The following is a 54,915-nucleotide window of genomic DNA, read 5'->3' as shown; positions in this document are numbered from 1 at the left end:
GACCTGGCTTAGGGCTCACCAGAACTCCCAACGGCCGGTCGCGATGACGTAGGCGCCCAGCAGCGCGTTGGTCACCGCGTGCGCGATGACGGCCGTCCACAGCTTGCCGCTCCAGCGGTACAGCCACGCATAGGCCAGGCCGGCGACGACGGCGGCCAGCCACAGCGTGTGGGCCAGCGTGAAGACGAAGGTGGACAGCACGATGGCGCGCAGGCCCACACGCTGCGGGTCCACGCCCTCGAAGCGGGGTTGCTGTATCCAGCGCATCAGGAAGCTGCGCCAGAACAGCTCCTCCATGACCGGCACCACCAGCGCCGCGCCGGCCAGCCGCAGCGCGATCAGCGCCCAGATGGGCTGGCCCTGGTCATCCAGCGGCACGAAGCTGGCGGTGGCGCTGCCCAGTTGCATCCACGGCGCGTCCAGCTGCACCCAGATCGCGAACACGGCGATGCCCACGACGACGGCCCAGCCGGTCTCGCGCGCTTCGGGCAGGTTCTGGCGCACCAGCTCGCCGTACTCGCGCCAGTACCAGGCCAGCAGGCCGGCGACGACGAGGGTCTGGCCGCCGTAGATCCAGCGCGCATCGATGCCGAGGTTGGCGGGCAGGTAGCCCCGCAGCGCCAGCAAGGCCATGAAGACCACGAAGGGAAGGCAGCGGGCGAAAGCGGCGGCGTTGAGCGCGGGGCGGTCGTCGGGCATGTCGGCCGCCAGCTTAGCCGCAGGTGATGACGGGCCGGCCGCCGGCCCACCTTCGAATAAGGGGCGTGGCGCGGCCATGAAAAACGGGCGCCTTGTGGGCGCCCGTGGCGGGGAGATCGTCGCGGTGGCGGCGGTCAGTCCAGTTCGGCCAGGCGGGCCTGGATGGCCGCCTTGGTTTGCAACAACTCGGTGGGGACTTTGGCGCCCAGCTGCTCGAACAACTCGGCGTGCAGCTTCATCTCGGCCTGCCATTCGTCGGCGGCGATGCGGGTGACGGCGTCGAACTGCGCCTGCGAGAAGTCCAGGCCTTGCCAGTTCAGGTCGGTGTAGCCGGGTGTCACGCCGAACACGTTTTCGCTGCCGCCGCCGTTGCCGTCCAGGCGGTCCAGCATCCATTTCAGCACGCGCATGTTCTCGCCGTAGCCGGGCCAGACGAACTTGCCGTCGGCGCCCTTGCGGAACCAGTTGACGCAATAGATCTGGGGCAGCTCGGCGCCCGACAGCTGCAGCCGCTTGCCCAGGTCCAGCCAGTGCTGGAAGTAGTCGGCCATGTTGTAGCCCATGAAGGGCAGCATCGCGAACGGGTCGCGGCGCACGATGCCCTGCTGGCCGGCGGCGGCCGCGGTGGTCTCGCTGCCCATGGTGGCGGCCATGTAGACGCCCTCGGTCCAGTCACGCGCCTCGGTCACCAGCGGCACGGTGGTGGAGCGGCGGCCTCCGAAGATGAAGGCGTCGATGGCCACGCCGGCGGGGTTGTCCCAGTTGGCGTCCAGCGCGGGGTTGTTGGTCGCGGCGACCGTGAAGCGCGCGTTCGGGTGGGCGGCCTTGGCGCCTGTTTCCTTCGCGATGGCCGGGGTCCAGTCCTTGCCCTGCCAGTCGATGCAGTGGGCCGGCGGCGTGTCGGTCATGCCCTCCCACCAGACGTCGCCGTCATCGGTCAACGCCACGTTCGTGAAGATCACGTCGCGCGCCAGGCTGTCCATGCAGTTGGGGTTGGTGTGCGAGTTCGTGCCCGGCGCGACGCCGAAGTAACCTGCCTCGGGGTTGATCGCGTACAGGCGGCCGTCGGCGCCCGGCTTGATCCAGGCGATGTCGTCGCCGATGGTGGTGATCTTCCAGCCGTCGAAGGCGGCGGGCGGGATCAGCATGGCGAAGTTGGTCTTGCCGCAGGCGCTGGGGAAGGCGGCGGCCACGTGGCGCTTCTGGCCCGTGGGGCTTTCCACGCCCAGCACCAGCATGTGCTCGGCCAGCCAGCCCTGGTCGCGGCCCATCGTGGACGCGATGCGCAGCGCGAAGCACTTCTTGCCCAGCAGCGCATTGCCGCCGTAGCCGGAGCCGTACGACCAGATCTCGCGCGTCTCGGGGTAGTGGACGATGTACTTGGTCTTGTTGCAGGGCCAGCTCACGTCGGCCTGCCCAGCTTCCAGCGGCGCCCCCACGGTGTGCACGCAGGGCACGAACTCGCCGTCGGTGCCCAGCAGCTCGATGACGGCGCGGCCCATGCGCGTCATCGTGCGCATGTTGACGGCCACATAGGGGCTGTCGCTCAGCTCCACGCCGATGTGGGCGATGGGCGAGCCCAGCGGGCCCATGCTGAACGGCACGACGTACAGCGTGCGGCCGCGCATGCAGCCCTTGAACAGCGCCTGGTCGCCGGTCTGCAGCAGCGTGCGCATCTCGGCCGGGGCCATCCAGTTGTTGGTGGGACCGGCCTCATCCTTGGTGGCCGTGCAGATGAAGGTGCGGTCCTCGACGCGGGCCACGTCGCTGGGGTCGGAGTTGGCCAGGTAGCTGCCTGGGCGCAGCGCCGGGTTCAGCTTCTTGAAGGTGCCGGCGGCCACGAGCTGGTCGCACAGGCGCTGGTACTCGTCGGTGCTGCCGTCGCACCAGTAGACGTCGGCCGCTTCGGTCAGCGCCGCAATCTCGGCGACCCAGGCGATCAGCCTGGCGTTCTTCACATAGGCAGGCAGGTTCAGCCGCAGGCCCTGCATGGCGGGTTGGTTCATGGGAAAGCTCCAATCGTGGGATGTGTTTGGGACAACCCAATCGGAGCTGGCCCAAGCACACCGGGCCTCGGGCCGGGTTGCTTGAGCCAATGTAATCACGCCGTAACTTCAGGCGTTGCCAACGTTATGCAAAACAGGAATGACGCCATGCGGGCGCCGCTTGTGGCGCCTCGTGATAGCGAAATCAGTCGGAAATTACCGCGAAGGCAGGCTGAACCCGATGTAACTCAGGACGGCAAAGCGCCCTTCGCGAAGCGGGTGCGGCAGGCCTGGGCGCCGTTCACCGTCTCGAAATCGCTGGCCAGCATCAGCAACTGCTTGCCGTCGGCCGAAGGCAGCAGCGGCGACGAGTAGTTCTGGCACCAGTTGGTGGCGGTGGGCGGGGCCAGCGGCTTCACCGGCGCGGCCATGGTCGTCCAGGCGCCGCTGCCGTCGGCGGTGCTGCTGATGAAGATGGTGCCGCCGTTGCCGGCAGCGTCCGGGCCGCCGCCGGCGTCGTTCAGGATCTGCCCGACCAGCGCGATGCGCTGTTGCGCGGGCAGCCACACGTGCGTGGGTGCGTGGCGGAACCACTGGCCGGCGGCCGTCTTGGGCTCGAAGCCCTTGTCGGCCGGGTCGCCCCAGTTCAGGCCATCGGCGGAGCGCTTCAGGTAGGTGCGGCAATCCAGGCCGGCCGTGCTGCAGAACTCGTAGCTGAGCAGGTAGCTGCCGTCGCCCAGCCGGCTGGTGACGGCCATGCCGGGGCGGTCGGTGGGCTTGACGGCGGCGACCAGCAGCCGCGGTGCGGTCCATGTGACGCCGTCGGCGGTGTTCATGATCTTCAGCACCTGCGAGGCGCCGTCGTCGGTCTCGTCGGAGTACATGCAGGCCAGTTGGCCGTCCTTGGTGACCAGGAACTCGGGCTCCCAGATACCGGTGCCTTCACCGCCGCGGGGTTCGCGGGCGATGCCGCAGTGGGCGTTCAGCGCGGTCCAGGTCTTGCCCGCATCGGTGCTGCGGTAGATGGGGTGCTTCATGGGCGTGCCGGGCGTGTCCTGGCCCACCGAGGCGGACCACAGCAGCGTGCCCTTGGCCAGCACGCCGACCGTGGACGGCAGCTCGTAGATGGAGCCGCAGCACAGGCCCTTGGGCCATGTCGCGTCGGTCACCGAGCCCTGCAACGCGAAGCTGCTGCCGTCGTCGCGGCTGATGAAGATGCGGCCCTGCCCCTGGCCGCCGGGGAAGGCGATGGTGCTGGCGATGACCGCGCCGTTCAGTGACGCATCGGCCTGGTGCGCCAGGCGGATGAGGCGCGGATAGAACGCCTCGGCGTCGCCGTTGAGCAGCGTGCCGGTGCGGACAGGCGGGGGCGGCGGCGGTTCGGTCGGCGTGGTCGGGGATGAGCCGCCGCCACCGCCACAGCTGGCGCAGGCGCCGATCAGCAGCAGGGTCGGCAGCATGGTTGTGAGTACGGCGAGTTTTTGCCAGAGCTTCATGAGCAGGGACATGGTTGCGCTCCTGAAATCGTAGGGATGAGTTGGACCCGCCGCGCGCAGCGGGAGCTGCGGCGGGTGTTTGGAGAAGGGGGGCTTAAGCGGTCAGGTCTCGCCGGATGGCTTGCGCTGGGGCACACCGCTGGCGATGGCCGGGCCGAAGTCAGGCCGTCCGTCTGCTGTCCAGCCGAAGCGCTGCACGCGCATCGTGCGGCCGCTGGCGTCGCCGGCGTCCTGGTCCTTGGCGTGATAGACCAGCCAGTCTTCCTTGCCGTCGGGCGACCGAGTGAAGCTGTTGTGGCCGGGCGCGAAGACCTTGTCCGTCGGGCCGAACAGCGGCGTTGGCGTCTTGGTCCAGCTCTTGGGGTCCAGCGGGTCTTTGCCGGTCAGCTCCAGCAGGCCCAGGTAGTAGACGGCGGCGGTGTGGCCGGCCGAATAGACGACGAAGTCGCGGCCATTGCGTTGCAGCGCTTGCGGAGCCTCGATCCAGAAGTGGTCGCGCTGCTTCTGCCAGCGGCCGTCCACCTTGTGCCAGCCGCGCTCCCAGTCGTGCTCGCCTTGGACGATGCGCACGCCGGGGCCGCTGGCGCGCGTGGGGCTGCTCATCGGCGCGATCCACAGGCCGTCGTCGGCGTACATCCAGTACAGGCGCCCGTCCTTCAGGCGCAGCACGGAGCCGTCGATGGAATAGCGCTCGTGCTGCAGGTGCACGCGGCCACGGTCCACGAACGGCCCCATCGGATGCTCGGCCTCCAGCACGTAATGGCGGTGGTTGGCGTCCACGCCGTCGGCGGCGGTGAAGTAGAGGTACCAGCGGCCGTCCAGCTGGTGCAGCTCCGGCGCCCAGATCATCTTGCTGCGCGGGCCACCGGGCTCAGGCGTCCAGACCTTGCGGCGCTCGGCGTTGCGCCAATCACTGAGCTTGTCGGAGCTGTAGACCCACAGGCCGCCATCGGGGTCGAAGGTGGCGGTCAGGTAGTAGCGGCCGGCATGCCAGACGACCCAGGGGTCGCCGGCCTCGACGCCGGGCAGCACGGGGTTGGTGAAAAAAGCGTCGCTCGCAGGTGCAGTCATCGCGGCTCCTGGCAGGCCCAGGCCGGTCGCGGCGGCCAGGCCCAGCAGGCCTCGGCGGCGCAGCGCCGGGCCGGGCGTGTCGTCGTTGTTCATCGGTGTTGTCTCCTCGCCCGTGGGCAGGTCTGCCCCCCGAGGCGTCGCGATGCTATTCGCCTTTCTTGTTTATAACAAGTAAATTGGTTAATAATGGGGCAAACACGGATTTGGAGACCAGGACATGCGCGTGCTCGTGACCGGCGGGGCTGGCTACATCGGCAGCATCACCACACTGCAACTGCTGCAGGCGGGGCACGAGGTGCTGGTGCTGGACAACTTCAGCAACGCCAAGCCGGCCGTGCTGGCGCGCATCGCGCAGCTGGCCGGGCGGGAGCCGGTGTTCCGCGAGGGCGACGTGCGCGACGGCGCGCTGCTGCGCGGGTTGCTGAAAGAGCAACGCATCGAGGCCGTCATGCATTTCGCCGGGCTGAAGGCCGTGGGCGAGTCGGTGCACAAGCCGCTGGAGTACTTCGACAACAACGTGCAGGGCTCGCTGAGCCTGCTGGCCGCGATGCGCGACGAGGGCGTGCGCACGCTGGTGTTCAGCTCCTCCGCCACCGTCTACGGCCTGGCCGAGACCATGCCGCTGCGTGAGGATGCGCCCACCGGCACGACCAACCCCTATGGCCGCAGCAAGCTGATGGTCGAGCAGGTGCTGCAGGACCTGGCCGCGGCCGACCCGGCCTGGTCTCTGTGCGCGCTGCGCTACTTCAACCCGGTGGGCGCCCATGCCAGCGGCCGGCTGGGCGAAGACCCGCAGGGCATTCCGAACAACCTGATGCCCTTCATTGCCCAGGTGGCCGTGGGCCGGCGCGCGGCGCTGCAGGTGTTCGGGCGCGACTACGCGACACCCGACGGAACCGGCGTGCGCGACTACATCCATGTCGAGGACCTCGCCGCCGGGCATCTTGCCGCGCTGGCGCACGTGCATGGCCGGCCGGGCTGGCATGTGTTCAACCTCGGCACGGGCCGCGGCCACTCGGTGCTGGAGGTGTTGCGCGCCTACGAGGCCGCCTGCGGCAAGCCGCTGGCGCACGAGTTCGTGCCGCGCCGGGGCGGCGACGTGGCGCAGAGCTGGGCGGACCCGACGCGGGCGCAGACGCTGCTGGGCTGGCAGGCGACTCTGGGTCTTGATGCGATGTGCGTCGACAGCTGGCGCTGGCAGTCGCGCAACCCCGAGGGCTACGGCGACGCCGCCTGAAAGGTCAGCCCTCCGCCCCCGGGCCCATGCCTCGGGGAAAGTCGAACGCCACGCGCATGACGATGTCCTGCGGGTAGTTGCCGAACTTGCGGCCGAACAGGTTCATGCCGCCGCGGTTGCGCGCGTCGGGCTTGATGCCCAGCCGCACCTTGATGTGGTTGGTCTGCGGCAGCGTCAGCTGCTCGATACCCACGCTGCTCAGCTCCACGCCGTCGATCATGGAACCCTTGGCGCCCACGCTCCACTGCTTCAGCAGGCCGTGCGTCGTGCGGTCCGTCTGCCACCACGACGGCATCAGCAGCGAGGCCTTGCCGCCGTAGTCGCCGGGGCTGGTCCAGGTGCCGATCTCGATGTCGTTGATCCACAGCGTGATGTCCGACGGCCAGTCCTCGTTGAACTGCGGCGCCTCGGAGCAGATCTCCATCGACAGCTCCAGATGCGACGGCACCGCGCCGTAGGGCAGGTTGTTGGGGAAGGCGTACTCCACATAGCCGTCGCCGCCGAACCACAGCAGCTGGGCGTAGACGTGCTCGGGCTCGAAGAACGAACGCGGGTCGTCCAGCATGCCGATGATCTTGCTCTCGCTGACCAGGCCGCAACTGGGCTTGGCCTCCACATGCCGGTAGCTGCCCACCGGCATGTTGATGGAGATGACATTGGGCTTGCTCTCCACTGCGGCGCCCGGCAGGCGCAGCCGCACCTCGTCGTAGCGCTTGGAACACAGCTTCTGCTGGCCGCGCGTGCCGGGCTCCACTTCCACCGACACCAGGCCCACCGCCTGCAGCTGGTTGATGTTGAAGCTCACCGTCGAGTGCGGCAGTCCCATCGCCGTGGCCAGCTCGGACACGTTCAGCACCTGGTGGGTCAGCATGCCCAGCATCGCCTGGCGAGTGTCCGAGGCCAGCGCCTTGGCCACGGCCAGCGCGGCGTCTCCCTCCACCATCAGGATGCGGCTGCCTGCGACCTCCATGTTCTATGCCCTCGTGCTTTGGACCCAAAGAAGTTGCGAGTTTATGCGGGCACCCTGCACGGGCGCCGCGCGCTTTCCCGGGGCACAGGCGCACCGCTTAGGGTAAAGACTGATCGTTATTAACAAATAAAATGGCGATAATGCATCGCATGAGTTCAGCCATTTCCACCGAGCATGTGCACCGCCGGCGCAATCCGCTGACGGGTCGGCATGTGCTCGTGTCGCCGCACCGCACGCAGCGGCCCTGGCAGGGCGCGCAGGAGCCGGTCGACGACGCCCGGCTGCCCGCCCACGATGCCACTTGCTACCTCTGCGCCGGCAATGTGCGCGCCAACGGCCAGCGCAACCCGGACTACCGCGACACCTTCGTCTTCACGAACGACTTCGCCGCGTTGCAGCCCGACGCCGTCGAGATGCCGGCGGCCGAGCCCGGCAGCCTGATGCAGCCCGAGGCCGTGGCCGGTGAATGCCGGGTGCTGTGCTTCTCGGCCAACCACTCGCTGACCTTGCCCGAGATGGACCTGCCCGCGCTGCGCGCGGTCGTGCAGGCGTGGCAGGCGCAGTCCGCCGACATGGGCCGGCGCTGGCGCTGGGTGCAGGTGTTCGAGAACAAGGGCGCGGCCATGGGTTGCTCCAACCCGCACCCGCACGGCCAGATCTGGGGCCTGGACGCGCTGCCCGACGAGGCGCTGCTCGCCGACGGTCACCAGCGCGACTACCTGGCCACCCATGGCGAGCCGCTGCTGGTTCGCTACGCCCGCGATGAGCGGGCCGCCGGCGAGCGCGTGGTCGTCGAGACCGAACACTGGCTGTCCGTCGTGCCCTACTGGGCCGCATGGCCGTTCGAGACACTGCTGCTGCCGAAGGCGCACACGCTGCGGCTGGAGGCGCTGTCGGCCGCGCAGGCCGACGACCTGGCGCTCGCGGTGAAGCGGCTGACGACGCGCTACGACAACCTGTTCCAGTGCTCGTTCCCGTACTCCATGGGCTGGCACGGCGCGCCGCACCAGGCGGGTCGCGCGGACGACAGCGCGCACCAGCACTGGCAGCTGCACGCCCACTTCTACCCGCCGCTGCTGCGCTCGGCTTCGGTGCGCAAGTTCATGGTGGGCTTCGAGATGCTGGGCGAGGCCCAGCGCGACCTGACGCCGGAGGTGGCCGCGCAGCGGCTGCGCGGCGTCAGCGACAGCCTTCACTACCGACAGGCGAGGACCGCATGAGCGACCACCTCCAGCCAACGCCGCGCGAGCGCGCGGTGAGGGGATTCCTGCGCGCCTTCGGGGCTGAAGCCCAGCGCGTGGCGCGGGCGCCGGCCCGGGTCAACCTCATCGGCGAGCACACCGACTACAACGAGGGCTTTGCGATGCCGTGCGCCATCGACCGCGACACGGTCGTGGCCGCCGCCCCGCGCGACGACGACGTGGTGGAGGTGCTGGCCTGCGACCAGGGCGAGGCGCTGGGGCGCTTTCGCGTCGGCGCGGCTGCCGACGTGGGCGGCAGCCCGCAGTGGCTGCGCTATGTGCAGGGCATGGTGGCCGTGCTGACGCAGCAGGGCCTGCCCGTGGGCGGCGCACAGCTGGCCATTGCCGGCAACGTGCCGCAGGGCGCGGGGCTGAGCTCATCGGCGTCGCTGGAGCTGGCCGTGGGCCAGGCCTTGTCGGCGCTGAACGGCTGGCAGCTCTCGCCGCAGGCGATGGCGCTGGCCGGCCAGCGCGCGGAGAACGTCTACGCCGGCTGCCAGTGCGGCGTGCTGGACCAGATGTCCTCGGCGTTCGGCGTCGCCGGCCATGCGCTGCTGCTGGACTGCCGCAGCCTGGACGTGACGCCCATGCCCTTGCCGGCGGGCACGGCGGTGCTGGTCATCGATTCCAAGATCCAGCGCGGCCTGGTGGACAGCGAATACAACCTGCGCCGCCGGCAGTGCGAAGCGGCGGCGGCCGGCCTGGGCGTGAAGGCGCTGCGCGACGTGGACGACTCGCTGTGGTCGCACCGCGGTGGCGCGCTGGACCTCGTGGTGCGGCGCCGCGCGCGCCACATCATCAGCGACAGCCGCCGCTGCGAGCTGCTGGGCCAGGCGATGGGGCAGGGCGACCTGGCCTGGATGGGCCAGCTGATGCGCGAGTCACACTGGTCCATGCGCGACGACTTCGAGATCACCGTCCCGGCCATCGATGCGCTGGCGGCGCTGGTGCAGGACGTCATCGGCACGGCCGGCGGCGCGCGCATGACGGGCGGGGGCTTCGGCGGCTGTGTCATCGCGTTGGCGCCCGAGGGCATGGTGGACGACATCCGCGCTGCCGTGGCCGCCGGCTACCGCTCGCCCGATGGGCGTGCCGCCGAGGTGCATGTGTGCGCGGCCTCGGGCGGCGCTGGAGTGCTGGCGTGAGCGCACAGACCTTCGCGCTGCGGGCCGCCGACGGGCTGGCCATCCGGGTGGCCGACATCGGTGCCGCATGGATGTCCTGCCGCGTGCCGCTGTTGGGCGGCGAGCGCGAGGTGTTGCTGGGCCACGCCACGCCCGAGCATCATCTGACCCAACCGGGCTACCTGGGCGCCATCGTGGGCCGCTACGCCAACCGCATCGCCAACGCGTCGTTCACGCTGGACGGCCGGCCGCACGCGCTGGCCGCCAACGAAGGCGAACACCAACTGCATGGCGGGCCGGACGGTTTCCACCGCCGGCACTGGCAGGTTGCGAGCCACACCGACGACACGCTGGAACTCACGCTGACCTCGCCCGATGGCGACCAGGGCTTTCCCGGCGAGCTGCAGGTCAAGGCGACCTACCGCGTCGCGCCGCCGCTGACGGTGCACATTGACCTGGAAGCCACGACCACCGCGCCCACGCCGGTCAACCTGACCAGCCACGCCTACTTCAACCTCGACGGCGGCGACGGCCCCACCAGCATTCGCGGCCACCGGCTGCAGATCCGGGGCGGCCGCTACCTGCCCGTGCGGCCCGACCTGATCCCGACCGGCGAACAGCGCCTCGTCAAAGGCTCGCCCTTCGATTTCCGCGAGCCGCGCTACATCGGCGAGGCGCTGGACCTGCTGCGCCACGCCGGCGCGCAGCCGCTGTGCCATGACCATTGCTGGCTCATCGCGCCGGCGCAGGTGCAGGCGCAGCCCATGGCGCGCCTGTGGTCCGGCGATGGCGCGCTGGGCCTGGACCTGCACAGCGACGCGCCGGGCCTGCAGTTCTATGCCGGCGAGTTCCTGCCGCGCAGCGCCGACCGCGAAGGGCGCCCCTACGCGCCGCACGCCGGCCTCGCGCTGGAGCCGCAGGCCCTGCCCGACAGCCCCCATCACCCCGCATGGCCGCAAGCCGTGCTGCGTCCCGGCGAGGTCTACCGACACCGCCTCAGCTACCGCTTCTTCCCGGCCTGACCGTCAACCCATCCACATGACCGCGATGACATCCACCCCCGCACGCTGGACCCCCGAGCAGGCGCACGCCTGGTTCAAGGCCCAGCCCTGGTCCCTGGGCGCCAACTTCGTGCCCGCCTCCGCCATCAACCAGCTCGCCATGTGGCAGGCCGAGAGCTTCGACCCCGAGCGCATCGATCTGGAACTCGGCTGGGCCAAGGATCTGGGCATGAACACGATGCGCGTGTTCCTGCACGACCTGCTGTGGGCGCAGGACGCCGCCGGCTTCAAGCAGCGCATCCACCAGTACCTGGAGATCGCCGACAAGCACGGCATCCGCACGATGTTCGTGCTGTTCGATTCCTGCTGGGACCCCGAACCCAAGCTGGGCCCGCAGCGAGAGCCCATCCCCGGCGTGCACAACTCCGGCTGGGTGCAGAGCCCGTCGGCCGCGCAACTGGCCGACCGCTCGACCTGGCCGCAGCTGCGCGCCTATGTCGAGGACATCGTGAAGACCTTCGGCCAGGACCCGCGAGTCAGCTACTGGGACATCTGGAACGAGCCCGACAACCAGGGCGGCGGCATGGGCTACTACCTGCCGCGCGAGGCCAAGGACAAGATCGCGCTGGTGGCCGAGATGATCCCGCAGGCCTTCGACTGGGCGCGTGCGCAGGCGCCCATGCAGCCGCTGACCAGCGGCGTCTGGCTGGGCGACAACTGGGCGCCCGACTCGCCCGAGCTGAACGCGGTGCAGAAGGCGCAGCTGGCCTGCTCCGACGTGGTCAGCTTCCACGACTACAACTGGCCCGAGAAGTTCGAGATGCGCATCAAGCAGCTGCAGCAGTACGGCCGCCCGCTGATCTGCACCGAGTACATGGCGCGCAGCCTCGGCTCCACCTTCGACATCGCGCTGCCCATCGCCGCGCGCGAGGACGTGGGCATGATCAACTGGGGCTTTGTGGACGGCAAGAGCCAGACCAAGATGCCCTGGGACTCCTGGAAGAAGCCCTACACCATCGACCCGCCGCTGGTGTGGTTCCACGATGTGCTGCACACCGATGGCAAACCTTATCGTCAACGTGAGGCCGAGCTGCTGCGGCAGTACGGTGCGCGCAAACGCTGAACATTGAGATGAACAGAGGTGCTGCTACGACGGCGCCCATCCGGAGACCCAACCTTTGACCGCCAGCATCCAGTTCGCCGCCGTGGCCAAGCGCTACGGGCCGGTCGACGTCATTCCCGACTTTTCCCTCGACATCGCCGCGGGCGAGTTCATCGTGCTGCTGGGCCCGTCGGGCTGCGGCAAGTCCACGCTGCTGCGCATGCTGGCGGGGCTGGAGAGCGTGTCCGACGGCCGCATCGTGCTGGGCGGTACCGACGTGACCGACCTGCCGCCCGGCAAGCGCGGCCTCGCGATGGTGTTCCAGCAGTACGCGCTCTATCCGCACATGAGCGTGTTCGACAACATGGCCTTCGGCCTGCGCAACATCGGTGTGGCCGATGCCCAGGTGCAGCAGCGCGTGACCGCCGCCGCGCAGATGCTGGAGCTGGACGCGCTGCTGCAGCGCAAGCCCGGCCAGCTGTCGGGTGGCCAGCGCCAGCGCGTGGCCATCGGCCGTGCCGTCGTGAAGGAGCCCAAGGCCTTCCTGTTCGACGAGCCGCTGTCCAACCTCGACGCCAAGCTGCGCAGCCGCACCCGCATCGAGATCGCGCGGCTGCACAAGAGGCTGGGCTCGACGATGGTGTTCGTCACGCACGACCAGGTCGAGGCGATGACGCTGGCCGACCGCATCGTCGTCATGAACGGCGGCCGCATCGAGCAGCTGGGCGCGCCGATGGAGATCTACCAGAAGCCGCGCACGAAGTTCGTCGCCGGATTTGTCGGCAGCCCGGCGATGAACTTCCTGCCCGTGGAGCGCGTGCCCGACGACCAGGGCCGCGCCGTCGTGCGGCTGTATGGCGGCGAACTACTGCGCACGCAGGTGGCGGCGTCCGACGCGCTGGGTCGCGAGCTGTGCGTGGGTGTGCGGCCCGAGGGGCTGAAGCTGGCCGAGGCCGGCGTCATCAGCGGCGGCGTGGAGCTGATCGAGCGCCTGGGTGAACGCAGCCTGGCGCATGTGGGCCTGGGCAATGGCACGGTGGTCGTGGCCGAGGTGCCCGTGCAGCGGCCGCTGGCGCTGGGCGACGTGGTGCACCTGCAGCCCGACCTGGACCAGCTGCATGTCTTCGATGCGAGCGGCGTCGCCCACCACGCCGAGGTGCGCGCGGCATGAGCGGCGCCACGCTGCGTCAAGCGTCGCTGGGCCAGCCCGCGTGGGTGGGCTGGGCCTTCATCGCGCCTTTCCTGCTGTGCTACCTGGGCCTGCTGGTGGCGCCGGTGCTGGAGGGCTGGTGGCTGTCCTTCCATGCGGTGGACCTGCTGACCGGACGCGGCCAGTTCGTCGGCCTGGCCAACTTCATCGACCTGGTGAAAGACGAGGTTTTCCTGCGCAGCGCCGGCAACACGGTGCTGTTCGCAGCGATGTGCACGCCCGCCTTCGTGGGCCTGGGCCTGGCGCTGGCGCTGGTGCTGAACCGCCCCGGCAAGCTGGGCGCCTGGCTGCGCGGCACCTTCTTCGCGTCCAACGTGCTGTCGGTGACGGTGGTCACGCTGATCTGGCGTCTGGTGCTGCTGCCGGATCGCGGCCTGCTGAGCCAGGGCCTGCAGTCGCTTGGCCTGCCCGACCTCGCGCCGCTGAGCGATGAGCGGCTGGCGCTGCCCTTCATCGCGCTGGTCACGCTGTGGTGGGGCATAGGCCTGCCGATGACGCTGATGCTGGCCGCGCTGCAGCAGGTGCCACGCGACCTGTACGAGGCCGCCGCGCTGGACAACACCAGCCGCTGGCGCTCGTTCCGCTACATCACGCTGCCCGCGCTGCGCCGCACGCTGGTGCTGGTGGCCATCATCCAGCTGCTGGGCCAGCTGCAGGTGTTCGGCCAGGCGCAGCTGCTGACCAACGGCGGGCCCAACAACAGCACGCGGACGATGGTGATGTTCATCTACGAGGCGCTGTTCGACCAATGGGCACTGGGCTACTCGGCCGCCGCCGCGCAGCTGCTGTTCGTGCTGCTGGTGCTGGGCGTGTCGGTGCAGCGCTGGGCCGAGAAGCGTGAAGGAGGTGCCGCATGAAGCCCACCGCCTTCGACCGCGTGCTGATGGCCGCTGCCATCGTGCTCGCCATCCTGTGGATGCTGCCGCTGCTGTGGGTGTTTGCGCTGTCGCTGAAGTCCAACGCGGTGCTGATGGAGCGCACCGACGCGATCTTCACGACGCCCTTCACGCTGCGCAACTACGCGGACATCCTGGCCAACTCGGCCGTGTTCCGTTGGGTGCTGAACAGCTGCGTCGTGGCCGGCGTGCAGACGCTGCTGGTGCTGCTGCTGTCGTCGCTGGCGGGCTACGGCTTTGCGCGATGCGAGTTCCGCGGCAAGCGCGTCGTGTTCGCGCTGGTGCTGGCGGGGCTGGCCGTGCCGGAGCCGGCGGTGGTCATCCCGCTGCACCGCTTCTTCGCCGAGCTGGGCCTGCACAACAGCTATGCGGGGCTGATCCTGCCGCGCCTGGCCGCGCCGTTCGGCGTGTTCCTGATGACGCAGTTCTTCAAGGCGCTGCCGCGCGAGCTGGAGGAGGCCGCGCTGATGGACAACGCGTCGCGCTGGACCATCTTCTGGCGCGTCATCCTGCCGCTGACGCTGCCGGCTCAGGCCACCCTGGGCATCTTCAGCTTCCTGGCTGCGTGGAACGACTACCTGTGGCCGCTGATCTCCGCCACCCGACCCGAGATGTACACGCTGACCCTGGGCCTCGCGTCCACACAGACCAACTTCGCGCAGTCCGAGGGGCTGGGCTTCCTGATGGCGCAAGCCGTGTTCGCGGCGCTGCCGGTGCTGGTGCTGTATGCCTTCTTCCAGCGCCACATCGTGGCGGCGGTGTCGGGAGGCAGGCCGGCATGAAGCGCGCGCTGATCGCCTTCACCGCGGCGCTGCTGATGGGGGCGACGAACGCCGCGCCGGTCGAGATCACGTTGGCCCGCTTCTTCGGCAGCTGCGATGCCGAGTTCGGCCAGGTGACCGACCCGGCCCAGGTCAGCAGCGAGTGCGGGATCATCACCGTGCTGACCAACAAGTTCAACGCGCGGGAGGCCGGCCGCATCCGCGTCAACACGCAGATCGTGGAGCACGCCGCCTACTACCCGCAGCTCGGCGCGCGCATCGTGGGCGGTGACCTGCCCACCATCTCCATCATGCACGCCTCGGTGCTGGGCGACTTCGCCAAGCGCGACCTGCTGCAGCCGCTGGACGGCGCGCTCGATGCGGCCGACTTCACGCCCCACGCCCGCAACGGCGTGACGCTGGGCGGCCATGTGCTGGCCTTGCCCTACGACAGCCACGCGATGCTGTGGCACATCAACCTCGGGTTGATGAAGCAGGCCGGCCTGGTCGACAAGCAGGGGCACGCAAAACTGCCCACGTCGCCGGATGAACTGCTGGCGCAGGCCCGCGCGTTCAAGCGCGCCACCGGCAAGCCCTACTTCGTGTGGCTGACGCTGAACGACCCCAGCTTCTTCGCGCGCAGCGTGCTGGGCTTCGTGCACCAGCAGGGCGGCAGCCTGTTCCCGAAGACCGACCAGGCCATCGATCTGGGTACACCCGAGGTGAAGGCCGCGGTTGCGTTCATGCGCACGGTCTACGCCGAAGGCCTGTCCACGCGCCACATGGACTACAGCGCCGCGCTGCAGGCTTTCATGGCCGGCGCTGGCGGCGTCATGCCCAACGGCACCTGGCTGCTGGGCCAGTTGAACGACCGCGCGACGCAGCCGGGCAACCCGCTGAGCCGCGCCTACGAGGCCCAGCCCGAGCCGGCGCTGTACGGCAAGCCGGCCACCTGGGCCGACAGCCATGTGTGGGTGATGCTGCGCAATCCGAAGCAGACCGCGGCCGAGCGCGATGCCGCGCTGCGCTTCCTGCACTTCCTCAACGACGAGAGCCTGGCATGGGCCCGCACCGGCCAGCTGCCGGCGCGCCAGTCGGCGGTGGACAGCGCGGCCTTCAGGGCCCTGGCGCAGCGCGCGTCGCTGGGCCCGGTGGCGCAGTTCGGCACCGGCCTGCCCACCACCGTCGCGCGGCAGGCCCGCGTGATGGGACTGTTGGGCGACACCGTGTCCGCCGTCGTCGTGTCCGGCGAGCCGCTGGAGGCCACGCTGGCCAAGGGCCAGCAGCGCATCAACCGGCTCTTGGAACGTGAGTCCCGATTCCTCGGGAGCAACAAGCGCTGATGCGCTCGCGCCACTCATGGTTTGCGATAGGTTTATAACAAGAATATTGGTGAATAATCATCAAAACGATCAGAAAGGTCCGTGGGCAGTGCCAGCGGACCGGCTGCGGCAGACGCGGCGCTGACCCGCATGAACAGGTTCTGAAGACCGGCCGCCGTAGAGACGCTCGATGCGGCCGGGGCGCCGCGAAGCTCCATCCAGGAGCCTTGTTGCGCCGAATGTTGCAAGAAAAGTTGTTTGTAATGAGGTCGAGAGCGCGGCGCCACGTCGCGAATCGAGACATCGGGGACCCGGCGCCCAGTGCGCCACGGATTTCGTTCTAAAACCAGCCGACGGCGGCGCCAACGCAGCGCCCCCCAGGCTCCAGGAGACAAAACAATGAAGCGATTCACCCTTTCGCCGGTCGCGGCCGCCGCCACGCTGACGCTGGTGCTGGCCGGTCAGCACGCCACCGCCCAGCAGGCTGCCGCGCCCAAGCCGGCCGCCGAGGCCGAGAACAAGCTGGAGCAGGTCGTCATCATCGGCCAGCGCGCCAGCCGCAATGCGGCCGTGCAGTCCAAGCGCGATGCCGACCAGGTCGTCGAATCCATCGTCGCCGACGACATCGGCAAGTTCCCCGACAACACGGTGGCCGAAGCGCTGCAGCGCGTGCCCGGCGTGCAGACCGTCGTGGGTTTCAACAACGAGATCGTCAACCCGCTGATCCGCGGCATCGGCGACATCATCACGACCGTGGACGGCCGCGAGATGTTCACCGGCGTGGGCCGCGGCTTCGCGTTCCAGGACCTGCCGGCCGAAGCCATCTCGCGCGCCGACGTCTACAAGTCGGCCGGCGCCAACGTGCTGGAAGGTGGCGTGGCCGGCGCCATCGACCTCAAGCTGCGCAAGCCCATGGAGTTCCGCAAGGGCCTGACGCTGGTCGTCAACGGCCGCGCCAGCAAGGGCGAGTTCACGACCGACCCGTCCACCAAGCTGGGCGTGCTGGGCTCCTACCGCGTGCAGACCGATGCCGGCGAGATCGGCTTCCTGGCCGACGTCTCCTACGCCGACCACAAGTTCAACCGCCCCATCTCGTTCAACTGCGATCCGCGCTCCGGCACCAACGGCCCGGCGGGCGCGGCCGGCATCGTGCTGCCCACCTGCGTGGGCGGCCTGACCGACACCGGCGGCTACCAGCGCCCGCAGGCCAACGCGTCCATCCAGTGGCGCCCGAACGCGCAGAACGAGTTCTATGCCGACGCGCTGTACGCCGGCTACCGCGGCAAGTTCGGCACCTACTTCATCTTCTCGGACATCTTCGCCGCGGCCAACATCACCAACGCCAAGGCCAGCACCGACTGCTTCAAGGCCCACATCAACGGCGCCGGCTTCCTGGGCAGCGCGACCGACGGCATCCAGAACCTGTGCAACGGCGTGTCGGCCACGTTCAACAACGTGCCGGGCCTGACCAGCACGCAGGCCAAGACCGGCGCGACCGACCAGCGCGTGCTGGCCGCCGGCTGGAAGTACAACGCCGGCCCGCTGTCGCTGCACCTCGATGCCTCGCACATGGCGTCGGACAACCGCAACCGCAACATCATTGTCGACATCGGCAAGCAGATCGCGTCGGTGGACATCGTCGTCAACGCGGGCGACTACGGCACCACCAACATGCCCGGCAACCCGCTGGGCAGCAAGACCGACTTCCGCTTCGCCAACGGCCTGTTCCAGGACATCAACTGGGCCAAGAGCGAGCAGAACGCCGTGGCGCTGAAGGGCAGCTACGAGCTGGACGGCTTCATCACCAGCGTCGACTTCGGTGTCCGCGCCGCCGACCGCGACTCGGCCTGGCGCGCCAACGAGGCCGGCGGCCCCGGCGCCCCCGGCGGCAACCGCGTGACGCTGGTCAGCTCGGCCACGCAGCTGCCGGCCGACTTCCTGATCCAGGCGCCCAACTGCATCCCGCAGATCAACGGCTGCCAGCCGTGGATGACGCCCAACCCCGACTACCTGCGCAACAACACGGACGTGCTGCGCGTGCTGTACGGCAGCCAGCCGGGCGACCCGGCCTATGCCCCGGTCAACAACTACGACGCGACCGAGCGCAACTACGCCCTCTACGTGCAGCCGCACTACGAGACCACCGTCGGCGGCATGCGGCTGGACGGCGTGTTCGGTGGCCGCTTCGTGCGCTCCGAGCGCACCATCTCCGGCGCGGGCCGCATCAACAACGTCGTCACGCCGCAGACGGCCTCGTCGACGACCAACCACTTCCTGCCCAACGCCAGCGCCAAGCTGGAGGTCGTGCCCAACCTCATCGTGCGCGCCACGGCCGGCGTCACGATGTCCCGGCCGGGCCTGGGTGACCTGAACCCGACGGTCAACTACTCGGTGCCGCTGAACGCCAACATCATTCCCGGCGGCAGCGGCGGCAACCCCGAGCTGAAGGACCAGATGAGCACGGCCTACGACCTGTCCATCGAGAAGTACTTCGGCAAGGGCAGCTATGTGCAGGCGGCCGTCTACCACCGCGTGCTGAAGGACCGCGTCGTGCGCTCGGTGGCCCGCGAAGTCATCGGCGGCGTCACCTACGACATGAGCCGCCCGCGCAACCTCGGCAAGGCCACGCTGAAGGGCCTGGAGCTGAGCGCGCAGTACTTCCTGGACATGCTGCCCGGCGCCTTGAGCGGCGTGGGCGTGTTCGGCAACTACACGATGGCCGACAGCGTGGTGAACACGCCCGGCGACAAGCTGTTCGGCAAGCCGCTGCTGGGCGTGTCCAAGCACAGCTACAACGCCGGCGTGCTGTACGAGAAGTTCGGCATCACCAGCCGCCTGACCTACACCTGGCGCGACAAGTTCAACGAGGGCCAGATCGACTGCCTGGTCGCGTCGCCCGCCGAGAACGGCCTGGCCACCGGCATCTGCGGCAACAACAACGCGCCGTACTACAACCGCGTGAAGGCCTATGGCCGGCTGGACTTCGCCATCGGCTACCAGGTCACGCCGCAGCTCAGCGTCAGCTTCAACGCCAACAACCTGACCGGCGCCAAGTACTACAGCTACTTCCAGAACGAGAGCTTCCCGCACGACATCCGGTCGGACGACAAGTTCTATGGCCTGAGCTTCAACTTCAAGTTGTGATTGTTGACCCCTCGCCCAGCCCGGCCGCTGAACGCGTGCCGGTCTGGTCGGTCCCCCGAGGGGACGGCGATGCACGCCGGATTGACCGGCGTGCAAATCGCCAGACGGGCCGGCTTGGGGCGGCCCGGCGCTCGGCCCGAACACCGTAGCGTCCCCTTCCGATCATTCTCCGGGCGGTCGTGGTTTGGCCCGCCTTTTCAAGCCAGCCCTCGCGCACGCACTCGTTTTGAGTGCGTGTCGGGGCGGCCTTTTTCCTTCGTTTTCCGTATGCAACGACGCCACGCCCTTGCCGCCCTCGCGGCCGTCGGTCTGCCCGCCTGGGCGGCCGGCAAGCCCATCGTTCTCGGCTTTTCGCAGATCGGCGCGGAGTCGGCCTGGCGCACGGCCAACTCGGCCTCGATCAAGCAGGCCGCCAAGGACGCCGGCATCACGCTGAAGTTCGCCGACGCGCAGCAGAAGCAGGAGAACCAGATCAAGGCGCTGCGCGCCTTCATCGCGCAGAAGGTCGACGTCATCGCGCTGTCGCCCGTCGTCGAGACTGGCTTCGGCACCGTGCTGCGCGAGGCCAAGGCCGCGGGCATCCCGGTCATCCTGACGGACCGCCTGGTGAAGGAGGCCGACGAGAGCCTGTGGGTGTCGTTCATGGGCTCCGACTTCGTCGAGGAAGGCCGCCGCGCAGGCCGCTGGCTCATCGACAAGACCAAGGGTGGCACGGGTGAGGTCCGCATCGTCGAGCTGCAAGGCACCGTGGGCGCCGCGCCCGCGCTGGACCGCAAGAAGGGCTTCGAGGAAGCCATCAAGGACCAGCCGCGCCTGAAGATCGTGCGCTCGCAGACGGCGGACTTCAGTCGTGCCAAGGGCAAGGAAGTCATGGAAGCCTTCCTGAAGGCGGAAGCCGGCCGGAAGGTGGACGTGCTCTACGCCCACAACGACGACATGGCGCTGGGCGCCATCCAGGCCATCGAGGAAGCGGGGCTCAAGCCGGGCAAGGACATCCTCGTCATCTCCATCGACGGCGTGCGAGCCGCCTTCGAGGCGATGGTGGCGGGCAAGCTCAACGTGACCGTGGAATGCAGCCCCCTGCTGGGCCCACCGCTGATGCAGGCCGTGAAGGACCTGAAGGCCGGCAAGACGCTGCCGCGCCGCATCGTGACGGAGGAGGGTGTGTTCCCGGCCGAAGTCGCGGCGCGTGAGTTGCCCAAGCGGCGGTACTGAGGGCTCGGACTTGAAAGCCGCCGCATTGAGTGGAATGGCGCCGGGCCGCGGGGGCACGCAATTGCTTCGTGTCCCCCGGCCCGCTGCGCGGACCTCCTCCTTTACCTTCGCAATTGCGTGCCCCCACGCCCCGGCGCACCACCTGAGGTTTGCGCCGGCATGCACGAATGCAGCGCGGAGCAGGTGGCTGGGCAGGCCTGATGCGAAGGTAAAGGAGGAGACCGCGAAGCGGGCGGGGGACACGAAGCATCAGGTCTGCCCAGTCGCCTGCGGGCATCCCGATGGAGCGCGGCAATGAGCCCTACCGTGCTTCAGGCCCATGCCGTCGCCAAGTCCTTCAACGGCTTGCCGGCCCTCGTCGACGCCGGCCTCACGCTGCGCGCCGGTGAGGTCCACGTACTGATGGGCCAGAACGGCGCCGGCAAGTCCACGCTGATCAAGATCCTGACGGGCGTGCAGGGCTTGGATGCCGGCGACATCCAGCTCGACGGCCGGCCCTTCGCAGCCCGCACGCCGTTGCAGGCGCAGCAGGCCGGCATCGCGGTCGTGCATCAGGAGGTGCAGCTGTGCCCCAACCTGTCGGTGGCCGAGAACCTGCTGGCCGGCCGGCTGCCGCGCCGCTGGTGGGGCATCGCCTGGAAGCAGGCTCGCGTCGACGCCGAAGCCGCGCTCGCGCGGCTGGGTCTGCAGCTCGACGTGCGCCAGACGCTGGGCGACTTGCCCGTCGCGCTGCAGCAGATGGTGGCCATTGCCCGCGCGCTGCACCAGCAGGCGCGGGTGCTGATCCTCGACGAGCCCACGTCCAGCCTCGACGAAGCCGAGACCGCGCGGCTGCTCGCGCTGCTGCGCCAGCTGCGCGGCGAGGGCGTCGCGATCCTGCTGGTCACGCACTTCCTCGACCAGGCCTACGCGGTGGCCGACCGCTTCACGGTGCTGCGCAACGGCGAGCTGGTGGGCGAGTATTCCGCCGAGCTGCCGCGCATGAAGCTCGTGCAGCTGATGATCGGCCGCGAGTTGTCGGCCACCACGGTGGCGCGCGATGATGCGGCGCCGCCGGCCGGTGCGGCGCTGCTGCAGACACAAGGCCTGGGTCGCCGCCATGCGGTCGAAGGCGTGAGCCTCAGCGTGGCACCCGGCGAGGTGCTGGGCCTGGCCGGGCTGCTGGGCGCCGGCCGCACCGAGACCGCGCGCCTGCTGTTCGGTGCCGACCGCGCCGACATGGGCGAGCTGCGCATCGACGGCCGGCCACTCACGCTCGCCGGCCCGCGCGACGCCATCCGTGCCGGCTTCGCGTTCTGCCCCGAGGAGCGCAAGGTGGACGGCATCGTCGCGGCCTTGAGCGTGCGCGAGAACATCGTGCTGGCGCTGCAGGCCCGCCGCGGCGTGTTCCGCATGCTGTCGCCCACGGCGCAGCGCGAGCTGGCGCAGCGGTTCATCACACAGCTGGGCATCAAGACGGCCGATGCCGAGACGCCCATCGGCCTGCTGTCGGGCGGCAACCAGCAGAAGGCCATCCTGGCCCGCTGGCTGGCCACCGAGCCGCGCCTGCTGATCCTGGACGAGCCCACGCGCGGCATCGACATCGCCGCCAAGCAGGATCTGATGGACCAGGTGCTGACGCTGTGCCGCCAGGGCATGGCACTGGTGTTCATCTCGTCCGAGCTGCCCGAGGTGCTGCGCGCCTGCGACCGCGTGATCGTGCTGCGCGAGCGCCGCCAGGTGGCCGAGCTGCCGGCACGCGGCTTGAGCGAGTCGCAGCTGTTGCATGCAATGGCGGAGGCGGCATGAGCGGGTCGGTGAAGCATGCGGCCTTTGTGCTCGCGGCGCTGCTGCTGCTCAACGCCGCGCTGAATCCGCAGTTCGTGTCGCTGCGCTGGCAGGACGGCCACGCCTTCGGCCCGCTGATCGACATCGTCAACCGCGCGGCACCGCTGATGGTCGTCGCGATGGGCATGACGCTGGTCATCGCCGTGCGCGGCATCGACATCTCGGTGGGCGCGGTGGTCGCCATCGCGGCGTCCGTGGCGGCATCCGTCATCAACGGCAGCGGCAGCCTGGCGCTGGCCATCGCCGCGGCATTGGGCGCGGCAGCCGTGTGCGGCCTGTTCAACGGCCTGCTGGTCGTGGCCGGTGGCATCCAGCCCATCATTGCGACGCTGATCCTGATGACGGCCGGGCGCGGCATCGCGCAGCTCATCACCGACGGGCAGATCCTGACGATCAACGACGCCGGCTATGCGTTCATGGGCAACGGCTTCCTGCTGGGCCTGCCGTTCGCGCCCTGGCTGGCCGTGGGCCTGGCGCTGTTGCTGGGCGCGCTGAAGCACCGCACCGCGCTGGGCCTGTTCCTGCAGGCCAGCGGCGCCAACCCGTCCGCCGCGCGGCTGGCGGGCGTGCATGCGGCGGGGCTGCTGCTGGCCGTCTACATCGCCTGCGGCCTGTGCGCGGGCTTGGGCGGCCTGATGATCTCCGCCAACATCCAGAGCGCCGACGCCAACAACGCCGGCCTGATGCTGGAGCTGGACGCCATCCTGGCCGTGACGCTGGGCGGCACCTCGCTGCTGGGCGGCCGCTTCAGCCTTCGCGGCAGCCTGTTGGGCGCGCTCATCATCCAGACGCTGACGACCAGCATCTACGCCTTGGGCATCGCGCCCGAGGTCACGCTGGTCGTGAAGGCGGCCGTCGTGTTCGCGGTGTCCATCAGCCAGTCGCCGCGGCTGTGGAGGCGGGCGCCATGAGACAGAACCTGCCGAGCTGGGCGTCGCTGGCGCTGCTGGTCCTCACGCTGCTCGCGGGTGCGGCCGCCTACCCGGGCCTGCTGTCCGGCCAGGTGCTGCTGAACCTGCTGATCGACAACGCCTTCCTGCTCGTCGTCGCGGTGGGCATGAGCTTCGTCATCCTGTCGGGCGGCATCGACCTGTCGGTGGGCTCGGTCGTCGCGCTGACCACCATGCTGCTGGCGCTGGGCGTGGAGCGCGCGCAGATGTCGCCGTGGCTGCTGATCCCGCTGCTGCTGGTCGCCGGCGCCGCGTTCGGCGCGCTGATGGGCTGGGTCATCCAGGCCTTCGAGGTGCCGGCCTTCATCGTCACGCTGGCCGGGCTGTTCCTCGCGCGCGGGCTCTGCTACGTGCTGAGCGTGGACTCCATCGTCATCAGCGATGCGACGCTGACGGCGTGGTCGCAGGCACGCTGGTCGCTGGGGCCGCTGGGTGAGATCACGCCGGGCGCCGTGGGCTCGCTCGTGGTGCTGGCGTTGGCCGCTTGGGTGGCGCGCTCCACCGGCTTCGGCCGTGCCGTCTACGCGCTGGGCGGCCAGGAGCACTCGGCGCGGTTGATGGGCCTGCCCGTGCGCTCCACGCGCATCGCCGTCTACGCCGTCAGCGGCGGCTGCGCGGCCTTGGGTGGCGTGCTGTTCGGCATCTACACGCTGTCGGGCTATGGCCTGCATGCGCAGGGGCTGGAGCTGGACGCCATCGCCGCCGTCGTCATCGGCGGCGCGCTGCTCAGCGGCGGCACGGGCCAGCTGCTGGGCGCGCTGACCGGCGTGCTGATGCTGGGCCTGATCCAGACGTTGATCCTGTTCGACGGCACCTTGAGTTCCTGGTGGACGCGCATCGTCATCGGCGCGCTGCTGGGCCTGTTCTGCGGGCTGCAGCGGCTGCTGGTGTGGCTGCCTGCGCGCCGCCGCCTTGCTTCCTGATTTCTCCAAAGAGGTTGTCATGAGATTGCTGATACCCGCTCTCGTCCTCGCGCTGGCTGGCGCCGCCCAGGCGCAGGAGCCCGAGAAGCCGCTGGGCCCCGCCCACCGCCTGACCACGCCATGGACCGCCGAGGCCGAGAAGGCCGCCGTGCCACTGCCCGAGTACCCGCGGCCGCAGCTGGTGCGCAAGGACTGGATCAACCTGAACGGCCAATGGGATTACTGGGGCGGCAAGGGCGCGCCGGATGCGCGCCATGTGCCGTCCGTCGCGCCTACCTTCCCGGCCACGGTCGAGAAGGTGCGCGTGCCTTACCCCGTGGAGTCGCGCCTGTCGGGCATCGAGCGCCTGGGCGAGGTCAACCTCTGGTACCGCCGCACGTTCGAGATCCCCGCCACCTGGGCCGGCCGGCGCGTGCGCATCAACTTCGGCGCCGTGGACCGCGTGGCCAACGTCTACGTGAACGGCACGCGCGTGGGCTTCCACGACGGCGGCTTCGCGTCGTTCAGCTTCGACATCACCGATCACCTGAAGCCCGGCCGCAACGAGCTGGTCGTGTCGGCCTTCGACCCCAGCACCGGCGACGGCATGCTGGGCAAGCAGTCGCTGAAGCCCGGCGGCATCTTTTACACGCCCAGCTCGGGCATCTGGCAGACCGTGTGGCTGGAGCCCGTGGGCGCCGCCCACGTCGCGCGGCTGGACCTGACGCCCGATGTCGCCAGGCAGCGGCTGCAGATCATCGTGCGCGCCGATGCCCATGCGGACGTGGAGGCCGTGGCCTACCGCGACGGCAAACCCGTCGGCCGCGTGACTGGCAAGCCGGGCACCGAACTGCACCTCGCCGTGCCCAAGCCGCGGCTATGGTCGCCGGATGATCCCTTCCTGTACGACCTGAAGGTCACACTGCGCCGCGACGACAAGGTCATCGACCAGGTCGACAGCTACTTCGGCATGCGCAGCATGGCGATTGGCAACGTGGCCGGCGTGCCGCGCCCGCTGCTGAACGGCAAGTTCGTCTTCCAGTTCGGCCCGCTGGACCAGGGCTTCTGGCCCGACGGCCTGTTCACCGCGCCTACCGACGAGGCGCTGAAGTTCGACCTGCAGGCCACCAAGGACCTGGGCTTCAACATGGTCCGCAAGCACATCAAGGTGGAGCCGGCGCGCTGGTTCTACTGGGCCGACAAGCTGGGCCTGCTGGTGTGGCAGGACATGCCGCAGGCCTGGGACGCCGAGAAGGACCTGGCCATCCGCAGCCGCACCGAAGGCCAGATGCGCGAGATCGTGGACCAGCTGCGCAGCGTGCCGTCCATCGTCTCGTGGGTGATCTTCAACGAGAGCTGGGGCGACTTCGACCACCGCCGCATGTCCGACGTGTTCAAGGCGCTGGACCCGACCCGCCTCATCAACACGCACTCCGGCATCAACTTCGAGCCGCACGACCAGGGCGGCGGCGACGTCATCGACCTGCACGACTACCCCGGCCCTCAGCCAGTGAACTGGCAGCCCGGCCGCATCGCCGTGCTGGGCGAATACGGCGGCAACAGCCTGCGCACGCCGGGCCACATGTACCGGCCCGACTCCAAGTGCTGCTACCTGCTGTACGACAGCAAGGAAGCCGTCACCAAGGTCTACGTGGAGCAGGCCGCCAAGCTGCGCGAGTACGCCGCCACGCAAGGCCTGAGCGCCGCGGTCTACACCGAGACCACCGACGTGGAGGAGGAGCTGAACGGCTTCTTCACCTACGACCGGCAGGTCAAGAAGCTGGACTTCGAGCAGGTCAGGAAGGCCAACCAGGCGCTGATCCGCTTCGGTCGCTGATTCGTTTCTTTGGGGGCTCCCGCTGAGCGGCCGCCAGAGCCGCCTCGTCCATTCAACAGGAGACAGGCATGAGAGCGTTCTATGTATTGACGATGGCGCTGTGCGCGCTGCTGCTTGGCACCCCGGCCCGCGCGGCCGAGACGGTGCTGAACACGACGCAGGACAGCTTTTACCCGCGCATGATCCGGCTGGCCGCCAGCGGCGGCGCCAACGGCCGGCTCATCGCATCGCACGACTTCAACGGCAGCCAGTCGGTCATCTACGAGAGCACCAACGACGGCGCGACGTGGACCCAGGTCGGCAGCATCACGGTGCCCGAACCCTGGCACTGCTGCAGCGGGTTGTGGGAAGTGCCACAGCAACTGGGCAGCACCGCGGCGGGCACGCTGTTCTGGGCCACCACCGGCCGCAACGGCACGGCCTTCGCGCTGCGCATCTACCGCAGCACCAACCAGGGCCGCACCTGGACACAGCACGCCGTGGCCGCCACCGGCAGCACCGGCATCTGGGAGCCCGAGTTCACCGTCGACAGCGCCGGCCGGCTCGTGATGTTCTATGCCACCGAGGAGTACAAGGCCGGCGGCTACAACCAGCTCATCGCGCACAAGGTCTCCACCGACGGTGGCCTGACCTGGGGCGCCGACGTGTTCGACGTGGCCATCAGCGACGGCGGCGACCTGCGCCCCGGCATGCCGGTCGTGCGCAAGCTGCCGAACGGCAGCTACGTGATGAGCTACGAGATCTGCGGCTCGCGCGCCTGCGACGTCTACACGCGCACGTCCAGCAACGGCAGCAGCTGGGGCACGGCCAGCAACTTGGGGCAGCGGGTGGAGTCCACCGCCGGCCACCACTTCAGCCACACGCCCACCATCACGTGGATGAACGACGGCAGCCCGCAGGGCCGCCTGCTGCTGACCGCCCAGGTGCTGAAGCGCAACAGCAACAACAGCATCAACGAGGATGCGACGGGCCGCGTCTACTTCTTCAGCACCAACGGCGCGGCGGGGCCGTGGACCGAAGCCGCCACGCCGCTGGCCACGCCCATCCTGACCGGCGGTGACGCCTGCACCAACTACAGCGCGCAGCTGCTGGCCTCCAGCGACAACCAGCGCGTGCTGCAGATGGCCAACCTGGGCTGCCGCATGCAGTTCGCCAGCGCGCCACTGCACCACCCCGTGGCCGACGGCGTCTACCGCATCGTCGCCAAGCACAGCAACCAGGTGCTGGACGTGGCCGGCTGCGCCACGACGCCGGGCGCCAACGTGGCGCAGTACACGTGGATAGGCGGCGACTGCCAGCGCTGGAAGGTCACCAACGCGGCCAACGGCATCTACACCATCACCGCGCAGCACAGCGGCCAGGCGCTGGACGTGAACGGCTGCTCCACGGCAGCGGGCGGCAATGTGCAGCAGTACACCGCCAATGGCCTGAACTGCCAGAAGTGGCGCATCGAGCCCGTGGGCGACGGCCACTTTCGCGTCATCAACCACAACAGCAACCTCGTGCTGGACGTGAACGCCTGCTCCACGGCGACGAGCGCCAACGTGCAGCAGTGGACGTGGATTGGCGGCGACTGCCAGCGATGGCGTTTCGAGCGCGTCAGCCCCAACTCGGTGGCCAACGCGACCTACAAGGTCATCGCCAAGCACAGCACCCAGGCGCTGGACGTGAATGCCTGCTCCACCGCCGCCGGCGGCAACGTGCAGCAGTGGCCGTACAGCGGCGCCAACTGCCAGCGCTGGAACGTCGCGCAGACGGCCGACGGCTTCTACGAGTTCACGTCGGTCAACAGCGGCCTGAAGATGGACCTGCAGGACGCGTCGCTGCAGATGGGTGCCAACGTGCGCCAGTGGACCGCCAACAACGCGGCCGCGCAGCGCTGGGGCATAGAGAACGTGGGCAGCGGCTATGTGCGCGTCATCAACAAGCACAGCGGCCGCGTGCTGGACGTGGCCGGCTGCTCGACAGCCAACGGTGCCAACGTGGCCCAGTGGGAATGGCTCGGCGGCGATTGCCAGCGTTGGCAGCTTTCGGCACCGTGACGCGCGCCCCTCGCCCAGTCTTGCTCCGGCTGAACGCCGGCACGCCTGGTCGGTCCCCCGAGGGGACGGCGATGCATGCGGCATCGAGCCGCATGCACATCGCCAGACGGGCCGGCTTGGGAGCGGCCCGGCGCTCGGCCCGCAAATCAGAAGGAGATCGATGATGAAGTTGAAAACCTGGCTCGCCGGCCTGCTGCTTGCTGCAGGCGTGGCCCATGCGGCCGAGCCCGCCCCTGGCGGCTACCTGTTCGCCCACATGACGCATGCCCGCTACGGCGTGCTGCACTACGCCGTCAGCACCGACGGCCTGCACTGGAAGCGCCTGAACAAGGGCAAGGCCGTCAACGAGGAGTACCACGGCCACCCCTTCATCGTGCAGGGCGGCGATGGCCGCTACTACCTTGTCGGCAACCAGAGCGACGACGACCCGGAGATCCGCTTCTGGGTGTCCGACGACCTGGTGAAGTGGACCAAGTTCGGCACCTACAAACCCGACCTGTCAGGCGTCAAGGGCCATCCGCACACGCTGCAGCGCATCGGTGCGCCCAAGCTGTTCTTCGACAGACCGTCGAAACAGTTCGTGCTGATGTGGCACACGCCGAACGTGCCGGGTTCGACGGACGACCCCGAGCGCTACTGGTCCAGCCAGCGCACGCTGTACGTCACGTCGCCGGACCTGCGCGAGTTCAAGGCGGCGCCCAGGCGCCTGTTCGACTGGGACATGGCCACCATCGACGTGTTCCTCGTCGACAACCCGGCCGGCGGCTACTGCGCGGTCGTCAAGGACGAGCGTTTCCCTTCGTACATCTGGACCACCGGCAAGACCGTGCGCATGAGTTGCGGCGCGAACCTGCTGGGGCCGTACCCCGAGCCCGGCCCGCCGCTGAGCCCGGCCTTCCGCGAGGCGCCCACGCTGATCCGCGCGCCCAATGGGCAGGACTGGTTGATGTACTACGAGCAGTACGCCGGCACCAGCTACGGCTTGTCGATGGCGCCGCGGCTGGAAGGGCCCTGGATCGAGGTCTGGGGCAACTCGGGCGTCAAGGAGTGGAACCGCTTCGAGATGCCGGCCACGCTGCGCCACGGCTTCATGATGGCCGTCACCAAGGCGCAGATGGATGCCTTGCTGAAGGCCTATCCCGAATAGGCGGGCCTAACGCAGCCTCAGGCGCGGCGCGTCGTTGCCGCCGGGCGCCTCCACCGAGCCGATCTCCGCCGCCGCGGCAAACCCGTGGCGGCGGAACACCGCCAGCACTTCGTCCACGGCCGCCGCATCGCAGGACACCAGCAGGCCGCCGCTGGTCTGCGGATCGGTCAGCAGCGCGCGGTCGGTCGCGGTGAAGCCGTCGGGCAGCTGCACCTCGGCGCCATAGCCGGCCCAGTTGCGCGCCGACGCGCCGGTGACGAAGCCGGCCTCCGCCAGCTCGCGCACCTGCGGCAGCAACGGCACACGGGCCCAGGCGATGTCCACGCAGGCGCCGGCGCCGCGTGCCAGTTCCAGCGCATGGCCGGCCAGGCCGAAGCCGGTCACGTCGGTCATCGCATGCACGCCGTCCAGCGCCGCCAGGTCGGGGCCGGGCGTGTTGAGCTGCGTGGTGGTGGCCACCATCCGCGCATAGCCGTCGGCGGACAGGGCTTCCTTTTTCAGCGCGGCCGACATCACCCCCACGCCCAGCGGCTTGCCCAGCACCAGCCGGTCGCCCGCGCGCGCATCGGCATTGCGCTTGACTCGCTTCGGGTGCACCACGCCCAGCGCGACCAGGCCGTAGATGGCCTCCACCGAATCGATGGTGTGGCCGCCCGCGATGGGAATGCCGGCCGCCGCGCAGACCGACTCGCCGCCCGCGAGGATTCGGCCGATCACATCGACCGGCAGCACGTTGACGGGCATGCCCACGAGGGCCAGCGCCATGATGGGCTTGCCGCCCATCGCGTAGACATCGCTGATGGCGTTGGTGGCGGCAATGCGCCCGAAGTCGAACGGGTCGTCGACGATGGGCATGAAGAAGTCGGTCGTCGCGATCAGCGCGATGTCGTCGGTGAGCTGGTAGACGGCCGCGTCGTCCGCCGTTTCTATGCCCACCAGCAGCTGCGGCGGCACCGGCAGCCGGGCGGTGTTCTTCAGGATCTCGCTGAGAACGCCGGGCGCGATCTTGCAGCCGCAGCCACCGCCGTGGGACAGCGAGGTCAGGCGGGGGACGGGAGGCGGTGTGGTGGTCATGGCAGTTGGGCGATGCGGGCGGCCAGATGCTGGATGCCGGTGTCGGACAGATCCTCGCATTCCACGCGCTGCGCGTTGGGCAGGCGGGCCAGGTGGCGCCCTTGCGAGCGGGCGTACAGCGGGTCGTAGTGGCGGGCCATCAAGGCCTCGAACAGCGGCGTCAGCGCGCCGTCCAGCGCCCAGGCCTGCCATTGGGCCAACACCTCCTTGGGCAGCAGCTCGCGCAGGCTGCCCAGCTTGTCGGCCAGCGCCTGGCGGTCGTCCCCCAGCCAGGCGTAGTCGCGCAGCAGGTAGGCGAGCCGGGCCGTGGGCGATGCAGCGATCTCCACGACCGGGCTTTCGCGCAGCCGTTGGAGCAGCGGCTCGGGCACGCTGATGCGGCCGATGCGCCGGCTTTCAGCTTCCACCCAGACGCGCCGCGTCGGGTCCAGGCCGCCCAGGCGGTGCATCAGCTGGGTCTCGAAGCCTTTTTGCGACGGCTGCGGCCGCCCCGGCACGGCGCCCAGCACGGAGCCGCGGTGCGCGGCCAGGTCTTCCAGGTCCAGCACCTGCTCGCCTTGCTCGGCCAGCGCCTGCAGCACGCGCGTCTTGGCGCTGCCGGTGGGGCCGCACAGCACGCGCAGGTCCAGCGCCGGCGCGCGCTGCGCGATCTGCTCGATGACGTGCGCGCGCCAGGCCTTGTAGCCGCCCTTGAGTTGTTGCGCGTCCCAGCCCACCAGCCTCAGCCAGTTGACGAAGCTGCCGCTGCGCATGCCGCCGCGCCAGCAGTAGACGAGGGGCCGCCAGTCCTTGGACTTGTCGCGGAACAGCTCGTCCAGATGACGGGCGATGTTGCGTGCAACAAAAGCGCCACCGATCTTGCGTGCCTCGAAGGCCGACTGCTGCACATAGATGGTGCCGACGATGCGCCGCTCCTCGTCATCCAGCACGGGGCAGTTGATGGCGCCCGGGATGTGGTCCAGCGCGTACTCCGCTGGCGAACGTGCGTCGATGAGGACGGTGAACTCGTCCAGATCGGCCACGGTGGTGGGCTTGTGACTCATGGGGTGGGCGAGGTTACACCGTGCCCGGTGTGACCAAAACCACGCTTGCGGCGCCGGCGTGGCCGTGAGGCGGCGAAGACGCCGCAAGCGGTGCTTTATTGACGCGGGCCCGCAGAGGGCCGGTCCCATAGTCGCGGCCATGAAGTCCCGCCACCGCCGTCCCGTTCCGCTGCCCAGCTTCGGCCCGCGCCGCATCCGCGGCGAGCAAGGCCGCCTTGTCGTCGACGAAGCGGTGCGCTGCGAGGAACGACCCGTGCAGGTCGAGCTGCAGCAGCTGGAGCGCTTCTCCGCGCTGATGGCGGCCCAGGGCTGGCCCGCGCATGTTTCGCGGCTGGCCTACGACCGCATCTATGCCGGCGAGCGCTTCGGCTTCGCCAAGCGCGTGGGCCGGGGCGAGCTGCCGGCGCTGGCGCGCCAGTTGATCGCATGCTGGCGGCCCCGTCGCGTGGAGCCGGCGCAGCCCTGAGTTGCCCTCTTGCCAGCGACGCGCGGTCGTCCTACAACTGCAGTGTCGCCAACCGATCAACATCGCTCTGCGACCACCCCCGGAGGACGCGACCATGACTCACAGCTTTCATTGGTCCCGACTGGCTGAGATCGACGAGGCCGCACCCGTCGATCCGGTGCCCTTCCCGACGCGCACCGAGGTAAACGTGCTCAGGCGCACATTGAAGCGCCTGCGGCAGACGCTGGTGAACCGCGCCAGCCCCGCCGCCGAGCCGGCACCCAAGACCAGCCCGCGTTCCCGAACGCGATGACGTGAGGGCGCTGGCGCGACCGCGCGCAGGCTGACCGCCACGATGCCCGCCAGCACCGCGGCGCTGCCGGCGATGAAGGCCGGTTCCAGCCGCTCCCCCAGCAGCCAGGCGCCCAGCAGCACGCCGAACAGCGGCGTCAGGAACGAGAACACCCCCAGCCGCGACGCGAGGTAGTGGCGCAGCAGCCAGCACCAGGCCAGGAAGCTCGCGAACGACACCACCAGCGCCTGAAACCCCAGGTGCGCCCAGACCCGCACGCTGGCGGCATCGAACTGCCATTGGCCCGTCAGCGCGGTGGCCGGCAGCAGCAGCGCGAAGGCACCCAGCAACTGGTACTGCAGCGTCTCCGTGGCCGGCGCGTCGGCCAGTCGCGTGCAGCGGATCGTGATCGTCGTGGCGGCCCAGCACAGCGCGGCGCCAAGCGCCAGCAGGTCGCCCCACAGGCTGCTGCTGTTTTGCGGCTCACCGCCCAGGAAGGCCACCACGATGCCACCAAACGCCAGCGCGATGCCGCCCCATTGCCGCACGCCCAGCCGCTCCGCCGGCAGCCGCCAGTGCAGGCCCAGCGCCGCGAACAGCGGTGCCGAGTACAGGAACACGACCACGTGCGAGGCCTGCGTCCATTGCAGCGCCTGGCTGACCAGCAGGTACTCCAGCGCAAACAGCGCGCCCGCGGCCGCGCCGAGGGCCCAGCGCTCGCGTGCCAGCCGCTCGCCACGGCGGCCCATCAGCAGGGCCAGCAGCAGCGCCGCGATGCCCGAGCGCAGCGCCACCATCAGCATGGGGCTGGCCACATCGGCCACCGTCTTCAGCGAGATCTGCTGCAGGCCCCAGGTCAGGCACAGCAGCAGCATCAGGCCGCTGGCGCGGCCATCCAGCGGGGCGGGCGAAGGCGTGACAAGAGACGACATGGCCTCACTGTGTGTGTGCGGCATGAAATCGAAAAGCTCATAATTTGCCTGGCAACCATTCGCTTATCGAATCCAATGCGCGACTTGCAGATCGACTGGCTCCAGTGTTTCGTCGCCACGGTGGACGCCGGCTCGCTGTCCGGCGCGGCCGGTGAGGTTCATCGCTCGCAGTCGGCCGTCAGCATGCAGATCAAGAAGCTGGAGGACGCCGTGGGCCATGCGCTGCTGCTGCGCGGGCCGCGGCTGCTGCAGCTGACGCACGAGGGCCAGACGCTGCTGGGCTATGCGCGGCGCATGCTGGACCTGCAGGCCGAGGCGCAGGCCGCGCTGCATGGCGAATCCATCTCCGGCGTCGTGCGGCTGGGCGTACCCGACGACTACGCGAGCCAGTACCTGACGCCGGTGCTGAAGCGCTTCGCGCCGCGCCACGGCGGCGTGGAGATCCAGCTGGACTGCGAGCAGTCCACCGCGCTGATCCCGCGCGTGCAGCGTGGCGAGCTGGATCTGGCGCTGGTGTCGCGCGACCACGCCCGGCGCGGCACGCTGCTGTTCCATGAGCCCATGGTGTGGGTGGGCTCGCCGCAGTTCGACGTGTGGACGCGCGACCCGCTGCCCATCGCCGTCTACGAGGAGGCCAGCCTGGGCCGGCGCAGCGCGATCAACGCGCTGGCGCTGCAGGGCCGGCGTTACCGCATCGTCTACAACAGCTCCAGCCTGGCCGGCCAGATCGCTGCCGTGGAGGCCGGCCTGGCCGTGGCTGTGCTGACGCAATGCAGCGCGCCGCCGCACCTGCAGCGGCTGGGTGCCGAGCATGGCCTGGGGCCGCTGGCGCCCATGGAGGTGGCCGTCTACCGCAGCCAGGCGTCCAAGGGCAACAAGGCGGTGGACAGCCTGCAGCAGATGCTGGTGCAGACGCTGAGGCAGGCGACACTGGCGGCCCCATGAGAAAGATTCTTCAAGCACTGCACGATCGCCTGCCCGCCTGGGCGGCCGACTGGCTGGACATCCTGGTGCCCACGCTCGAGGTCACGCTCATCGTGCTGATCGCGTGGCTGCTGATGCGGGTCATGCGCCAGCTGATGCGCCGCCTGACCGCCTCGTATGGCCTGCCCCTGCACGTGACGGACATCTTCCTGCGCGTGGTGGCCGTGCTGGTCTATGCCGGTGCGCTGCTGTGGGCGCTGGAGCGCATGGGCGTGTCGGGCGCCGTGCTGTGGACGGCGTTCACGGGCTTTGCCACCGTGGGTGCGGTGGCCTTCTTTGCCGCCTGGAGCGTGCTGTCCAACCTGTTCTGCACGCTGCTGATCTACGTGACGCGGGCCTTTCGCATCGGCGACGTCGTGGAGCTGCTGGAACCCGGCCACACGGTGGGTGTGAAGGGCCGGGTCATGGACATCAACATGGTCTACACGACCTTGCAGGAAAGCGGCGACCTGCAGGACGGCGTCAGTCTGCAGCTGCCCAACAGCCTGTTCTTCCAGCGCACGCTGCGCCGTTGGCACGGCGCGGCCGCCGAGCGCCAGGACCCGGCGCCGCGGGGCGTCGACGAGCACGAGGGCGGCTGAACTCAGCCGTGCCAGCGCCGCGTCGCGCGGCGCACCACCTCGGCCAGCAGGTGCTCGTCGGCCTCGATCTGGCGCAGCCAGGTCGCGTCGTTGCCCGAGCCCGCGATCTCGCGGCGCAGGTATTGCAGCGCGGGCTCGGCGCGCAGGTCGGCGGCGTGGCCGTCCAGGCGGCTCAGCACGGCCAGCAGGTCGTCGCGAAGCACGCGGTGCTCGCCGGTCTCGGGGTCCACGAAGGTGCCGTCCAGCCCGAAACGGCAGGCCTGGAAGCGGTTGAAGGTGTAGGGCAGGTAGTCGTCCTCGCTGAGCTTGAACGGCTTCTCCACGGTGATCCAGTGCGCCAGGCACTGGATGAAGCCGGCGATGGCGGCCGCCTTCTCGATGGTCAGCGGCGTGTCCAGCACGCGGACCTCGATGGTGCCGAACTCGGGCTTCGGGCGGATGTCCCAGTAGAAGTCCTTCATGCCCGAGACCACGCCGGTGCGGGTCATCTTGTCGAAGTACACGCCGAAGTCGTCCCAGGTCTGCACGAACGGCGCGCGGCCGCTGAGCGGGAACGCGAACACCGAGTTCAGCCGCGCCGAGTCGAAACCGGTGTCCTCGCCCTGCACGAACGGCGACGACGCGGCCAGCGCGATCAGGTGCGGGATGAAGCGGCTCATGCCGTGCAGCAGCACCAGCGCTTCATCGGCGCTGGGGCAGCCCACGTGCACGTGCTGGCCGAAGATGGTGAACTGCTTGGACAGATAGCCGTACAGCGACGACAGCTCGTGGAAGCGCGGCGTCTCGAAGATGCGCTGGCGCTTCCAGTGCTGGTAGGGGTGGGTGCCGCCGCCGCACAGGCTCACGTCCAGCCGCTCGGCGCAGTGAACCAGCGCTGCGCGGATCTGGCCCAGCTCCGACAGCGCCTGGTTGTAGTCGGCGCAGACACCGGTGGACAGCTCGATCATGCTGCTGGTGATCTCGGGCTTCACGTCGCCCGGGATCTTGTGCTTCTCCATCAGCCGCAGCAGGTCGCCCGACACCGGTGCGAGGTCGTAATCGTCGTTGTTGACGATCTGCAGTTCCAGCTCGACGCCCAGCGTCAGCGGCTTGGATTTGGAAAACTCGCCCAGGCTCATCAGGAGCCCTCCTTCTTGTTCTGCTTCAGGTGCCAGAAGCGCTTGGGCGCCGGTGGCAGCTCGCCCGCCAGGCGCAGCGCGAACTGCACGGCGATGGGGCCGATCAGTTCCAGCACGGCGATGCTGGCCAGGATGATGGGCACGGCGCCCTTGGCCAGTTCGGGCTCGGCGCGCATCAGCTCGCTGAGCATGACCAGCGCCGTGGCGGACAGCGGCGTCATCGTGATGGACAGGGCCAGGCCTTGCTTCAGGCTGGCGCCCGACCAGCGCGACAGCGAGACGATGGCCACCGCCTTCGCGACGAAGCGCGTGACCAGCAGCGCCAGCGCCGCGAAGCCGCCGGCGACGAGGATCTGCGGTGTCCATGCCGAGCCGACGATGACGAACAGTATCAGCACCAGCGCGGCTCCCACCGTGCCGAAGTGGCGTGGCCACACCCAGGGACGTTCGCTGGTGTTGCGCAGCAGCAGGCCGGCCAGCAGCGGCATCAGCAGCGTGGACACGCCGATGGCGCGCGCCGCGACGATGGAGAACGCGACCAGGCCGAACAGAAGCACAGCGGCGCTCTCGTTGCGCAGGTCCAGCCGGCGTGCGGCCAGGTAGGTGCCCCCGGCCAGCAGCGCGGCCACGCCCAGCGTCGTCAGCAGCGAGATGGACAGGCCGGCCAGCGCCTGCCCCAGGTTGCCGCCGTCGTCGGCGGCCCACCAGGTGCGCATCAGTGTCAGCGCGACGACGGCATACAAGGTGTTCAGCGCGGTCAGCAGCGACGCGCGCTGCGTGACCTGGCCCTCGGCGCCCAGCTCCAGCGCAACGCGGCCCGACACCGCGGCCGGCGCCGGCATCGCGAGGATGGCGCAGGCGATGGCCGTGGGCCAGCCGACATCGAACAGCCGCATGACGAAGGCCACGGCCAACGCGCTGAGCGTGGCCTCCAGCAGGCTGGTGAGCGCCAGGCCCGGGTTGCGGCGCAGCCAACTCAGCCGCACGCGACTGCCGATCTCGAACAGCAGCAGGCCCAAAGCCAGGTCCGTGACGATCTGCGCGGCGCCGGACAGCGGCATCACCACGCCCTGGCCGAACAGCGCGGCCACGCAGCCGGCCAGGGTGTAGCCCACCACGCGCGGCAGCCGCGTCGTGGCGGCGATGAACTCGCCGGCCAGCGCGCCGGCCAGCAGCACGCCGACGACAAACATCAACTCGCTCGATGGAGTGACAGCCAGTCCGGCCCACACGCGGGCCCCACTGTCCAGAGCAATCATGCAGTCTCCCTTGAGGTTTGGGCCAAGCCTAGTTGGGTGTAACAAGCTGCTTTGTAGGCCAAGACGCCGAAATGACCCTGCGGCGGCGTCCGGGACAATGCGCTCATGCAGCTTGTCAGTGTCAATACCGCCCGCATCGAGCATTTCGTTGCGACCAACGGCCAGTCGCTGGACTCGGCCATCCGCAAGCGCGCCCGCACGGGCACCGTCGCCGTTGGCCCGCTGGGCCTGGACGGCGACGAGCAGGCCGACCCGACCGTGCACGGCGGGCCCGCCAAGGCCGTCTATGCCTACCCGCAGGAGCACTACGCGTTCTGGCAGACGGTGCGCGGCCAGGCCAAGGTGGCGGGCGAGCTGCAGCCGGGCGACTGCGGCGAGAACCTGACGCTGCTGGGCCTGCAGGAGAGCCGCGTCTGGCTGGGCGATGTGCTGCGCTTCCCGGACTGCGAACTCATCGTGTCGGAGCCGCGCTATCCCTGCTTCAAGTTCAACGCCCACATGGGCTTCAACCAGGCCGCCAAGCTGATGGTGCAGAGCGGCTATTGCGGCTTCTACCTGGCCGTGAAGCGTGAGGGCACGATTGCCGCCGGCCAGAGCTTCGAGCTGATTCCAGGCGCGCGGGAGATCGGTGTCGTGGAGCTTTTCAAAGCCAAGATGAAAAAGGCATGAGCCCCTCGCCCAACCCCGCCGCGCTGAACGCGGGTGTGCCTGGTCGGGACCGCGCTGCGACCGGTGGCCGCAGCGCTTCGGCAGGCACGACAAGTCCACAGGACTTGGCGTGTCCGGCCTCAGCCCCCGAGGGGACGGCGATGCCCGCGGCATCGAGCCGCGAGCACATCGCCAGGGCGGGCCGGCTTGGGAGCGGCCCGGCGCTCGGCCCGCAAGGCCGATGAAACGACGGTCGCTTCTGCTCGCCGGCTTGCTGCCGCTGGCGGCCCATGCCGGACCGGTGTTGAAGGTGGGGCCCAGCCATGCGGTCAAGTCGCTGGCCGCGGCAGCCCGCCAGGCCAAGGACGGCATGCTCATCGAGGTGGACGCCGGCGAATACGTCGCCGACGTCGCCGTATGGACACAGCAAGACCTGACGCTGCGCGCCGTCGGCGGCCGGGTGCAGCTCATCGCGGCCGGGGCCCATGCGCAAGGGAAGGCCTTGTTCGTCACGCGCGGGCAACGCATGCGCATCGAGGGCTTCGACTTCATCGGCTGCACGGTGCCCGACCGCAACGGCGCCGGCATCCGCTTGGAGGCGGGCTCGCTGACCTTGGTGGACTGCGGCTTCCGCGACAACGAGAACGGCGTGCTGACGTCCAACGACGAGAGCGTGGAGCTGGACATCGTGGACTGCGACTTCGGCCCCATCCCGCTGCGCAAAGGCGCGACGCACAACCTCTACGTGGGCGCGATCAAGCGCCTGGCCGTCACGGGCAGCTATTTCCACCACGGGCTGCTGGGCCATCTGCTGAAGAGCCGCGCCGCCGTCAACCACATCCTCTACAACCGGCTGACCGACGAGATCGGCGGCCGCGCCAGCTACGAGCTGGAGTTCCCCAACGGCGGCGTGGCGGTCGTCATGGGCAACCTCATCATGCAAAGCTCCACGACGGAGAACCCGCATGTGATCTCGTTCGGCGTGGAGGGCGCCAAATGGCCCAGGCAGGCGCTCTACCTCGTGAACAACACGCTGGTGGACCAGAAGCCCAGCGGCGGCATCTGGCTGCGCGTGACGCCGCCACAGGCCGAGGTCATGCTGGCCAACAACCTGCTGGTGGGCACGCCCAAGCTGGCAGCGGACGGCCACTGGACGCGGCGCGCCAACTTCACGGCCGACTGGGACGAGTTCGTGCGCGCGTCGCGCGAGGACTTCCGCCTCAAGCCCGGCTCCCCGCTGCGCGGCAAGGCGCAGGACATGGGTGAGGCCGAAGGGCTGAAGCTCAGCCCGTCGCGCGAGTACCGGCATTCGCGTGGCACCGTTGCGCTCAGCGGTCCCGCGCGCAGCCCCGGTGCCTTCCAGTCTTGATCAGGCCGCGGTCGGATAGTCCGTGTAGCCCTCGGCACCGCCGCCGTAGAAGGTCTCCTTCTGCGGCGCGGCCCACGGCAGGTTGTCGCGCATGCGGTCCACCAGGTCGGGGTTGCTGATGAAGGGCCGGCCGATGGCCACCGCGTCGGCCTTGTTGCTGGCGACGGCGTCCAGTGCCATCGCGCGGTCATAGCCGTTGTTGGCGATGTAGGGGCCTTTGAACCGGCGGCGCAGCTCGGCGTAGTCGAAGGGCGCGTTGTCGCGCGGGCCGCCGGTGGCGCCTTCCACCACCTCCAGGAACGCCAGCTTCAACGGGGCGAGCTGGTCGGCCACGTAGTTGAACAGGGCCTGCGGATCGCTGTCCTGACCGATGTCGTTGGCCGGCGTGACAGGGCTCAGGCGCAGCGCCGTGCGGCCCGGGCCGATGGTGTTGGCGATGGCGGTCATCACCTCGATCAGCAGCCGTGCGCGGTTGGCGATGGAGCCGCCGTATTCGTCCGTGCGGTCGTTGGCGCTGTCGCGCAGGAACTGCTCCAGCAGATAGCCGTTGGCGCCATGCACCTCCACGCCGTCAAAGCCGGCGGCGATGGCGTTCTTTGCGGCCTGCACATAGTCGGCAATCAGCTGCGGAATCTCGTCGGTGCGCAGCGCGCGCGGCTCGCTCGTGGGCACCAGCTCGCCATGCGCCGCGTACGTGCGGCTCTTGGCCGCGCGGGCCGTGGACGACACCGGCTGCTGCCCGCCCGGCTGCAGGCTGTTCACCGAGATGCGGCCCACATGCCACAGCTGCACGACGATCCTGCCGCCCTCGGCATGCACCGCGTCGGTCACCTGCTTCCAGCCGGCGATCTGCTCGGGCGAGTGGATGCCCGGGGTGTCGAAATAGCCCTGGCCATCGGGGCGGATCTGCGTGGCCTCGGTGATCAGCAGGCCGGCACTGGCGCGCTGGCGGTAGTACTCGACGGTCAGCGCGTGCGGCGTCTGGTTGGGCGAGCGGTTGCGCGTCAGCGGCGCCATGACGACGCGGTTGGCCAGCTGGATGTCGCCGAAACGGACGGGGTCGAACAGGGTGGTCATGGAGCGCAAGGGGAACGAAGGATGGCGCGCAGGCTAAGCCCTGATGGGCATCCCTGCGCAGCGTGCGGTTGCTGCGGGATGTGCTAACGCGGCGTTGGCGAGCCGCAACGAAGCACGCATGCGGTGCTTGCGCTTTGCGGCACGGGTGCCCATCATTCGCGCCCTTGCTGAAGGCGCCCACGACAGCGCCCGCAATTGGAGATCCCTGCCATGTCCTCCCTGTTCATCTCGACCATCGACTGAACACGGTTCCCGAGCCCCGGCTGAACCGTGTCTGTTCCCAGATACGGCCTCAGACCGCGCGGCGAAAGCAAAGCCCCGCTGCCCTTTGAGCCGGGGCTTTTGCTTTTCGGAAACCGAATGAGTGACCAACTCCGTTCCCGTGCCTTGCAAGAAGGCCGGGTCAAGGCCTTGCGCCGCATGAAACAGCCGATGACGCTGGTGCTCGAAACGAGCCCCGGCGCACGCGACCCCGTGGCCCGCGCGCTCAGCGCACGTGGCCTGCGCGGCGCCGGCCAACACATCCAAAGCCGCGGTGCCCAGCGCCGCGCCGACCGCGTGGCGCTACAGGCGCTGCTGCGAAGAAAGGATTGGGATGAGTGATTCCCACGACGAACTGCGCGCGCAGCTGGCGCTGAAGAACCAGCAGCTGCAACAGATCGCCGCCCAGCTCAAGACCGAGCTGTTCGGCATCGACGCCATCATCGACCGGGTCATCGACTCGGTGCGTGCCTGGGTGCTGATGCCCGAGCTGGTGACGCGGCCCGTCATCGTCTGCCTGTGGGGTCTGACCGGCACCGGCAAGACGCAACTGGTGCGCCGCCTGGCGCAGCTGCTGGGCTTCTACGACCGCTTCGTGGAAGTGCAGATGGACGGCTTCTCCAACGGCGCGGGCTGGCGCGGCGCGCAGAGTATCTCCGGCATGCTGGCGCAGAGCGGTGTGCGCGAGGGCGAGCCGGGCATCCTGGCGCTGGACGAGTTCCAGCGCTTTCGCACCATCGACCAGAAGCGGGGCGAGCTGCGCGTCGAGCGCTACCAGGACGTCTGGGGGCTGCTGTCCGATGGCCGCTTGCCGCCGGCGCTCTCGCTGCTGGGCGACATCGAATCGTCCATCGCCGAGGCCGCCTTCGATGCCGAACGCGCCGATGCTGACGAGGTCAAGCGCCAGTTCAAGCTGCGCAGCTGGGAGGCCCGCGAGCTGCAGCGCAACCTCAAGCTCGACGAGCCGCTGCTGGAGATCATGGCCTGGACGCCCGAGCAGATCCAGCAGCGCCTGCGCGAGTTCCGCGAAAGCGGCCAGCAACGCTGGGACACCGACTACAGCCGCCTGCTCGTCTTCGTCTGCGGCAACCTCGACGAGATGTACGAGGACCTCGCCACCAGCGTGGATGACTGCGACAGCGACGCCGACACCTTCCACGCGCTGACGGGCAAGCTGAGCGTCATCGACGTGAAGCAGGCGCTGAACAAGCGCTTCAAGCCCGAGCAGGTGGCGAGACTGGGCAACGAGCACATCGTCTACCCGTCGCTGTCGCGCCGCGCCTATGAGCAGTTGATCGCGCAGGGCTGCGAGCGCTACGCCGGCGAGACCGAGGCGCGCTGCGGCCTGCGCTTCGAGCTGGCCGCCAGCCTGCGGGAGCAGATCTACGCCAACGCCGTGTTTCCGGCCCAGGGCACGCGGCCGCTGTTCTCGTCGCTGCATGCCATCCTCGGTGCCGGCCTGGCCAAGGCCGCGCTGTGGGCGCTGGAGCATGGCGCGGTGCATGGCGATACGGTGCGCCTCACGGCCGACGGCCGCAGCCTGACGGCGCATTGGCGCGAGCAATCTCAGGCCATCGCCGCGCCGTTCGAGATCAGCCGCCTGCGCCAGCGCAACAACGCCGACTTCCGCGCGCTGCTGGCCGTGCACGAGGCCGGCCACGGGCTGGTGCACGCGCTGCTGTTCTGCCGTGCGCCCACCGAGATCAAGATCCATGTCGCCAGCTTCGAGGGCGGCTACAACGCCTACACCTCGCGCAAGGTCTGGTCGCGCCAGAACCTGCTGGACTCCATCTGCACCAGCCTCGCCGGCCGCGCCGCCGAGCGGCTGGTGTTCGGGCCCGGCATGAGCTCCAGCGGCGCCGAGAGCGATCTGCGCAAGGCCACGGAATCCGCGGCCCGCATGCTGCGGCACCTGGGCCACGGCGAGCGCGTGAGCCGCTGCGACGTGACCACCAACAGCGAGGACAACTTCTGCACCGACGTGGAGGCGAGCAACGCCCCCATCGAGGCCTTGCTGCGGGCCGAGCACGAGCGAGCGACGCATCTGCTCGACACGCACCGCGACGCCTTGCTGGCGGTGGTGGACGAACTTCTGGCCCACGGCCAGATCACGCCCGCGCGCTTCGCCGCCGTCACTGGCCTGGCGCTGGGCCGGTCGGAGGACGAGCTTGACCCTTACGACGAGCGGTTGGCGGCCTTCCGGCAGGAAGCGACACTCGCCGCTCGCGTTGCCAAGGAGTGCCTTGAAGCCGTCTGACCGCATTGAACGCTTCGTCGCCGCGATGAACATCCAGCCCACCGATCGGGTGCTGGAAATCGGCTGTGGCCACGGCGTGGCGGCGGGGCTGGTGTGCGCGGCGTTGACGACCGGGAGCTATGTGGCCCTGGACCGCTCCGCCAAGATGATCGCGGCGGCAGCCAAGCGCAATGCCGCTTTTGTCGACGATGGGCGGGCGCTCTTCGTCCATGCCGGGATGGAGGCCGCCGAGTTGGGCCGTGCCAGGTTCGACAAGGTGTTCGCGATGCGCGTGCGGTTGTTCCAAGACGAACCGGAGCGGGCGCGGGAACTGGCCGAGCGCTGGCTCGCGCCGGGTGGCCGGGTGTTCGTCGAGTACGACGCGCCCGGAGGTGCGGCATGACGGTGGCAAACCCGGTGCGGATAGCGCCGCTGTCGGCACACCCCGACGCCTTGCCCCTGCTGCGGCGCTGGTTCGAGCAGGAATGGCCCGACTACTACGGCCCCGGCGGCGAGGGTGATGCCGCACATGACCTGCGGGCTTTTGCGGGTTCGGGCAATGGCTTGCCATTCGCACTGGTGGCGCTGCGAGACGGGGTGGTCTGCGGCATCGCGGCGCTGAAGGCCCAGTCCATCGCCAGCCATGCTCACCTCACGCCCTGGGCGGCCGCTGGGCTGGTGGAGCCCGGCCAGCGGCGTGGCGGCATCGGTGCGTTGTTGCTGCAAGGCCTGGTGGACGAAGCGCGGCGGCGCGGCCATGCGTTTCTGTACTGCGGCACGAGCACGTCCGAATCGCTGCTGCAGCGGCAGGGGTGGGAGTTGCTGGAGCGAGTGATGCACGCCGGGCAGCCGCTGGGGGTGTATCGGAAGGCGCTGTGACGCCCGGTCAGCTCAAACAGCCAGGCCCGTTCGAAACGTCTCTTGCGGTGACCGTGCTGGCATCATCAGCGTCCTCGCTGGAAAGCTGTAAGCGCGTGCCGCTTTTGTCGAGAATTTAATGACCGTTTAGCCCGGCAACTTTCGGAGAAAGTGTTGATGAATCAAATGCTTGTCGACGATCAATCGAGGGGCGCAGGGCGACTGCATAAGCGGCGCTGACTGTCTCCCGAAAACACGTTAGACCTCGCAGATGAATCACCGCTTGCCTGCCGCGATCAATCAGTGGCATGTTGAATTCGATCCGTATGGATTTGCCAATAAAGTGGACTGGCTGAAGCAGGCTGAAAAGACAGAAGACATTCTTCAGCTTGCTCATGTCTACTCGGATGGCCCAATCATCGATGTGGGCTTCTACATCCATGTGTTTCGCGGCTTTGTGATTAGGAATGGAGATTGGGACGATCCGCTTGAGTCTTATGAGACTGAGTCCGAGGGCGACATGGAAAACTGGATCTATTCGGCATTGGATCGATATGCCAATGGCTTCTGACCCTCAGGCAAGGTCTAGCCATTCATTGCAGCGGACCTGCGCCAGCTGCGCTGGCTGGTCCGCTGAATTCAAACGTTAGTCTTCACCACACCCACTGCCAGCATGCGAAACATTTGCCTCATAGCGCTTACTGCTGTCTGCGCAGCCGCGCACTCGCAGTCCGCCGTCGAGCGCGCGGCCAAAGACGATGAACTCGTCTTTATGCGTGACCAGGAACCAGCCATGCAGAAGGCCTTTGATAAGGCGGCGGCGACCTTGGATGAATTTCTTCAGAAGGCCAAGGTCCCTTCCGCTGATCACACGTCCTTCGCTCTTAAAGTGGCCATAAGCCAAGGCAAGGACACGGAGTACTTCTGGGTGAACAACTTCACTGAGAAGGATGGTGCGTTCGAGGGCGAGATCGGAAACGAGCCCAGGATGGTCAATACCGTGAAGTTCGGTCAGAGGTACCGGTTTCCTCGCTCGCGTGTTGTGGACTGGACCTACATCGACAAGGTCCAACGCAAGATGGTTGGCAACTTCACGCTGTGCGCGTTGCTCACGAAGGAGTCGAAGCAAGACGCACAGGCGATGAAAAAGCGCTTCAAGCTGGATTGCGACTGGTTGCAGTGACGCATAGCTATTCCGTCGGGCTGGCGTGAGTCCATTGCGTGTGTCTACGTCAGCCGCTCACGTATAACGTTGGTCTGCAAAGCCCCCCATGCCCGTCCCTCCGCACCTTCAAGCGTTCTGGAGCGAGTTCCGCCTTGCCACGGGCACGGACGATGACAGCCGCTACTACGACGTCTGTGTCTTCGGAGACAGCCAGCAACTCGCCGACGAACTTGCCGATCTGGTGCTGCGTGGCATCAAGCGAGCTACAGCAGGGTCGTTGGCGTCTTACCAGGATCAAGGAATACGCGCCCCGAGGGCGGGCGATCTCAGCATCGTCACGGGCTGGGCGGGTCAACCGCTTTGCGTCATTGAGACGCAAGTCGTTGAAGTCGTGCCTTTCAACGAAGTCACCGCCGAGTTTGCGGCAGTCGAGGGTGAAGGCGACGGGTCGCTTGCCTTCTGGCGCCAGGAGCACAGGCGGTATTTCGAAATGGAGTGCGTCAAGGCGGGCCGGCACTTCGACGAAGGCATGTTGCTCGCTTGTGAGCAATTCAGAGTCGTCTATCAACCTCGGCCCATTGAGGCATAGCCAATCAGCAAGCCGGAGAGAGAACAGCGTCCGGCCAGGGCCCGGTCTGGCATGGCTCAGGACATCAGCAGGAGTGCCGGCAGCGCGCTGAACGCCACCGCCACCGTCGCCAACGCCGCAGCACCCTGCGAACAACGGTAGTGCAAGCCCGGCAACGAGCCCACCGCGCGCAGGCCGCGCAGCCTCAGCGCATGCACGCCCAGCGCTAGCAACGCGATCGCGGTTGCGACCCAAGCAACGACATTCGCCATCCGCTGCTGCGGCCACACCAGCTCGCTCGCCGCCCAGCACACCATGAAGTGCGCAAACCAGATCGTCAAGGCCGTCAGCAACGGTGGCCAGGGGGACGGGGGTTTCATCACCCACCACCCCATGGCAGCACGCGCGGCAGCAGCAGGCCGGCCGTGCCTTCCATCGCCGCAAAGATGAACAGGATGCGCAGCGCCTCCAGCGTCTTGTTGGCCGGGCCGGGCGCCAGGCCGCGCATCCAGCGCAGCGCGTAGTAGAGGGCCGACAGCCCCACCGCGACGACGACGCTGCCGTGCCAGGCCAGCATTGCGAACACCGCCGCGCCCTGGCCGCTGGCATCGCCGCGCAGGCCGGCCTGCCACCAGTCGCGCAGGTCCAGCGCCAGCGCGGCGGTGAGACACAGCGCGCTGGCGGTCATCAGCGCCGCGCTGGCGCCGCTGCCGCGTTTCCACTTGGCCATCATCGGCCGGGCGGCATAGGCACAGCCCGCAGCGGCAACCAGCAGCGCAAGACCCGGGACCAGCGTGCCGCGCGGCGCCGCCACGCGCCACCATTCAGGATGCGCACCGTGCAGGTACAGGTAGCCGAACATGGCCATCAGGAAGATCATGCCCAGCGTGATGCACAGCAGCACCGCGGCCCACCAGCCGTGGGCCTGCGGGCCGGCGACGTAGGTGGGCAGCTGGATGCCGGCTCCGGCATCGACGGTCTTCTGCTCGACGTGCCGGTCGTTGAACCACACCCAGCGCATCAGGCACACCACGGTCAGCACCGCGCACACGGCGCTCAGTGTCAGCGCCTGCACGGTCAGCAGCAAGAAGGCGCCGGCCGTGAACACGGCGGACAGCAGCGGCCACCAGGACGGCCCCGGCATGATCTGCACGTACTGCGGCTCGGCGCGCGTGGGGCTGGTGATCAGCGTCTCGCGCTGGCCGGTGGCGGTGCCGGGCAGGAAGTAGCGGCCGGCTTCCACGTCGGTGGCGAGTTGCGGGTCGGCCCACAGCGGCTCCAGGTCGTGCACGACCGGGATGGAGCGCACGCCGTAGTTGCCGGTCGACAGCCACTCCAGCGTGCCGCCGTGGAACACGTTCATTGCATTGCCGCCGCTGCCCCAGCGCAGGTAGCACCGCAACGCATCGACAAGGAACAGCGCTACGCCCGCCGCCATCACGAAGGCGCCCACGGTGGAGATCAGGTTGGGCATGTCCCAGGCGCGGTCGGGCAGGTAGGTGTCCACGCGACGCGGCATGCCCATCAGGCCGCTCAGGTGCATGGGCAGGAAGCACACGTGCACGCCGGTGAAGCACAGCCAGAACACCCAGCGGCCCAGCCGCTCGGACAGCTGGCGGCCGTTGATCATCGGCGTCCAGTAGTAGAAGCCGGCCAGCAGCGGGAACACCATGCCGCCGATGAGCACGTAGTGGAAGTGCGCGACGACGAAGTAGGTGTCGTGCGCCTGGCCGTCGAAGGCCACCATGCCCACCATCACGCCGGTCAGCCCGCCCATCACGAAGATCAGGATGCCGCCGACGAGGAACAGCGACGGCACGTTGCGCTGCACCTTGCCGGCGGCCAGCGTGCAGATCCACGCGAACACCTGCGCGCCGGCCGGAATGGCCACCGCCATCGACGCCGCCGAGAAGTAGCCCGCCGACAGCCCCGGCAGGCCCACGGTGAACATGTGGTGCGCCCACACGCCGAAGCTGATGAAGCCGGTGGCGATCATCGCGAGCACCACCAGCTCGTGGCCGACGAGCTTCTTCTGCGCGACGGTGACGACCATCGTGGACACCATGGCCGACGCGGGGATGAAGATGATGTAGACGTCCGGGTGGCCGAAGAACCAGAACAGGTGCTGGTACAGCAGCGGGTCGCCGCCGCGCGTGGCGTCGAACAGCGGCCAGTTGAAGGCGCGTTCCAGCTCCAGCAGGAAGGTCACCATGATCATGGCCGGGAAGGCCAGCAGGATCATCACGCCGAAGATCAGGATGGCCCAGGCGTAGACGGGCATCTTCGCCAGCGTCATACCGGGTGCGCGCGTGCGCAGCACCCCGACGACGAGCTCGATGGCGCCGGCGATCGCGCTGATCTCGATGAAGCCTATGCCCAGCAGCCAGAAGTCGGCGTTGATGCCCTTGGAGTACACGCCCGAGCTGAGCGGCGGGTACATGAACCAGCCGTCGGACGGCGCGAGGCTGAAGAAGATGGAGCTGAAGAAGACCGTGCCGCCGATGGCGTAGGCCCAGTACGAGTAGGCCGACAGGCGCGGGAAGGGCAGGTCGCGCGCCGCGATGATTTGCGGCAGCAGCAGCACGGCGACGGCCTCGATGGCCGGCACGGCGAACAGGAACATCATCACCGAGCCGTGCATCGTGAACAGCTGGTTGTAGGTCTCCTGCGGCACGACGCCGGCCATGGGCGCGGCGAGCTGCACACGCATAACGAGCGACAGGATGCCCGCCGCGACGAAGAAGCCGAAGGCCGTGACGATGAACAGGAAGCCGATGAAGTTGTTGTTGACGGCACTGAACGCGCGCCAGCCTTTGGGTGTTTCCCAGACCTTCTCCAGCGCCTCCAGCTCGCCGGCCGGGCGGCCGCCTTGCGTGGGGAAGCGGGCGTAGAGCTTCGTGTCGAAGCCGGTCTCCGACGGTTCGGCGTTCTGCACGGCGCCATGCACGCCGGGAGCGGCGGGCTGCGTCACGCTCGCGCTCCTTGCTGAGCTTCGCCGCAGCCAGAGGGCATGGCGCCCGCGGGCCGAGCGCCGGGCCGCTCCCAAGCCGGCCCGTCGTGGCGATGTGCTCGCGGCTCAATGCCGCGGGCATCGCCGTCCCCTCGGGGGACCGACCGGACACGCCCGCGTCCAGCGGTGCGGGGCTGGGCGAGGGGCATCATTTCAACGACTCCATGTAGCTCGCCAGCGCATTCAGCTCGTCGGCCTTCAGCGAGCGGTAAGCCGGCATGCGGTTGTTGGGCTTGATGGACTGGCTGTCGGCGATCCAGCCGATCAGCGTCGCGCGCGTGTTGGGCAGGATGCCGGCGCCCAGCGACAGCCGCGAGCCCACGTGCGTCAGATCCGGCCCCGCGATGCCTTGCGCGTCGGTGCCGGCCACTCGGTGGCAGGCCGCGCAGCCCACCTCGTTGAACAACTGCCTGCCGCGCAGCGCCTCGACGCTGAGCCCGGCGGGTGCGGGCTTGAGCCGCGCGTCCATCCAGCGCTGCCAGTCCGCCGCCTCGTGCGCGACGACGACAAAGCCCATCAGCGAGTGCGCGCCGCCGCAGAACTCGGCGCATTGGCCGCCGTAGCTGCCGGGCTTGTCGGCCTGCAGCTTGAGCCGGTTGGTGCGGCCCGGGATCATGTCCATCTTGCCGCCCAGCTTGGGCACCCAGAAGCTGTGGATGACGTCCTCCGACACCATGTCCACGACGACCGGCCGGCCCACCGGGATGTGCAGCTCGTTGGCATCCGCATGCAGCTCGCGGCCGGCCGCGTCGAGGTAGCTCACGCGCCACCAGTACAGGTTGCCCGACACGCGCATGCGCAGCTCGTCGCCCTGGATGGTGGTGAGGCCTCGCACCAGCGTCAGCCCCCACACGAGAAGCAGCAGCAACACGCCGGCCGGAATGACCAGGCCGAACCACTTCACGACGCGTTCGCCGCCCAGCTTCGCGCGCAACGCGTCGCTGCCGTAAAGCGCTACCCACATCGCCACGCAGACGAGCAGGAAGATCGCCACGGCGCCCGCCATCAACACCCAGGCCAGTGTGGTGACCGAGTTGGAGAACGGGCCCGCCGGGTCCAGCACCGGCGGCGGCCAGCCCTTGAAAGCCTCAGCGAAGCTGGAGGAGGTAGGCGCTGACATCGCGGGCTTCCTGGTCGGTCATGGGAATGCCCGGCATCGCGGTGCCGGGAATCTGGGCGGGCGCGTTGCGCACGAATTGCATCAGCACGCCAGGCTGGTTGGGCAGGCGGCCGGCGATCAAGCCTTGTTTGCCGAATTGCTCCAGCGACGGCCCCAGGCCGCCTCGCGGCCACTTCACGTCGGGGAAGGCATGGCAGGCCACGCAGCCCTTGTCGGTGACCAGCTGGCGGCCGCGGCGCGCGTCGGCGTCGGCCAGCGTGGGCGTGCGGTCGGGCGGGCCGTCGCAGGCGGTGAGCAGGACGATGAAGCACAGGGCTGGCGCGCGCCTTGCCATGAGGTCAGTTGCCATGCGCCACCTGCCTCTCTTCTGCCTTCTGCTGCTCACGCTCACGGCCTGCACCGACCGCATGGCGCCCAGCGATGACCGCTGGGGCCGCAGCGGCGAGCTGATCGCGATGAGCGGCGGCGAGGGCGGGGCGCGCTATGCCTGCGTGAGCTGCCATGGCGCGCGCGGCGAGGGCAACGGCTTCGACGCTCCGCGCCTGGCCGGTCTGCCGGCGGGCTATCTGCAAAAGCAGATGGAGGACTACGCGCTGGGCCTGCGACCCCACGACGTGATGCGTGACGTGGCGCGCTTCCTGGACAGCCACGAGCGCGTCCGCGTGGCGAACCACTACGCGGCGTTGGCGGTTCCAGCCGGCGACACCACCGCTCCGCCGGCCGCCAACGCGCTGTACACACGCGCCTGCCAGCAATGCCACGGCGCCGATGCCAGCGGCACGCCGCTGGGCCCGCCGCTGGCCGGCCAACCCGCTCTCTACCTGGCCCAGCAGCTGCAGGACTGGCAGGTGGCGAAGCGGCGCAATGATGGCGAGCATGAGATGTTGAAGGTGGCGCAGGCGCTCAGTGCCGACGAGGTTCACGAGCTGAGCCGCTATCTGTCGCAGATCCCACCACGCCCGGCTGGTCCGGCCCGTTGAGATCCAGCATGGACGGCAGCACGCGGTCGCGCTTGAACACGTAGTGCAGCACCGCCGCGCCCGCATGACCGGGGATGGACAGCGCGGTGATCCAGACGATCCACAGATGCGCTGTCGCCGCACCCTGCATCAGCGTGAACTGCAGCTGCTCGGACAGCTGGTGGAACGGCAGGTTGGGGACCGGGATGACGCCGGCGATGGACAGCGGCAGGTCGCCCGGCAGCGTGGACCACATGACCCAGCCGCTGATGGGCAGCGCGAAGAAGCTGAAATAGAACCACACCTCCACCGCGTGGCTGGCCTTGCCGGAGAGCGAGTCCTCGTCCACGTTCTCCGGCGTGCCGATCTGGCTGCGCCACAGGAAGCGCAGCGAGCCCAGCACCATGAGGGTCAGGCCGACCTCGGCATGCGTCTGGTAGCCCAGCAGCTTGTCGCCGCCCACCGGCAGCCGGCCCAACCACCAGCCATAACCCAGCTGGAAGATCATCAGCGCCGCCATCACCCAGTGGAAGGCCACGCCGATGGGCGAGTACAGCCCGCGCCGGTGGTGGCCTTCGGCCCACTCGATGGCCTGGACGAGGTTCATGCAGCCTTCAATCCGCGTTCGGCCTGCAGCCAGCGCCAGCCGATGGCGAGGGCCGCGGCCAGGTAGGCCAGGCTGCCCGGCGCCCACATCAGCAGGCCGGCCAACTGCTGGTCCTCCAGCGGCGACACGCCCCAGGCCAGCGTCGAGGCGATGTGCGGCTCGTACAGCGGCTGCGCGGCAAACAGGATCAGCGCGCCGAGCAAGCCCATCAGCACCATCGTCACGAGGATGGCGCCCATCGCCGCGGCCGGCGCGGCGCGCCGCACGGCCATCCAGAAGACCGTCGCGCTGGCGAGCAGCGACAGCTGCATCAACGCGTAGATCGCGTTCGAGGACAGGGCTGCCGCATACGGCGCGGGCACATGCCACAGCCAGAACACGGCGGTGGCAACGGCCGTGCTCGTCCACAACGGCACACGGCGCGGTGCCAGGCCAAATGCGGCCAGCGGCGCGATGGCCAGCACCAGTGCCATGTGATGCGCCACGCGCACCGTGAAGAAGGCCGAGCTGAGCGCGCACAGCGGCGACACATAAAGCAGCACCGCCAGCGCCCAGGCCCAGCGCAGCGCCACGCGCGGCTTTGCGCCCGGCCACCACAGTGCCAGCGCCAGCAGCGCCAACGCGGCGAGCAGCACGGGGTCGAGGTTCCAACGGCCCAGCCACTCGCTGGGGCCCGGAGCCTCGCCGCAATAGGGAATCCAGCGTCGCGCGTCGTCCATGCCCCGGCATGGCACGCGGCTTGCCCGCCCTTTCTGCTGCGCGGATGGGAATTGATGCAGGGTTTTGCAGCAAGTTTTACAGCGCGCAATCGCTCCGCAGCACCCAAGCCGGGCATCACGATTGCCGGGTGCAGCGCATGCATGCCGTCATCGCCATCTCCGCGCTGCCGCTGTTCCTTGGCGCACTGCTCAGCGACTGGGCCTACAGCGCCAGCTTCCAGCCGCAATGGATCAATTTCGCGTCCTGGCTGATCGCCGGCGCGCTGGTGCTCGCCGGCCTTGCGCTGGCGTGGGCGCTGGTGGACGTGCTGCGCCGCCGCGCCAACGTCGTCTACCTGCTGCTGCTGCTGGCCACCTTTGTGCTGGGCTTCGTCAATGCGCTGATCCATGCGCGGGATGCCTGGGCCACGATGCCCACCGGCCTCGCGCTGTCCGCCGTGGTGCTGGTGCTGGCCGCCGTGGCCGGTGGCATGGGCCTGGCAGGCTGGCGGCGGAGGCCGGCATGAGGGCCGCGCTGTTCGTCGTCACGGCGGCCGCCGCCGCGGCGCTGGGCGTCGCGGTCGTCGGCGCGCAAACGCCCGCCGATCCCGGCCAGCACGGCGCCAACCCGTCGCTGCCCGCGCCGCAGCGCGGCCTGCTGCCCGACATGGGCATCGCCCAGCCCACCGGCTGGGACGGCCGCCAGCCCACCGTGCCGGCCGGCTGGACCATCAAGGCCATCGCCACCGATCTGCAGATCCCGCGCCAGACGCTGGTGCTGCCCAACGGCGACATCCTCGTCGCCGAAGGCAAGGGCGGCGGCGCGCCCAAGCTGACGCCCAAGGACTTCATCTCCGGCCTCATCAAGGCCAAGGGCACCACGCCCGTGAAGGGCGGCAACCGCCTCACGCTGCTGCGCGATGCCGATGGCGACGGCATTTATGAGGGCCGCTGGGTCTACGCCGACAACCTCAACGCGCCCTATGGCCTGGCCTTCGCGAACGGCAAGCTGTATGTGGCCAACCAGGACGCGCTGGTACGCTTTGACTACACCGACGGCGAGACCCGCGCCGCCGCGGCGCCGGCGACGGTCGCGCTGCTGCCGTCGGCCGTCAACCACCACTGGACCAAGGCGCTCACGGTCGATGCCGCCGGCAAGCTCCTGTATGTGGGCATAGGCTCCAACAGCAACATCGGCGAGCGCGGCATGGCCATCGAGGAGAACCGTGCGCTGGTCTGGCAGGTCGATGCCGCCACCGGCGCCGTGCGCCCCTTCGCCACCGGCCTGCGCAACCCCACCGCGCTGGCCTTCGAGCCCGGCAGCCAGCAGCTGTTCGCCGTGGTGAACGAGCGCGACGAACTCGGCCCCGATCTCGTGCCCGACTACCTCACCTCCGTGCGCGAAGGCGGTTTCTATGGCTGGCCCTATGCCTACTGGGGCCCCAATGTCGACCCGCGCATCAAGCCCGGCGACGACAAGAAGGTGCAAGCGACGATCAAGCCCGACTACGCGCTGCAGTCCCACACCGCGCCGCTGGGCCTGGCCTTCTCGCAGGGCCTGCCCGCGCCGTTCGCCGAGGGCGCCTTCATCGGCCTGCACGGCAGCTGGAACCGCAAGCAGCCCGTGGGCTACAAGGTCATCTTCGTGCCCTTCAGCGGTGGCAAGCCCAGCGGCCCGCCGGTGGACTTCGTCGCCGGCTTCCAGGCGGATGGCAAGACCATGGGCCGGCCGGTGGGCGTGACGCTGGACCCGAAGGGGGCTGTCATCGTCGCCGACGACCTGTCCAACACCGTCTGGCGGGCAGTGCCGGCCACGCGGTAGGTCGTCAGAGCTTGGTGCCGCCGCTGGCATCGATGACCTGGCCGGTGGTCCAGGCGCCGTCGGGCCCGGCCAGGAAGCTGACCACGCCAGCGACATGCTCGGGCTGGCCCACGCCCGGCAGCGCCTGCACCTGCGCCAGCGTCTCCTTGCCACCCGGCTCGTTGATCCAGCCGCTCATGCGCGTTTCGATGGCGCCGGGCGCCACCACGTTGGCCGTGATGCCCTTAGGGCCCAGCTCGGCGGCCAGCTGCAGCGTCAGCGCGTCGACGAAGCCCTTGCTGCCCGAGTACGCGGTGATGCCCGGGAAGGCGATGCGGGTGGCGGCGGTGCCGATGTTGATGACGCGCCCGCCCGCCGGCATCAGTGGCACCACGCCCTGCGCGATGAAGAACAGGCTGCGCATGTTGACGTTGACCAGGCGCTCGAAGTCGTCGGCGCGGGTGTCGGCCAGCCCGGCGAACACCGCGATGCCGGCGTTGTTGACCAGGATGTCGATGCGCGGCAGCTTCAGCGCCGCGAGGCCCGCCACCAGTTGCTGCCCGCCGTCCGCGGCGGCCAGGTCCGCCTGCAGCAGGTGCACGGTGGTGCCGGTGTCGCGCAGCGCGGCGGCGAGCGCCTGGGCCTCGTTGCGGCCGGCGCCGTAGTGCAGCACCAGCTCGGCGCCGTCGGCGGCCAGCCGCCGCGCGATGGCCGCGCCAATGCCGCGCGACGCGCCGGTGACGAGGGCGATCTTGCCTTGCAGGGGATGGGTCATGAAGTACTCCTTGGACCGATTGGTCAAAAACGTGGGTGAAAAAGGCCGCGTCGGCGGCCGGGAGGGGAAGTGAGGGGTTGTGGTGTCAGGGGTGATCCAGCGCGGCCAGTGACAGCGCCACCAGGCGTTCCATCTGCACGCGGCTGCGCCCGGCGCGGGCGGCCACGCGCAGGCCGCTGATCAAGGCCATCAACAGCTCGGCCAGATCTGCGGTGGGCGCCTGGCTGGCAATGGAGCCGTCGCGCTGGCCGCGCTCCACCGCGGCGCGCAGCAATTCATGGGTGGCGTGCCAGCGAGCCGTCAGCGCAGCGGTCAAAGCGGCTTCCTGCACGCCCTCCAGCAGGCCGCTGGTGACGATGCAGTTGTGCCGGGCCGGATCAGCGCTGGCGCAGGTGTCGGCCATGGCGGCGAAGAAGGCGTCCAGCGCGCCACGTCCGTGGGGCGCTGCCGCCATCGCTGCGGCCATGCCGGCCGAGCGCTGCACCGCACAGTCGATGGCCTGCAGGTACATGGCCTGCTTGTCGCCGAAGGTGTTGTAGAGGCTCTGCTTGCCCAGGCCGGTCGCCTCCTGCAGCAAGGCCAGGCTGGTGCTGGCATAGCCGTGGGTGCTGAAGACGTCGGTCAACCGGTCGACGACCTCGGGCTCGGAGAAATGGCGTTCGCGGGGCATGGCGGCATGTTATTCGCAAATTGACCGATCGGTCAAGTGTCGAGGTGCATGTGGTGTGGTCGGCGCGATGCTGGCGGCGACAATCACGCATGCTCGCCTATCGCCACGCCTTCCATGCCGGCAACCATGCCGATGTCCTCAAGCACCTGGTGCTGACCCGCGTGCTGCGCTACATGGGCGAAAAGG

The 54,915-nt window shown here is 69.0% G+C and carries 53 protein-coding genes (2 of these 53 cut by a window edge); 34 read left to right on the top strand and 19 right to left on the bottom strand.

From position 1 onward, the window contains the following. Positions 1–47, top strand: the final stretch of a protein-coding gene (locus J2X21_RS22425) for a helix-turn-helix domain-containing protein (RefSeq protein WP_310332337.1). It extends 730 nt beyond the left edge of the window; 47 of the gene's 777 nt are visible here — the last part of the coding sequence; its start codon lies beyond the left edge, outside the window; the stop codon is at positions 45–47. On the opposite strand, the gene J2X21_RS22420 is transcribed toward J2X21_RS22425, so the two are convergent. From J2X21_RS22420 to J2X21_RS22405, 4 genes are all read right to left on the bottom strand, one after another. Further along, on the bottom strand, positions 16–699 hold the full coding sequence (locus J2X21_RS22420; RefSeq protein WP_310332335.1) for a CAAX prenyl protease-related protein: 684 nt from the start codon (positions 697–699) through the stop codon (positions 16–18). The two genes, J2X21_RS22425 and J2X21_RS22420, sit on opposite strands and share 32 nt — an antisense overlap. A gap of 134 nt (positions 700–833) precedes the next feature. Further along, positions 834–2,705: a phosphoenolpyruvate carboxykinase (GTP) gene (locus tag J2X21_RS22415; RefSeq protein WP_310332333.1), complete on the bottom strand. Its 1,872-nt coding sequence runs from the start codon at positions 2,703–2,705 to the stop codon at positions 834–836. Between the two features lie 227 nt (positions 2,706–2,932). After that, complete coding sequence (locus J2X21_RS22410; RefSeq protein WP_310332331.1) at positions 2,933–4,144, bottom strand: sialidase family protein; 1,212 nt, start codon at positions 4,142–4,144, stop codon at positions 2,933–2,935. Positions 4,145–4,282: 138 nt separating this feature from the next. Continuing rightward, complete coding sequence (locus J2X21_RS22405) at positions 4,283–5,344, bottom strand: glycoside hydrolase family 43 protein (protein ID WP_310332329.1); 1,062 nt, start codon at positions 5,342–5,344, stop codon at positions 4,283–4,285. 124 nt (positions 5,345–5,468) lie between these two features. Here J2X21_RS22405 and galE point away from each other — a divergent pair, with 124 nt between their 5' ends. After that, complete coding sequence (galE, locus tag J2X21_RS22400; RefSeq protein WP_310332327.1) at positions 5,469–6,488, top strand: UDP-glucose 4-epimerase GalE; 1,020 nt, start codon at positions 5,469–5,471, stop codon at positions 6,486–6,488. A gap of 4 nt (positions 6,489–6,492) precedes the next feature. Here galE and J2X21_RS22395 read toward each other — a convergent pair whose 3' ends face one another. Next, positions 6,493–7,458: an ArsR/SmtB family transcription factor gene (locus J2X21_RS22395; RefSeq protein ID WP_310332326.1), complete on the bottom strand. Its 966-nt coding sequence runs from the start codon at positions 7,456–7,458 to the stop codon at positions 6,493–6,495. A 149-nt stretch (positions 7,459–7,607) separates the two neighbouring features. On the opposite strand from J2X21_RS22395, the gene J2X21_RS22390 reads away from it, so the two are divergent. From J2X21_RS22390 to J2X21_RS22315, 16 genes are all read left to right on the top strand, one after another. Next, a complete protein-coding gene (locus tag J2X21_RS22390) occupies positions 7,608–8,678 on the top strand; it encodes a UDP-glucose--hexose-1-phosphate uridylyltransferase (RefSeq protein ID WP_310332324.1) in 1,071 nt (356 codons plus the stop codon). After that, on the top strand, positions 8,675–9,844 hold the full coding sequence (gene galK, locus J2X21_RS22385; RefSeq protein WP_310332322.1) for a galactokinase: 1,170 nt from the start codon (positions 8,675–8,677) through the stop codon (positions 9,842–9,844). The genes J2X21_RS22390 and galK overlap by 4 nt, the downstream gene beginning before the upstream one ends. Beyond that, entirely contained in the window at positions 9,841–10,845 is a 1,005-nt protein-coding gene (locus tag J2X21_RS22380) for an aldose epimerase family protein (RefSeq protein WP_310332320.1), read from the top strand. The genes galK and J2X21_RS22380 overlap by 4 nt, the downstream gene beginning before the upstream one ends. A gap of 25 nt (positions 10,846–10,870) precedes the next feature. After that, positions 10,871–11,947: a glycoside hydrolase 5 family protein gene (locus J2X21_RS22375; protein ID WP_310332318.1), complete on the top strand. Its 1,077-nt coding sequence runs from the start codon at positions 10,871–10,873 to the stop codon at positions 11,945–11,947. A gap of 55 nt (positions 11,948–12,002) precedes the next feature. Continuing rightward, positions 12,003–13,097, top strand: a complete 1,095-nt coding sequence (locus tag J2X21_RS22370; RefSeq protein WP_310332316.1) for an ABC transporter ATP-binding protein — start codon at positions 12,003–12,005, stop codon at positions 13,095–13,097. Continuing rightward, on the top strand, positions 13,094–13,993 hold the full coding sequence (locus J2X21_RS22365) for a carbohydrate ABC transporter permease (protein ID WP_310332314.1): 900 nt from the start codon (positions 13,094–13,096) through the stop codon (positions 13,991–13,993). The genes J2X21_RS22370 and J2X21_RS22365 overlap by 4 nt, the downstream gene beginning before the upstream one ends. Continuing rightward, the gene (locus J2X21_RS22360) at positions 13,990–14,814 is read left to right on the top strand and encodes a carbohydrate ABC transporter permease (RefSeq protein ID WP_310332313.1); all 825 of its coding nucleotides are present in this window, start codon (positions 13,990–13,992) and stop codon (positions 14,812–14,814) included. The genes J2X21_RS22365 and J2X21_RS22360 overlap by 4 nt, the downstream gene beginning before the upstream one ends. Further along, the gene (locus J2X21_RS22355) at positions 14,811–16,136 is read left to right on the top strand and encodes an ABC transporter substrate-binding protein (RefSeq protein WP_310332311.1); all 1,326 of its coding nucleotides are present in this window, start codon (positions 14,811–14,813) and stop codon (positions 16,134–16,136) included. The genes J2X21_RS22360 and J2X21_RS22355 overlap by 4 nt, the downstream gene beginning before the upstream one ends. 378 nt (positions 16,137–16,514) lie before the next feature. Further along, complete coding sequence (locus J2X21_RS22350) at positions 16,515–19,259, top strand: TonB-dependent receptor (protein WP_310332309.1); 2,745 nt, start codon at positions 16,515–16,517, stop codon at positions 19,257–19,259. A 267-nt stretch (positions 19,260–19,526) separates the two neighbouring features. Continuing rightward, positions 19,527–20,474: an ABC transporter substrate-binding protein gene (locus J2X21_RS22345; RefSeq protein WP_310332307.1), complete on the top strand. Its 948-nt coding sequence runs from the start codon at positions 19,527–19,529 to the stop codon at positions 20,472–20,474. 294 nt (positions 20,475–20,768) lie between these two features. Continuing rightward, positions 20,769–22,262 (top strand): sugar ABC transporter ATP-binding protein, encoded by a 1,494-nt coding sequence (locus tag J2X21_RS22340; protein ID WP_310332306.1) that lies wholly within the window; start codon positions 20,769–20,771, stop codon positions 22,260–22,262. Then, the gene (locus tag J2X21_RS22335; protein WP_310332304.1) at positions 22,259–23,212 is read left to right on the top strand and encodes an ABC transporter permease; all 954 of its coding nucleotides are present in this window, start codon (positions 22,259–22,261) and stop codon (positions 23,210–23,212) included. Before J2X21_RS22340 ends, J2X21_RS22335 begins: the two co-directional genes overlap by 4 nt. After that, complete coding sequence (gene yjfF / locus J2X21_RS22330; protein ID WP_310332303.1) at positions 23,209–24,174, top strand: galactofuranose ABC transporter, permease protein YjfF; 966 nt, start codon at positions 23,209–23,211, stop codon at positions 24,172–24,174. The genes J2X21_RS22335 and yjfF overlap by 4 nt, the downstream gene beginning before the upstream one ends. A 19-nt stretch (positions 24,175–24,193) precedes the next feature. Next, a complete protein-coding gene (locus tag J2X21_RS22325; protein WP_310332301.1) occupies positions 24,194–25,990 on the top strand; it encodes a sugar-binding domain-containing protein in 1,797 nt (598 codons plus the stop codon). Between the two features lie 68 nt (positions 25,991–26,058). Continuing rightward, a complete protein-coding gene (locus J2X21_RS22320; protein WP_310332300.1) occupies positions 26,059–28,032 on the top strand; it encodes an RICIN domain-containing protein in 1,974 nt (657 codons plus the stop codon). A 163-nt stretch (positions 28,033–28,195) separates the two neighbouring features. Continuing rightward, a complete protein-coding gene (locus J2X21_RS22315; protein ID WP_310332298.1) occupies positions 28,196–29,179 on the top strand; it encodes a glycoside hydrolase family protein in 984 nt (327 codons plus the stop codon). A 6-nt stretch (positions 29,180–29,185) separates the two neighbouring features. Here J2X21_RS22315 and selD read toward each other — a convergent pair whose 3' ends face one another. Beyond that, a complete protein-coding gene (selD, locus tag J2X21_RS22310; protein WP_310332296.1) occupies positions 29,186–30,253 on the bottom strand; it encodes a selenide, water dikinase SelD in 1,068 nt (355 codons plus the stop codon). Further along, positions 30,250–31,296, bottom strand: a complete 1,047-nt coding sequence (gene mnmH, locus J2X21_RS22305; protein ID WP_310332295.1) for a tRNA 2-selenouridine(34) synthase MnmH — start codon at positions 31,294–31,296, stop codon at positions 30,250–30,252. The genes selD and mnmH overlap by 4 nt, the downstream gene beginning before the upstream one ends. 139 nt (positions 31,297–31,435) lie before the next feature. On the opposite strand from mnmH, the gene J2X21_RS22300 reads away from it, so the two are divergent. Continuing rightward, positions 31,436–31,762 (top strand): hypothetical protein, encoded by a 327-nt coding sequence (locus J2X21_RS22300; protein WP_310332293.1) that lies wholly within the window; start codon positions 31,436–31,438, stop codon positions 31,760–31,762. Positions 31,763–31,870: 108 nt separating this feature from the next. Here J2X21_RS22300 and J2X21_RS22295 read toward each other — a convergent pair whose 3' ends face one another. Continuing rightward, positions 31,871–32,965: a DMT family transporter gene (locus J2X21_RS22295; RefSeq protein WP_310332292.1), complete on the bottom strand. Its 1,095-nt coding sequence runs from the start codon at positions 32,963–32,965 to the stop codon at positions 31,871–31,873. A 75-nt stretch (positions 32,966–33,040) separates the two neighbouring features. Between J2X21_RS22295 and J2X21_RS22290 the strand changes: the two genes are divergently transcribed. Further along, a complete protein-coding gene (locus J2X21_RS22290) occupies positions 33,041–33,910 on the top strand; it encodes a LysR family transcriptional regulator (RefSeq protein ID WP_310332291.1) in 870 nt (289 codons plus the stop codon). Next, positions 33,907–34,530, top strand: a complete 624-nt coding sequence (locus J2X21_RS22285; protein ID WP_310332290.1) for a mechanosensitive ion channel family protein — start codon at positions 33,907–33,909, stop codon at positions 34,528–34,530. The genes J2X21_RS22290 and J2X21_RS22285 overlap by 4 nt, the downstream gene beginning before the upstream one ends. Positions 34,531–34,532: 2 nt before the next feature. On the opposite strand, the gene J2X21_RS22280 is transcribed toward J2X21_RS22285, so the two are convergent. Together J2X21_RS22280 and J2X21_RS22275 are read right to left on the bottom strand one after the other, a co-directional pair. Further along, positions 34,533–35,648 carry a YbdK family carboxylate-amine ligase gene (locus J2X21_RS22280; RefSeq protein ID WP_310332288.1) on the bottom strand — a complete coding sequence of 372 codons (1,116 nt, stop codon included), beginning with the start codon at positions 35,646–35,648 and terminating at the stop codon, positions 34,533–34,535. Continuing rightward, positions 35,648–36,907, bottom strand: coding sequence for a cation:proton antiporter (locus tag J2X21_RS22275; protein WP_310332287.1), 1,260 nt, complete (start codon positions 36,905–36,907; stop codon positions 35,648–35,650). The genes J2X21_RS22280 and J2X21_RS22275 overlap by 1 nt, the downstream gene beginning before the upstream one ends. Before the next feature lie 105 nt (positions 36,908–37,012). Here J2X21_RS22275 and J2X21_RS22270 point away from each other — a divergent pair, with 105 nt between their 5' ends. Together J2X21_RS22270 and J2X21_RS22265 are read left to right on the top strand one after the other, a co-directional pair. Then, positions 37,013–37,576 carry an MOSC domain-containing protein gene (locus J2X21_RS22270; RefSeq protein WP_310332285.1) on the top strand — a complete coding sequence of 188 codons (564 nt, stop codon included), beginning with the start codon at positions 37,013–37,015 and terminating at the stop codon, positions 37,574–37,576. Positions 37,577–37,796: 220 nt separating this feature from the next. Then, positions 37,797–38,924 (top strand): right-handed parallel beta-helix repeat-containing protein, encoded by a 1,128-nt coding sequence (locus J2X21_RS22265; protein ID WP_310332284.1) that lies wholly within the window; start codon positions 37,797–37,799, stop codon positions 38,922–38,924. On the opposite strand, the gene J2X21_RS22260 is transcribed toward J2X21_RS22265, so the two are convergent. Beyond that, positions 38,925–40,001, bottom strand: a complete 1,077-nt coding sequence (locus J2X21_RS22260; protein WP_310332282.1) for an alkene reductase — start codon at positions 39,999–40,001, stop codon at positions 38,925–38,927. It lies immediately after the preceding gene. A gap of 360 nt (positions 40,002–40,361) precedes the next feature. Here J2X21_RS22260 and J2X21_RS22255 point away from each other — a divergent pair, with 360 nt between their 5' ends. The 7 genes from J2X21_RS22255 (at position 40,362) to J2X21_RS22225 (ending at position 45,110) form a co-directional block, all read left to right on the top strand. Continuing rightward, positions 40,362–40,604 carry a hypothetical protein gene (locus J2X21_RS22255; protein ID WP_310332280.1) on the top strand — a complete coding sequence of 81 codons (243 nt, stop codon included), beginning with the start codon at positions 40,362–40,364 and terminating at the stop codon, positions 40,602–40,604. Next, positions 40,597–42,519 carry an AAA family ATPase gene (locus tag J2X21_RS22250; protein WP_310332278.1) on the top strand — a complete coding sequence of 641 codons (1,923 nt, stop codon included), beginning with the start codon at positions 40,597–40,599 and terminating at the stop codon, positions 42,517–42,519. Before J2X21_RS22255 ends, J2X21_RS22250 begins: the two co-directional genes overlap by 8 nt. Beyond that, a complete protein-coding gene (locus J2X21_RS22245; RefSeq protein ID WP_310332277.1) occupies positions 42,506–42,901 on the top strand; it encodes a class I SAM-dependent methyltransferase in 396 nt (131 codons plus the stop codon). The genes J2X21_RS22250 and J2X21_RS22245 overlap by 14 nt, the downstream gene beginning before the upstream one ends. Then, positions 42,898–43,377, top strand: coding sequence for a GNAT family N-acetyltransferase (locus J2X21_RS22240; RefSeq protein WP_310332276.1), 480 nt, complete (start codon positions 42,898–42,900; stop codon positions 43,375–43,377). Before J2X21_RS22245 ends, J2X21_RS22240 begins: the two co-directional genes overlap by 4 nt. Before the next feature lie 250 nt (positions 43,378–43,627). Further along, complete coding sequence (locus J2X21_RS22235) at positions 43,628–43,927, top strand: hypothetical protein (protein ID WP_310332275.1); 300 nt, start codon at positions 43,628–43,630, stop codon at positions 43,925–43,927. A 102-nt stretch (positions 43,928–44,029) separates the two neighbouring features. Then, positions 44,030–44,539: a YegJ family protein gene (locus tag J2X21_RS22230; RefSeq protein ID WP_310332274.1), complete on the top strand. Its 510-nt coding sequence runs from the start codon at positions 44,030–44,032 to the stop codon at positions 44,537–44,539. Positions 44,540–44,627: 88 nt separating this feature from the next. Then, the gene (locus J2X21_RS22225) at positions 44,628–45,110 is read left to right on the top strand and encodes an ASCH domain-containing protein (RefSeq protein WP_310332272.1); all 483 of its coding nucleotides are present in this window, start codon (positions 44,628–44,630) and stop codon (positions 45,108–45,110) included. 56 nt (positions 45,111–45,166) lie between these two features. On the opposite strand, the gene J2X21_RS22220 is transcribed toward J2X21_RS22225, so the two are convergent. The 4 genes from J2X21_RS22220 to J2X21_RS22205 all read right to left on the bottom strand — a co-directional run bounded on the left by J2X21_RS22220 (position 45,167) and on the right by J2X21_RS22205 (position 49,568). Beyond that, the gene (locus J2X21_RS22220; protein WP_310332271.1) at positions 45,167–45,469 is read right to left on the bottom strand and encodes a hypothetical protein; all 303 of its coding nucleotides are present in this window, start codon (positions 45,467–45,469) and stop codon (positions 45,167–45,169) included. Beyond that, on the bottom strand, positions 45,469–48,060 hold the full coding sequence (locus J2X21_RS22215) for a cbb3-type cytochrome c oxidase subunit I (RefSeq protein ID WP_310332270.1): 2,592 nt from the start codon (positions 48,058–48,060) through the stop codon (positions 45,469–45,471). The genes J2X21_RS22220 and J2X21_RS22215 overlap by 1 nt, the downstream gene beginning before the upstream one ends. Before the next feature lie 187 nt (positions 48,061–48,247). Further along, on the bottom strand, positions 48,248–49,219 hold the full coding sequence (gene coxB, locus J2X21_RS22210) for a cytochrome c oxidase subunit II (protein WP_310332268.1): 972 nt from the start codon (positions 49,217–49,219) through the stop codon (positions 48,248–48,250). Further along, positions 49,188–49,568 (bottom strand): c-type cytochrome, encoded by a 381-nt coding sequence (locus tag J2X21_RS22205; protein WP_310332266.1) that lies wholly within the window; start codon positions 49,566–49,568, stop codon positions 49,188–49,190. The genes coxB and J2X21_RS22205 overlap by 32 nt, the downstream gene beginning before the upstream one ends. Here J2X21_RS22205 and J2X21_RS22200 point away from each other — a divergent pair. Next, on the top strand, positions 49,567–50,199 hold the full coding sequence (locus J2X21_RS22200) for a c-type cytochrome (RefSeq protein ID WP_310332265.1): 633 nt from the start codon (positions 49,567–49,569) through the stop codon (positions 50,197–50,199). The genes J2X21_RS22205 and J2X21_RS22200 overlap by 2 nt on opposite strands. Here the strand turns inward: J2X21_RS22200 and J2X21_RS22195 are convergent. Together J2X21_RS22195 and J2X21_RS22190 are read right to left on the bottom strand one after the other, a co-directional pair. Next, on the bottom strand, positions 50,123–50,785 hold the full coding sequence (locus tag J2X21_RS22195; RefSeq protein WP_310332263.1) for a cytochrome b: 663 nt from the start codon (positions 50,783–50,785) through the stop codon (positions 50,123–50,125). The two genes, J2X21_RS22200 and J2X21_RS22195, sit on opposite strands and share 77 nt — an antisense overlap. Further along, positions 50,782–51,504 carry a cytochrome c oxidase assembly protein gene (locus J2X21_RS22190; RefSeq protein WP_310332262.1) on the bottom strand — a complete coding sequence of 241 codons (723 nt, stop codon included), beginning with the start codon at positions 51,502–51,504 and terminating at the stop codon, positions 50,782–50,784. Before J2X21_RS22190 ends, J2X21_RS22195 begins: the two co-directional genes overlap by 4 nt. A 137-nt stretch (positions 51,505–51,641) precedes the next feature. On the opposite strand from J2X21_RS22190, the gene J2X21_RS22185 reads away from it, so the two are divergent. Both J2X21_RS22185 and J2X21_RS22180 read left to right on the top strand, forming a co-directional pair. Beyond that, positions 51,642–52,010, top strand: coding sequence for a hypothetical protein (locus J2X21_RS22185; protein WP_310332261.1), 369 nt, complete (start codon positions 51,642–51,644; stop codon positions 52,008–52,010). Then, on the top strand, positions 52,007–53,305 hold the full coding sequence (locus tag J2X21_RS22180) for a PQQ-dependent sugar dehydrogenase (protein WP_310332260.1): 1,299 nt from the start codon (positions 52,007–52,009) through the stop codon (positions 53,303–53,305). The genes J2X21_RS22185 and J2X21_RS22180 overlap by 4 nt, the downstream gene beginning before the upstream one ends. A 4-nt stretch (positions 53,306–53,309) precedes the next feature. On the opposite strand, the gene J2X21_RS22175 is transcribed toward J2X21_RS22180, so the two are convergent. After that, a complete protein-coding gene (locus J2X21_RS22175; RefSeq protein WP_310332259.1) occupies positions 53,310–54,059 on the bottom strand; it encodes an SDR family NAD(P)-dependent oxidoreductase in 750 nt (249 codons plus the stop codon). An 85-nt stretch (positions 54,060–54,144) separates the two neighbouring features. Continuing rightward, complete coding sequence (locus J2X21_RS22170; protein ID WP_310332257.1) at positions 54,145–54,729, bottom strand: TetR/AcrR family transcriptional regulator; 585 nt, start codon at positions 54,727–54,729, stop codon at positions 54,145–54,147. Positions 54,730–54,818: 89 nt separating this feature from the next. Between J2X21_RS22170 and J2X21_RS22165 the strand changes: the two genes are divergently transcribed. Further along, positions 54,819–54,915 carry the 5' end (the start) of a 23S rRNA (adenine(2030)-N(6))-methyltransferase RlmJ gene (locus J2X21_RS22165; protein WP_310332256.1) on the top strand. 758 nt of this gene lie beyond the right edge of the window, so only the first 97 of its 855 coding nucleotides appear in the window; it begins with the start codon at positions 54,819–54,821; its stop codon lies beyond the right edge, outside the window.

Source organism: Roseateles asaccharophilus (assembly GCF_031458115.1).
Lineage (GTDB): Bacteria > Pseudomonadota > Gammaproteobacteria > Burkholderiales > Burkholderiaceae_C > Pelomonas > Pelomonas asaccharophilus_A.
The sequence above is the reverse complement of the archived record's forward strand: the minus strand, read 5'-3'. Positions and strand labels throughout refer to the sequence as shown.

Excerpts from the sequence above, each read along its gene's own strand:
- J2X21_RS22265 (WP_310332284.1), top strand. The coding sequence starts at position 37,797 with ATGAAACGACGGTCGCTTCTGCTCGCCGGCTTGCTGCCGCTGGCGGCC.
- coxB (WP_310332268.1), bottom strand. The coding sequence starts at position 49,219 with ATGTCAGCGCCTACCTCCTCCAGCTTCGCTGAGGCTTTCAAGGGCTGG.
- J2X21_RS22190 (WP_310332262.1), bottom strand. The coding sequence starts at position 51,504 with ATGGACGACGCGCGACGCTGGATTCCCTATTGCGGCGAGGCTCCGGGC.
- J2X21_RS22390 (WP_310332324.1), top strand. The coding sequence starts at position 7,608 with ATGAGTTCAGCCATTTCCACCGAGCATGTGCACCGCCGGCGCAATCCG.
- galK (WP_310332322.1), top strand. The coding sequence starts at position 8,675 with ATGAGCGACCACCTCCAGCCAACGCCGCGCGAGCGCGCGGTGAGGGGA.
- J2X21_RS22205 (WP_310332266.1), bottom strand. The coding sequence starts at position 49,568 with ATGGCAACTGACCTCATGGCAAGGCGCGCGCCAGCCCTGTGCTTCATC.
- selD (WP_310332296.1), bottom strand. The coding sequence starts at position 30,253 with ATGACCACCACACCGCCTCCCGTCCCCCGCCTGACCTCGCTGTCCCAC.
- J2X21_RS22195 (WP_310332263.1), bottom strand. The coding sequence starts at position 50,785 with ATGAACCTCGTCCAGGCCATCGAGTGGGCCGAAGGCCACCACCGGCGC.
- J2X21_RS22350 (WP_310332309.1), top strand. The coding sequence starts at position 16,515 with ATGAAGCGATTCACCCTTTCGCCGGTCGCGGCCGCCGCCACGCTGACG.
- J2X21_RS22270 (WP_310332285.1), top strand. The coding sequence starts at position 37,013 with ATGCAGCTTGTCAGTGTCAATACCGCCCGCATCGAGCATTTCGTTGCG.
- mnmH (WP_310332295.1), bottom strand. The coding sequence starts at position 31,296 with ATGAGTCACAAGCCCACCACCGTGGCCGATCTGGACGAGTTCACCGTC.
- J2X21_RS22340 (WP_310332306.1), top strand. The coding sequence starts at position 20,769 with ATGAGCCCTACCGTGCTTCAGGCCCATGCCGTCGCCAAGTCCTTCAAC.
- yjfF (WP_310332303.1), top strand. The coding sequence starts at position 23,209 with ATGAGACAGAACCTGCCGAGCTGGGCGTCGCTGGCGCTGCTGGTCCTC.
- J2X21_RS22355 (WP_310332311.1), top strand. The coding sequence starts at position 14,811 with ATGAAGCGCGCGCTGATCGCCTTCACCGCGGCGCTGCTGATGGGGGCG.
- J2X21_RS22185 (WP_310332261.1), top strand. The coding sequence starts at position 51,642 with ATGCATGCCGTCATCGCCATCTCCGCGCTGCCGCTGTTCCTTGGCGCA.
- J2X21_RS22405 (WP_310332329.1), bottom strand. The coding sequence starts at position 5,344 with ATGAACAACGACGACACGCCCGGCCCGGCGCTGCGCCGCCGAGGCCTG.
- J2X21_RS22200 (WP_310332265.1), top strand. The coding sequence starts at position 49,567 with ATGCGCCACCTGCCTCTCTTCTGCCTTCTGCTGCTCACGCTCACGGCC.
- galE (WP_310332327.1), top strand. The coding sequence starts at position 5,469 with ATGCGCGTGCTCGTGACCGGCGGGGCTGGCTACATCGGCAGCATCACC.
- J2X21_RS22250 (WP_310332278.1), top strand. The coding sequence starts at position 40,597 with ATGAGTGATTCCCACGACGAACTGCGCGCGCAGCTGGCGCTGAAGAAC.
- J2X21_RS22220 (WP_310332271.1), bottom strand. The coding sequence starts at position 45,469 with ATGAAACCCCCGTCCCCCTGGCCACCGTTGCTGACGGCCTTGACGATC.
- J2X21_RS22365 (WP_310332314.1), top strand. The coding sequence starts at position 13,094 with ATGAGCGGCGCCACGCTGCGTCAAGCGTCGCTGGGCCAGCCCGCGTGG.
- J2X21_RS22360 (WP_310332313.1), top strand. The coding sequence starts at position 13,990 with ATGAAGCCCACCGCCTTCGACCGCGTGCTGATGGCCGCTGCCATCGTG.
- J2X21_RS22335 (WP_310332304.1), top strand. The coding sequence starts at position 22,259 with ATGAGCGGGTCGGTGAAGCATGCGGCCTTTGTGCTCGCGGCGCTGCTG.
- J2X21_RS22375 (WP_310332318.1), top strand. The coding sequence starts at position 10,871 with ATGACATCCACCCCCGCACGCTGGACCCCCGAGCAGGCGCACGCCTGG.
- J2X21_RS22290 (WP_310332291.1), top strand. The coding sequence starts at position 33,041 with ATGCGCGACTTGCAGATCGACTGGCTCCAGTGTTTCGTCGCCACGGTG.
- J2X21_RS22275 (WP_310332287.1), bottom strand. The coding sequence starts at position 36,907 with ATGATTGCTCTGGACAGTGGGGCCCGCGTGTGGGCCGGACTGGCTGTC.
- J2X21_RS22180 (WP_310332260.1), top strand. The coding sequence starts at position 52,007 with ATGAGGGCCGCGCTGTTCGTCGTCACGGCGGCCGCCGCCGCGGCGCTG.
- J2X21_RS22230 (WP_310332274.1), top strand. The coding sequence starts at position 44,030 with ATGCGAAACATTTGCCTCATAGCGCTTACTGCTGTCTGCGCAGCCGCG.
- J2X21_RS22325 (WP_310332301.1), top strand. The coding sequence starts at position 24,194 with ATGAGATTGCTGATACCCGCTCTCGTCCTCGCGCTGGCTGGCGCCGCC.
- J2X21_RS22415 (WP_310332333.1), bottom strand. The coding sequence starts at position 2,705 with ATGAACCAACCCGCCATGCAGGGCCTGCGGCTGAACCTGCCTGCCTAT.
- J2X21_RS22170 (WP_310332257.1), bottom strand. The coding sequence starts at position 54,729 with ATGCCCCGCGAACGCCATTTCTCCGAGCCCGAGGTCGTCGACCGGTTG.
- J2X21_RS22240 (WP_310332276.1), top strand. The coding sequence starts at position 42,898 with ATGACGGTGGCAAACCCGGTGCGGATAGCGCCGCTGTCGGCACACCCC.
- J2X21_RS22320 (WP_310332300.1), top strand. The coding sequence starts at position 26,059 with ATGAGAGCGTTCTATGTATTGACGATGGCGCTGTGCGCGCTGCTGCTT.
- J2X21_RS22410 (WP_310332331.1), bottom strand. The coding sequence starts at position 4,144 with ATGCTGCCGACCCTGCTGCTGATCGGCGCCTGCGCCAGCTGTGGCGGT.
- J2X21_RS22295 (WP_310332292.1), bottom strand. The coding sequence starts at position 32,965 with ATGTCGTCTCTTGTCACGCCTTCGCCCGCCCCGCTGGATGGCCGCGCC.
- J2X21_RS22175 (WP_310332259.1), bottom strand. The coding sequence starts at position 54,059 with ATGACCCATCCCCTGCAAGGCAAGATCGCCCTCGTCACCGGCGCGTCG.
- J2X21_RS22260 (WP_310332282.1), bottom strand. The coding sequence starts at position 40,001 with ATGACCACCCTGTTCGACCCCGTCCGTTTCGGCGACATCCAGCTGGCC.
- J2X21_RS22255 (WP_310332280.1), top strand. The coding sequence starts at position 40,362 with ATGAGTGACCAACTCCGTTCCCGTGCCTTGCAAGAAGGCCGGGTCAAG.
- J2X21_RS22235 (WP_310332275.1), top strand. The coding sequence starts at position 43,628 with ATGAATCACCGCTTGCCTGCCGCGATCAATCAGTGGCATGTTGAATTC.
- J2X21_RS22280 (WP_310332288.1), bottom strand. The coding sequence starts at position 35,648 with ATGAGCCTGGGCGAGTTTTCCAAATCCAAGCCGCTGACGCTGGGCGTC.
- J2X21_RS22315 (WP_310332298.1), top strand. The coding sequence starts at position 28,196 with ATGAAGTTGAAAACCTGGCTCGCCGGCCTGCTGCTTGCTGCAGGCGTG.
- J2X21_RS22395 (WP_310332326.1), bottom strand. The coding sequence starts at position 7,458 with ATGGAGGTCGCAGGCAGCCGCATCCTGATGGTGGAGGGAGACGCCGCG.
- J2X21_RS22285 (WP_310332290.1), top strand. The coding sequence starts at position 33,907 with ATGAGAAAGATTCTTCAAGCACTGCACGATCGCCTGCCCGCCTGGGCG.
- J2X21_RS22300 (WP_310332293.1), top strand. The coding sequence starts at position 31,436 with ATGAAGTCCCGCCACCGCCGTCCCGTTCCGCTGCCCAGCTTCGGCCCG.
- J2X21_RS22225 (WP_310332272.1), top strand. The coding sequence starts at position 44,628 with ATGCCCGTCCCTCCGCACCTTCAAGCGTTCTGGAGCGAGTTCCGCCTT.
- J2X21_RS22345 (WP_310332307.1), top strand. The coding sequence starts at position 19,527 with ATGCAACGACGCCACGCCCTTGCCGCCCTCGCGGCCGTCGGTCTGCCC.
- J2X21_RS22420 (WP_310332335.1), bottom strand. The coding sequence starts at position 699 with ATGCCCGACGACCGCCCCGCGCTCAACGCCGCCGCTTTCGCCCGCTGC.